The 42,468-nt window shown below is 72.8% G+C and carries 36 protein-coding genes and 2 pseudogenes; 22 read left to right on the forward strand and 16 right to left on the reverse strand.

Annotation, left to right across the window (positions count from 1 at the left end; translation table 11 throughout):
• Window positions 1-225: 225 nt before the first annotated feature.
• Window positions 226-651 (reverse strand): ATP-binding protein, encoded by a 426-nt coding sequence (locus ACTWQE_RS21560; protein WP_443330650.1) that lies wholly within the window; start codon window positions 649-651, stop codon window positions 226-228.
• Between the two features lie 179 nt (window positions 652-830).
• Here ACTWQE_RS21560 and ACTWQE_RS21565 point away from each other — a divergent pair, with 179 nt between their 5' ends.
• A complete protein-coding gene (locus ACTWQE_RS21565) occupies window positions 831-1,595 on the forward strand; it encodes an IclR family transcriptional regulator (protein ID WP_443330651.1) in 765 nt (254 codons plus the stop codon).
• A 66-nt stretch (window positions 1,596-1,661) separates the two neighbouring features.
• On the forward strand, window positions 1,662-3,176 hold the full coding sequence (gene glpK / locus ACTWQE_RS21570; RefSeq protein ID WP_443330652.1) for a glycerol kinase GlpK: 1,515 nt from the start codon (window positions 1,662-1,664) through the stop codon (window positions 3,174-3,176).
• A gap of 231 nt (window positions 3,177-3,407) precedes the next feature.
• Here the strand turns inward: glpK and ACTWQE_RS21575 are convergent, their stop codons facing one another.
• The 3 genes and pseudogenes from ACTWQE_RS21575 to ACTWQE_RS21585 form a co-directional block, all read right to left on the reverse strand.
• Window positions 3,408-4,565, reverse strand: coding sequence for an acetyl-CoA C-acetyltransferase (locus ACTWQE_RS21575; RefSeq protein ID WP_443330653.1), 1,158 nt, complete (start codon window positions 4,563-4,565; stop codon window positions 3,408-3,410).
• A gap of 142 nt (window positions 4,566-4,707) precedes the next feature.
• Window positions 4,708-4,821: pseudogene (locus ACTWQE_RS21580) on the reverse strand (TetR family transcriptional regulator); the annotation flags it as partial.
• Between the two features lie 154 nt (window positions 4,822-4,975).
• A pseudogene (locus ACTWQE_RS21585) lies at window positions 4,976-5,104 on the reverse strand (SDR family oxidoreductase); the annotation flags it as partial.
• Window positions 5,105-5,292: 188 nt separating this feature from the next.
• Between ACTWQE_RS21585 and ACTWQE_RS21590 the strand changes: the two are divergent.
• The 7 genes from ACTWQE_RS21590 (at window position 5,293) to egtD (ending at window position 13,211) form a co-directional block, all read left to right on the forward strand.
• Window positions 5,293-5,676 carry a VOC family protein gene (locus ACTWQE_RS21590; protein WP_443330654.1) on the forward strand — a complete coding sequence of 128 codons (384 nt, stop codon included), beginning with the start codon at window positions 5,293-5,295 and terminating at the stop codon, window positions 5,674-5,676.
• Between the two features lie 104 nt (window positions 5,677-5,780).
• Window positions 5,781-7,292 (forward strand): amidase, encoded by a 1,512-nt coding sequence (locus tag ACTWQE_RS21595; RefSeq protein WP_443330655.1) that lies wholly within the window; start codon window positions 5,781-5,783, stop codon window positions 7,290-7,292.
• A 62-nt stretch (window positions 7,293-7,354) separates the two neighbouring features.
• The gene (locus tag ACTWQE_RS21600) at window positions 7,355-8,395 is read left to right on the forward strand and encodes an LLM class flavin-dependent oxidoreductase (RefSeq protein ID WP_443330656.1); all 1,041 of its coding nucleotides are present in this window, start codon (window positions 7,355-7,357) and stop codon (window positions 8,393-8,395) included.
• Between the two features lie 275 nt (window positions 8,396-8,670).
• On the forward strand, window positions 8,671-9,957 hold the full coding sequence (gene egtA / locus ACTWQE_RS21605; RefSeq protein ID WP_443330657.1) for an ergothioneine biosynthesis glutamate--cysteine ligase EgtA: 1,287 nt from the start codon (window positions 8,671-8,673) through the stop codon (window positions 9,955-9,957).
• Window positions 9,954-11,297, forward strand: a complete 1,344-nt coding sequence (egtB, locus tag ACTWQE_RS21610; protein ID WP_443330658.1) for an ergothioneine biosynthesis protein EgtB — start codon at window positions 9,954-9,956, stop codon at window positions 11,295-11,297. Before egtA ends, egtB begins: the two co-directional genes overlap by 4 nt.
• 67 nt (window positions 11,298-11,364) lie before the next feature.
• Window positions 11,365-12,249, forward strand: a complete 885-nt coding sequence (egtC, locus tag ACTWQE_RS21615) for an ergothioneine biosynthesis protein EgtC (RefSeq protein ID WP_443330659.1) — start codon at window positions 11,365-11,367, stop codon at window positions 12,247-12,249.
• Entirely contained in the window at window positions 12,246-13,211 is a 966-nt protein-coding gene (egtD, locus tag ACTWQE_RS21620; protein WP_443330660.1) for an L-histidine N(alpha)-methyltransferase, read from the forward strand. Before egtC ends, egtD begins: the two co-directional genes overlap by 4 nt.
• A gap of 7 nt (window positions 13,212-13,218) precedes the next feature.
• Here egtD and ACTWQE_RS21625 read toward each other — a convergent pair whose 3' ends face one another.
• From ACTWQE_RS21625 to ACTWQE_RS21635, 3 genes are read right to left on the reverse strand one after another with little or no spacing between them, the layout of a single operon-like run.
• Window positions 13,219-13,599, reverse strand: coding sequence for a DUF427 domain-containing protein (locus tag ACTWQE_RS21625; protein ID WP_443330661.1), 381 nt, complete (start codon window positions 13,597-13,599; stop codon window positions 13,219-13,221).
• Window positions 13,587-14,870, reverse strand: a complete 1,284-nt coding sequence (locus tag ACTWQE_RS21630) for a lysophospholipid acyltransferase family protein (protein ID WP_443330662.1) — start codon at window positions 14,868-14,870, stop codon at window positions 13,587-13,589. Before ACTWQE_RS21630 ends, ACTWQE_RS21625 begins: the two co-directional genes overlap by 13 nt.
• Window positions 14,867-15,643, reverse strand: a complete 777-nt coding sequence (locus ACTWQE_RS21635; RefSeq protein WP_443330663.1) for a GNAT family N-acetyltransferase — start codon at window positions 15,641-15,643, stop codon at window positions 14,867-14,869. Before ACTWQE_RS21635 ends, ACTWQE_RS21630 begins: the two co-directional genes overlap by 4 nt.
• A gap of 188 nt (window positions 15,644-15,831) precedes the next feature.
• On the opposite strand from ACTWQE_RS21635, the gene ACTWQE_RS21640 reads away from it, so the two are divergent.
• Window positions 15,832-16,050 (forward strand): dodecin, encoded by a 219-nt coding sequence (locus ACTWQE_RS21640; protein ID WP_443330664.1) that lies wholly within the window; start codon window positions 15,832-15,834, stop codon window positions 16,048-16,050.
• 148 nt (window positions 16,051-16,198) lie between these two features.
• A complete protein-coding gene (locus tag ACTWQE_RS21645; protein WP_443330665.1) occupies window positions 16,199-17,224 on the forward strand; it encodes a rod shape-determining protein in 1,026 nt (341 codons plus the stop codon).
• A gap of 372 nt (window positions 17,225-17,596) precedes the next feature.
• Here the strand turns inward: ACTWQE_RS21645 and ACTWQE_RS21650 are convergent, their stop codons facing one another.
• The 3 genes from ACTWQE_RS21650 to ACTWQE_RS21660 are packed head-to-tail and all read right to left on the reverse strand — an operon-like array spanning window position 17,597 to window position 21,059.
• The gene (locus ACTWQE_RS21650) at window positions 17,597-18,085 is read right to left on the reverse strand and encodes a phosphatase domain-containing protein (protein ID WP_443330666.1); all 489 of its coding nucleotides are present in this window, start codon (window positions 18,083-18,085) and stop codon (window positions 17,597-17,599) included.
• Window positions 18,082-20,250, reverse strand: a complete 2,169-nt coding sequence (locus ACTWQE_RS21655; protein ID WP_443330667.1) for a putative bifunctional diguanylate cyclase/phosphodiesterase — start codon at window positions 20,248-20,250, stop codon at window positions 18,082-18,084. The genes ACTWQE_RS21650 and ACTWQE_RS21655 overlap by 4 nt, the downstream gene beginning before the upstream one ends.
• On the reverse strand, window positions 20,247-21,059 hold the full coding sequence (locus tag ACTWQE_RS21660) for an SAM-dependent methyltransferase (RefSeq protein WP_443330668.1): 813 nt from the start codon (window positions 21,057-21,059) through the stop codon (window positions 20,247-20,249). Before ACTWQE_RS21660 ends, ACTWQE_RS21655 begins: the two co-directional genes overlap by 4 nt.
• 1,513 nt (window positions 21,060-22,572) lie before the next feature.
• Between ACTWQE_RS21660 and ACTWQE_RS21665 the strand changes: the two genes are divergently transcribed.
• The 5 genes from ACTWQE_RS21665 to ACTWQE_RS21685 all read left to right on the forward strand — a co-directional run bounded on the left by ACTWQE_RS21665 (window position 22,573) and on the right by ACTWQE_RS21685 (window position 25,640).
• Window positions 22,573-23,343, forward strand: a complete 771-nt coding sequence (locus ACTWQE_RS21665; protein ID WP_443330669.1) for a bestrophin-like domain — start codon at window positions 22,573-22,575, stop codon at window positions 23,341-23,343.
• A gap of 123 nt (window positions 23,344-23,466) precedes the next feature.
• Window positions 23,467-23,646: a hypothetical protein gene (locus ACTWQE_RS21670; RefSeq protein ID WP_443330670.1), complete on the forward strand. Its 180-nt coding sequence runs from the start codon at window positions 23,467-23,469 to the stop codon at window positions 23,644-23,646.
• 157 nt (window positions 23,647-23,803) lie between these two features.
• A complete protein-coding gene (locus ACTWQE_RS21675) occupies window positions 23,804-24,379 on the forward strand; it encodes a hypothetical protein (RefSeq protein ID WP_443330671.1) in 576 nt (191 codons plus the stop codon).
• 81 nt (window positions 24,380-24,460) lie between these two features.
• Window positions 24,461-25,168 (forward strand): class F sortase, encoded by a 708-nt coding sequence (locus ACTWQE_RS21680; protein WP_443330672.1) that lies wholly within the window; start codon window positions 24,461-24,463, stop codon window positions 25,166-25,168.
• 10 nt (window positions 25,169-25,178) lie between these two features.
• Window positions 25,179-25,640 carry a universal stress protein gene (locus ACTWQE_RS21685; RefSeq protein WP_443330673.1) on the forward strand — a complete coding sequence of 154 codons (462 nt, stop codon included), beginning with the start codon at window positions 25,179-25,181 and terminating at the stop codon, window positions 25,638-25,640.
• 9 nt (window positions 25,641-25,649) lie between these two features.
• On the opposite strand, the gene ACTWQE_RS21690 is transcribed toward ACTWQE_RS21685, so the two are convergent.
• Complete coding sequence (locus ACTWQE_RS21690) at window positions 25,650-25,871, reverse strand: hypothetical protein (protein ID WP_443330674.1); 222 nt, start codon at window positions 25,869-25,871, stop codon at window positions 25,650-25,652.
• Here ACTWQE_RS21690 and ACTWQE_RS21695 point away from each other — a divergent pair.
• From ACTWQE_RS21695 to ACTWQE_RS21705, 3 genes are read left to right on the forward strand one after another with little or no spacing between them, the layout of a single operon-like run.
• Window positions 25,861-26,211 carry a hypothetical protein gene (locus ACTWQE_RS21695; protein ID WP_443330675.1) on the forward strand — a complete coding sequence of 117 codons (351 nt, stop codon included), beginning with the start codon at window positions 25,861-25,863 and terminating at the stop codon, window positions 26,209-26,211. The genes ACTWQE_RS21690 and ACTWQE_RS21695 overlap by 11 nt on opposite strands.
• Window positions 26,212-26,264: 53 nt before the next feature.
• A complete protein-coding gene (locus tag ACTWQE_RS21700; protein ID WP_443330677.1) occupies window positions 26,265-26,996 on the forward strand; it encodes a response regulator transcription factor in 732 nt (243 codons plus the stop codon).
• Window positions 26,993-28,417, forward strand: a complete 1,425-nt coding sequence (locus ACTWQE_RS21705) for a sensor histidine kinase (RefSeq protein ID WP_443330678.1) — start codon at window positions 26,993-26,995, stop codon at window positions 28,415-28,417. Before ACTWQE_RS21700 ends, ACTWQE_RS21705 begins: the two co-directional genes overlap by 4 nt.
• A gap of 285 nt (window positions 28,418-28,702) precedes the next feature.
• Here ACTWQE_RS21705 and ACTWQE_RS21710 read toward each other — a convergent pair whose 3' ends face one another.
• The 3 genes from ACTWQE_RS21710 to ACTWQE_RS21720 all read right to left on the reverse strand — a co-directional run bounded on the left by ACTWQE_RS21710 (window position 28,703) and on the right by ACTWQE_RS21720 (window position 32,521).
• Window positions 28,703-29,503 carry a CAP domain-containing protein gene (locus tag ACTWQE_RS21710; protein WP_443330679.1) on the reverse strand — a complete coding sequence of 267 codons (801 nt, stop codon included), beginning with the start codon at window positions 29,501-29,503 and terminating at the stop codon, window positions 28,703-28,705.
• Between the two features lie 597 nt (window positions 29,504-30,100).
• Window positions 30,101-30,967 (reverse strand): Fpg/Nei family DNA glycosylase, encoded by an 867-nt coding sequence (locus tag ACTWQE_RS21715; protein ID WP_443330680.1) that lies wholly within the window; start codon window positions 30,965-30,967, stop codon window positions 30,101-30,103.
• Window positions 30,968-31,210: 243 nt separating this feature from the next.
• Complete coding sequence (locus ACTWQE_RS21720) at window positions 31,211-32,521, reverse strand: NAD(P)/FAD-dependent oxidoreductase (RefSeq protein WP_443330681.1); 1,311 nt, start codon at window positions 32,519-32,521, stop codon at window positions 31,211-31,213.
• 374 nt (window positions 32,522-32,895) lie between these two features.
• Here ACTWQE_RS21720 and ACTWQE_RS21725 point away from each other — a divergent pair, with 374 nt between their 5' ends.
• Window positions 32,896-35,289: a GH92 family glycosyl hydrolase gene (locus tag ACTWQE_RS21725; protein ID WP_443330682.1), complete on the forward strand. Its 2,394-nt coding sequence runs from the start codon at window positions 32,896-32,898 to the stop codon at window positions 35,287-35,289.
• 320 nt (window positions 35,290-35,609) lie between these two features.
• Here the strand turns inward: ACTWQE_RS21725 and ACTWQE_RS21730 are convergent, their stop codons facing one another.
• Window positions 35,610-37,919, reverse strand: a complete 2,310-nt coding sequence (locus ACTWQE_RS21730) for a hypothetical protein (RefSeq protein ID WP_443330683.1) — start codon at window positions 37,917-37,919, stop codon at window positions 35,610-35,612.
• 320 nt (window positions 37,920-38,239) lie between these two features.
• Window positions 38,240-40,078 carry a transketolase gene (locus ACTWQE_RS21735; protein WP_443330684.1) on the reverse strand — a complete coding sequence of 613 codons (1,839 nt, stop codon included), beginning with the start codon at window positions 40,076-40,078 and terminating at the stop codon, window positions 38,240-38,242.
• A gap of 507 nt (window positions 40,079-40,585) precedes the next feature.
• On the opposite strand from ACTWQE_RS21735, the gene ACTWQE_RS21740 reads away from it, so the two are divergent.
• Both ACTWQE_RS21740 and ACTWQE_RS21745 read left to right on the forward strand, forming a co-directional pair.
• The gene (locus tag ACTWQE_RS21740; RefSeq protein WP_443330685.1) at window positions 40,586-40,987 is read left to right on the forward strand and encodes a roadblock/LC7 domain-containing protein; all 402 of its coding nucleotides are present in this window, start codon (window positions 40,586-40,588) and stop codon (window positions 40,985-40,987) included.
• A gap of 472 nt (window positions 40,988-41,459) precedes the next feature.
• On the forward strand, window positions 41,460-42,468 hold a 1,009-nt coding region (locus tag ACTWQE_RS21745; RefSeq protein WP_443330686.1), incomplete at its 3' end, for a hypothetical protein.

Consider the following 42,468-nt stretch of genomic DNA (forward strand, 5'->3'; position numbering starts at 1 on the left):
GCCGTCGGCCTGCACCGCAAGGCCGAGGCCCCGCCGACCGGCGCGCCCCGGGACATGCGCGCTGCTCGGCCCGCACCGCGGCCGCTACGACGCGTTCGCGGCCATCCAAGCCGTGCGAGGTATCGGTCGTCGCGGCGGTGGCCGCCACTGCCTGGGCGCCGGCATCGGACAGCTACCGACCGCGGGCCGACCTCCGCGGCAGCGTTTCCGGCCGGGTCCGCTGTCCTACGCCGCGGGGAGGTCCGCCCACCGGGTGACACCACCGGAGTGGACGCGCATGCCGTACCGGGCCGAGAGAGCGGTGACGATACCGATGCCGCGGCCGTGCTCGTCCGGGTCGAACCCGACGACCGGCCGCGCGGCAGCATCCACCGGCCCCGCGTCGGTGACCTCGATGCGCAGGGCGGTGCGCCTGTCGACGCGGGTCCACGACAGCCGGAGCGAGGCCGGGGGCAGTGCGTGGACGACCGCGTTGGTGAGCAGCTCCGAGATCACCAGGAGCGCGTCGTCGACGACGTCCGGGGACACCTTCCAGTCGGCCAGGACAGCACGCATACGCCGGCGTACGGTCGAGACGCCCCCCGGGGCATGAGGCAGCGGACAGACATGTTCGGATTCCTCCTCACGCCTCATGCCGAGCTGTACCGCCATGCGCCCTCCTCCGGGAAGCCCTGCCGGGGTGGACATAGGGCCTGTTGTGAGACGCTAGGGAACAGTCCCGGGCGGGTCAATGAACAGAGGTCGGCATTACCGAACGCCGGTGTCCAGCGGCGAACGAACTGGAAAACATTCGAAACGCAGACCGGTAATGACGGGATTACGATCCCTGTATGGGCCCCATCCAGTCCATCGAACGGGCAGCAGCGATCCTGCGTCTGCTCGCGGGGGGCCCACGCCGGCTCGGGCTGGGCGAGGTGGCCGCTGCGCTGGGGCTGGCGAAGGGCACCACCCATGGCATCCTGCGCACTCTGCAGCATGTGGACTTCGTGGAGCAGGACGCGTCGACCGGAAAATACCAGCTCGGGGCGGCGCTGCTCCACCTGGGCACCAGCTACCTCGACGTCAACGAGCTGCGGTCCCGCTCCATCAACTGGGCCGACGCGCTGGCCGCCCGCAGCGGGGAGGCGGTGCGCCTGGGCACGCCGCTGGAGGGCAAGGTGCTCATTGTCCACCATGTCTTCCGGCCGGACGACACCCTGCAGACCCTGGACGTGGGCGCGCTGCTGCCGTTGCACGCCTCCTCGCTCGGCAAGGTCCTGCTGGCCTTCGGGACCACGCCCGTGGAGCCCCTGCTGGACGCCGGGCTGGAAACCTACACCCGGCACACCCTGGCCACACCGGAGGATCTGGCCCAGGCGCTCACCGAGATCCAGGAGATCGGATGGGCTGCCTCGGTACAGGAAATGATCATGGGAGATGCCGGTGTAGCCGCGCCGATCCGCGGGCACGGCGGCCTCGTGGTGGGCGCCATCGGCGTGTCCGGCGCGGTCGAGCGGATCTGCGACACCCAGGGCCGGCCCCGGCCCGCCCTGGTCACCCTGGTCCGCGATGCGGCACGGGCGGTCTCCAGAGACCTGGGGGCGGCGCGCTGGTGACTCTCCCCGCCCCCCTCGAAGCCCCGCGGAAGCCCTCCTCGAACGCATCGGAAGGCAGACCTGATCATGGTTGAACGGTACGTGATGTCCATCGACCAGGGCACCAACTCCACCCGATGCATCCTGTTCGATCACGGTGGCCGGCTGGTGTCGGTCGCTCAGCGGGAGCACCAGCAGCACTTCCCGCGGCCGGGCTGGGTCGAGCACGACGCCGTCGAGATCTGGCGCAATCTCCAGCGCGTGGTTCCGCAGGCGCTGTCCGGAGCCGGTGTCGGCGCCGACGAGGTAGCCGCTGTCGGCATCGCCAACCAGCGCGAGACGACAGTGCTCTGGGACCGGAGGACGGGCACCCCGCTGGGCAGGGCCATCGTCTGGCAGGACACCCGTACCTCCCCGTTCGTCGAGGACCTGAGAAGCGGCACGGGGGACGAGTTCTTTCTCGAACGCTGCTGCCTGCCCCTCGCGACGTACTTCTCCGCACCGCGGATCCGCTGGCTGTTCGACCATGTCACAGGGCTGGAGCGGCGCGCCGAGGCCGGCGAGGTGCTCTTCGGCACCATGGAGAGCTGGCTGATCTGGAATCTCACCGGCGGCCCGGCCGGTGGCCTGCACATCACGGACGTCACCAATGCCAGCCGGACCATGCTGATGAACATCCGCACCCTCACCTGGGACGAGGAGCTGCTGGCATTCTTCGGGATCCCCCAGGCGATGCTCCCGGAGATCCGGCCCTCGGCCGAGGACTACGGCGCCGCACGCGCGGTCCTCCCGGGCGTCCGTATCACCGCCGCTCTCGGCGACCAGCAGGCGGCACTCTTCGGACAGACCTGCTTCGCACCGGGCGAGGCGAAGTGCACCTACGGGACCGGCAGCTTCCTGCTGCTCAACACCGGCACCAGCCCCGTGCGGTCCCGGCACGGACTGCTCACCACGGTCGCCTACAAGATCGACGACCAGCCTGCGGTCTACGCGCTGGAAGGCCCGATCGCCGTGACCGGCGCGCTGGTCCAGTGGTTTCGCGACCGACTGGGCCTGATCAGCAGCGCCCCCGAGATCGAGACCCTCGCGCGCAGCGTCGAGGACAACGGCGGCTGCTACATCGTTCCGGCGTTCTCCGGTCTGTACGCGCCCCATTGGCGCAGCGACGCACGCGGTGTCATCGTCGGCCTCACCTCCTACATCACCAAGGGACACCTGGCCCGAGCCGTCCTGGAAGCCACCGGCTGGCAGACCCGGGAGGTCGTCGACGCGATGAACGCCGACTCCCCGCTCGCCCTGAAGGCGCTCAAGGTGGACGGCGGGATGACGGCCGACAACCTGCTCATGCAGTTCCTGGCCGACGTCCTGGATGTGCCCGTGGTGCGGCCCATGGTCGCCGAGACCGTCTCGCTGGGCGCCGCCTACGCCGCCGGGCTCGCCGTCGGCTACTGGCCGGACCTTCAGGTCCTGCGTCACAACTGGCACCGGGCCGCCCAGTGGCTGCCGGACATGGACCCCGGGCGGCGGGAGTCGGAGTACGACAACTGGAAGCGGGCCGTCGAGAGGGCGCTCGGGTGGGTCAGGCCGCCGAGGTCCTCCTAGGGCCGCAGCCCGGGCCTGTCGTTCGGCGAGATCCCGTCGGTGAGTGTCACTCCAGCCAACTACGGCGAGTGGAAGGCGGCCCATGAGCGTCTCGGGGCAATCCTCCCCGGCTCGAAAGCCACGCTCCCGGCCCGCTCTCGCCCGACGGCCGACGGCCGACGGCCACGACGCCGGGAAGGGGCGAGGACTCCGAGCGAACCGGGCGGTCGACGCGCGACGGCACCACCGCCGTCAGAGGCGTTCGATGATCGTGACGTTCGCCTGGCCGCCGCCCTCGCACATGGTCTGGAGACCGAACCGGCCGCCGGTGCGCTCCAGTTCGTGCAGCAGCGTCGTCATCAGCCTCGTGCCGGTGGCGCCCAGTGGGTGACCGAGGGCGATCGCGCCGCCGTTGACATTGGTCCGCTCCGCGTCGGCACCGGTCTCCTTCAGCCAGGCCAGGACCACGGAGGCGAACGCCTCGTTGATCTCCACCAGATCGATGTCGTCGAGCGACAGCCCGGTCTTCTTGAGCGCGAACGCCGTCGCGGGGATCGGTGCGGAGAGCATCCGGACGGGGTCCTCACCACGTACGGAGAGGTGGTGGACGCGGGCGCGGGGGTGAAGGCCGTGCTCCCGTACGGCCCGCTCACTGGCGATCAGCAGCGCGGACGCGCCGTCGGAGACCTGCGAGGAGAGCGCGGCCGTCAGCCGTCCGCCCTCGGTCAGCGGAGGCAGGCCCGCCATCTTCTCCAGCGTGGTGTCGCGCCGCGGGCCCTCGTCCGCCGTCACGCCCCGGTACGGCACCAGCTCACGGTCGAATCGGCCCTCGTCGATGGCGCGTACCGCCCGTTGGTGGGAGCGCAGCGCGTACTCCTCCATGTCCCGGCGCGAGATGTTCCACTTGTCGGCGATCAGCTCTGCGCCATGGAACTGGCTGACCGGCCGGTCTCCGTAGCGGGCGCGCCAGCCTTCGGAGCCCGCGAACGGCCCCTCGGTCAGGCCCAGCGGCTCGGTGGCCCGGCGGCTCGCGTACGCGACGGGGATCTGCGACATGTTCTGCACACCCCCAGCGACCACCAGGTCCTGGGTGCCCGAGAGCACCCCCTGGGCGGCGAAGTGCAGGGCCTGCTGGGAGGAGCCGCACTGACGGTCGACGGTCACGCCCGGCACCTCCTCGGGGAGCCCCGCCGCCAGCCAGCAGGTGCGTGCGACGTCCCCGGCCTGCGGGCCGACCGTGTCCAGGCAGCCGAAGACGACGTCCTCGACGGCGGCCGGGTCCACCCCCGTACGCTGCATCAGCGCCGTGAGCACATGCGCGCCGAGGTCGGCCGGGTGTACGGCGGACAGCCCGCCTCCCCGCCTGCCGACCGGCGTCCGTACGGCTTCGACGATGTAGGCCTCGGCCATGGCTGCTGCTCCTTCCTCGGAGGGCTGCTGTCCCTGTCGTTCGGGTCACTCTCCCTGTCGGTCCGGGTCGCTCCGGGCCGGTCCGGTCGCTACGGGCCGCCCCGTCAGTCCCGCACGGCGATGCCGTCCAGCGCCATCGACGTATCCCCGCCTCGTCCGCGATCCTGCGGAGGGTGGTGGCGTCGCAGCCCTGGGAGGCGAACACCTCGGCCGCGGTGGCCAGGAGCTGCCGTCGCCGCTCCGGTGAGGCGTTCACCGTGGTCTTCCTCTCGCCCGGGTGGTCTTCCTCTCGCCGGTGGCCTTCCTTCCGCACCCGGCATCGCCCTCTTCTCGCCGCTGCGAGTGCTGTGCGTGGTCCTCTTCTCGCCGCTGCGCGGCCCGCCGCTCTTCGGCACACCTTCATTGTCGTCTTACACGTGCCGGCTGCTGACCGGCACCGTCTCCCCGTCCCCGGTCACGTAGGAGAAGTAGCCGCTGGCCAGGAAGACGACGACATGGGCGACCTCCCAGGGCTCGGCCCAGCGGCCGAAGGCCCGCCGTGTGCACCTGACGGTTCGTCAACGACCGGCCCGCCCGCCCCGCTGCTCGACGGACGCGCCGAGCCGTACGGCCGGGCGCTCCCCACCGCCTCCAGCGGCGAGCCGCACCCCGTCACCGGAGCGCGATGGCTACTGTCTGGAGTCGCCTTCGCACCCCTGGGTGACCCGCGTCCGGAAAGGCAGCCGCCATGCCCCGCCCCGTGCACTTCGAGATCCACGCCGATGACGTCGAGCGCGCCCGCACCTTCTACACCTCGGTCTTCGGCTGGTCCATCGACCAGTGGGGCGACCAGCCGTACTGGATCGTCCGGACCGGCGACGAGAGCCCCGGCATCGACGGTGGCCTGATGCCGCGTCAGGGCGCTGCGCCCTCGGACGACACACCCGTGTCATCGTTCGTGGTGACCGTGGGGGTGGAGGCCCTCGACGCGTCGATCGCCTCGGTCGAACGGCACGGCGGTCGGATCGCCACACCGAAAATGGCCGTTCCGACGATCGGGTGGCTCGCCTACTGCCGGGACACCGAAGGCAACATCCTCGGCATGCTCCAGCCCGACGAGAGCGCCGCCTGACCGCTGCTTCCCGGCCTTTCCAGGGGTCGGGAGCAGCACCCGGGAGCCGCTCCCGCGCTACTGTTCGTTCGAACGGTTCTGCAGCGGAGACGAGGTGTGGCCCGGTGTCCCGATCCCTGTCCCACGGTCTGGTGGAACAAGCCCGAGCGCTCGCGGAGGGCGAGGTGACCTCCCGCGCGCTGGTGGAGCGCTCCCTCGCCCGTATCGAGGCCGCGCAGCCCACGCTCAACGCCTTCCGCCGGATCCGCGTCGAGGCCGCACTCGCCGAAGCCGAGGCGGCGGACCGGAAGTTGGCGGCCGGCGAGCGTGCTCCGCTGCTGGGTGTGCCGGTCGCGGTCAAGGACGACATGGACGTGGCCGGCGAGCCGACGGCCTTCGGGTGCCCCGGTGAGTTCCCGCTGAAGACCGAGGACGGGGAGGCCGTACGACGTCTGCGGCAGGCCGGCGCCGTCATCGTCGGCAAGACCAACACCCCCGAGCTGGGCCAGTGGCCGTTCACCGAGGGGCCCGCGTTCGGTGAGACCCGCAACCCCTGGCATCTCGGCCACACGCCCGGCGGGTCCTCCGGCGGAGCCGCGGCGGCCGTCGCCGCCGGGCTGGTCCCGGGAGCGCTGGGTTCGGACGGCGCGGGCTCGGTGCGCATCCCCGCGGCCTGGACCCATCTGGTCGGCATCAAGCCGCAGCGGGGCCGGATCTCCACCTGGCCGGACGCCGAGGCGTTCAACGGCATCACCGGGATCGGCACCCTGGCCCGTACGGTCGCGGACGCCGCGCTGCTCCTGGACGCGGCGAGCGGCAGCCACCCCGGGGACCGTCACCGGCCGTCGGCGGTGGCGATGCTGCCCGCGGCCCGGAGCGAGCCGGGGAGACTGCGGATCGCCCTGTCCCTGCGCCCCGCCTTCACCGGGACGCCCAAGCCACTGCACCCGGCGGTCCGTTCGGCGGTCATGGGCGTGGCCGAGCGGCTGGCCGCGCTCGGGCACGAGGTCATCGAGGCTGATCCGCGCTACGGGCCGGTGGGGCTGACGTTCGTACCGCGCGCGACGGCGGGCGTACGGGAGTGGTGCGCACGCGTCCCCGACCAGGCGCTGCTGGACCCCCGCACGCGCAGCGCGGCGCGGCTCGGACGGCTGATGGGCGGTGGTCCGCTGCGCCTGGCCCGGTACGCCGAGGCCCGGCTCCACGCGCGCGTGGGCGAGATCTTTCACCGCTTCGACGTCGTCCTCACCCCCACCACGGCCACCCCGCCGCCGCTAATCGGCGCGATGCTGCCGCTGTCGGGGTGGCGCACCGACCGGGCGATGATCGGCGCATGCCCGTACGCCTGGCCGTGGAACGTCCTCGGCTGGCCCGGGATCAGCGTCCCCGCGGGCTTCGCACCGGCGCCCGCCCCGGCGCCCGCCCCGGCGCCGGGTGCCCCCGCAGCACCGGGTACCGCCCCGGCGCCGGGTGCCGGACACCACGCCGCGGGTGGTCTGCCGTTGGGTGCACAGCTGCTGGGTCCGGCGGACAGCGAACCACTGCTCATCTCGCTCGCCGCCCAACTGGAGGCGGACCAGCGGTGGTACGAGCAGTGGCCGAGCCTCGACGACATGGAGGACCGGCTGGTGCCGTAGCGCGGCCCGGGCGACGCTACGGGATGGGGGAATCCTGGAGGCTGCGCGGCGTTGACGCAGAGGTGACCTCCGTACTGAAGACCACCCGGTTCTCCGTCCTGGACCGCTCCCGGACCCGGCGGGGACAGGAGCCGTCGCAGACGTTGCGTGACACCGTACGGTTCGCGCGGCAGGCCGAGGCCCTGGGCTATCACCGCTTCTGGGTGTCGGAGCACCACAGCGTGCCCGGGGTGGCGGGCTCGGCGCCGACCGTGCTCGCGGCCGCCGTCGCCGCGGCGACGTCGCGTATCCGGGTCGGTACGGGCGGTGTGATGCTGCCGAACCACCAGCCGCTCGTGGTCGCCGAGCAGTTCGGGGTCCTGGAGGCGCTCTTCCCCGGCCGTATCGACATGGGTCTGGGCCGGTCCGTCGGTTTCACCGACGGCATACGGCGAGCCCTGGGCCGGGGCAAGGAGGACGCCGAGAACTTCGCGGCGCGGCTCGCGGAGCTGCTCGGCTACTTCACCGGGGAGCAGACCGCTCACCCTCAGGTGCACGCCCGGCCCGCGGAAGGGCTGAGGGTACCCGCCTTCGTCCTGGCCACGGGTGCGGGAGCTGACCATGCGGCGGCGTTCGGGCTGCCGCTGGTGATCGCGGCCGTACGGGGCCAGGAGGAGATGCTGCGGGCGATCGACCGGTACCGGGAGCGCTTCCGCCCCTCGGCGTGGTCGGCGCAGCCGTATGTCGTCGTGTCGGGCACCGTCGCCGTCGCGGAGACCGCCGAGGAGGCGCGACAGCTGCTGCTTCCCGAGGCGTGGTCCAGCGCCTGGTCGCGCACCCATGGCGCGTTCCCGCCTCTGATGCCCGCCGAGGACATTGCGCGGCTGTCGATGACCGAACGTGAGCGCACCCGCTTCCAGAAGGCTCAGCGCGGCCATATCCACGGCACCGAGGCGCACGTGGCCGAGTCGCTGGAGAAACTGCTGGCCCGGAGCGCGGCCGACGAGGTACTGGTCACCACGAGTACGTACGACCGCGGGCGGGAGCTCGACTCGTACCGGCGGCTGGCCCGCGCCGTGGACCTGCCCGGCAGCGGTGCGCCGGGCGACGATGGCGCTTACTGAGGGCTGTGGTCCGCGAGGCCGGGCGCGGATGGTGAGACCGCGGCGGGCCACGACCGGGTCGGCCCATTTGCGGGAAGCCGCGGCTCGGGGGAGGCTGCCGGAAGGCACGGAGCTGACCGCCCCTGCCTGACCTCCGGCCAGGGCGGCTGTCCGGTATCCGGATTGCCGACGGCACCCTTGAAGGGTGCGTCCCGCAGTGGCTTAGGTGGAACGCAGCAACTCGGCCCGGAACGGCCGGGGTGCGGAAGGACCCTTCGACGGGAGGTATTCCGGCCGTGCTTCACGAACCGAGGAAGAGCCACGCCAGCACCCTGACGGAGGCGGTCGCCGAGGCGTACGTCCAGGGCATCTGTTTCAAGACCGGGCCGCCCCGGCGGCTCGGTGTGGAACTGGAATGGCTCGTCCGTGATCTTCATGATCCGTCCCGTCCCGTCGAACCCGACCGGCACGCCGCCGCGGTCGCCGAGGTGCGCGCTCTGCCGCTGCGGTCACCGCTCACCTTCGAGCCCGGCGGCCAGCTCGAGCTCAGCCCTCCCCCGGCCGGTTCCCTCACCGAGTGCGTGGAGCAGGCCGACGCGGACCTCGCGCTCGTCCGGGCCTCGCTGAGCGCACACGGACTCGCACTGATGGGCTGCGGCCACGACCCGCGGCACCCGCCCCGGCGGTTCCTCGCCGACCCGCGGTACAACGCCATGGAGGCGTACTTCGACCGCGGCGGCCCGGCCGGACGTTCCATGATGTGCTCCTCCGCCTCCGTCCAGGTGTGCCTGGACGCCGGGCATGAGGAGCCGGGCCCGCTGGGCTACGCGCGCCGGTGGCGACTGGCCCACCTGCTCGGCGCCGTCCTGGTGGCGGCGTTCGCGAACTCCCCGCTGCGCCGGGGACGGCCGTCCGGCTGGCGGTCCACCCGGCAGGCCGTATGGGCCCGGATCGATCCGGGCCGCTCCCTGGCCCCGGCCGACGGCTCGCCCCCGCGGACCGCCTGGGCCCGCTATGTGCTCGACGCCCCGGTGATGTGCGTACGCTGCGACGACGGTCCCTGGACCGTCCCCGCGGGGATCACCTTCCGGCAGTGGATCCGCGACGGGGCCGTCTGCGGGCTCCCGCGGCCACCCGCGCTCGAGGACCTCGAGTACCACATCACCACCCTCTTCCCGCCCGTACGTCCGCGCGGCCATCTGGAGCTGCGCATGATCGACGCCCAGCCCGGGGACGACGGCTGGCGCGTCCCGCTGGCCGTGACGGCCGCCCTCTTCGACGATCCGGAGGCCTCCGAGACCGTCTACCGCGCCGTCAAACCCCTCGCCGAGACCGCGGGCTCCGAACCGGCGCCCCGCAACCCGCTGTGGCGAGCCGCCGCACGGGACGCCCTCACCGACCCCGAACTCCACGCCGCGGCCGTCGCCTGCTTCACGGCGGCGCAGGGCGCCCTGGCCCGCCTCGGTGCCTCCGACGCGCTCCAGGCCGCCGTGGCCGACTTCACGGACCGCTATGTCGCCCGCGGACGATGTCCCGCCGACGACATGCTCGACCCCCCTCCAGGGAAGGAAAGCCGATCATGACTGCCACCGGACCCGCCACCGGAGACGATGCCCCAGCGCTCCGGCAGCGCGCCGTCGACGCCCTCCTCTCCGCCCGGGAGCGCACCGCCACCCTCACCAGCTGTGTCGACGACCCCGACCTCCTCGCCCAGCACTCCCCTCTGATGTCGCCCCTGGTCTGGGACCTGGCGCACATAGGCAACCAGGAGGAGCTGTGGCTGCTGCGGGCCGTGGGCGGCCGTGAGGCACTGCGGCCCGACATCGACAAGGTCTACGACGCCTTCGAACATCCGCGCGTCGAGCGCCCCTCCCTGCCCCTGCTGCCGCCCGACGAGGCCCGTGGCTATGTCGCCGACGTACGCGCCCGGGTGCTGGACGTCCTGGAGAGCACACCGCTGCACGGCAGCCCGCTCGTCGACTCCGGCTTCGCGTTCGGGATGATCGCCCAGCACGAGCAGCAGCACGACGAGACGATGCTCATCACCCATCAGCTGCGGCGCGGCCCGGCGGCCCTCAGCGCTCCCCCGCCGCCCCCCGCTCCGGCCGACGCGGCCGCCCTGCCGGCCGAAGTCCTGGTCCCGGGCGGGCCGTTCACCATGGGCACGTCCACCGAGCCGTGGGCACTGGACAACGAGCGGCCCGGGCACACCCGCGATGTGCCGGGCTTCTTCATCGACACGGTCCCCGTCAGCAACGGCGCCTACGTCCGCTTCATCGAGGACGGCGGCTACGACGACCCGCGCTGGTGGGCCCCGGAGGGCTGGGCGTACATCCGCGAACACGCCCTGGCCGCACCGCTGTTCTGGCGGCGCGAGGGCAACGCCTGGCTGCGGCGCCGGTTCGGCGTCGTCGAACCCGTACCCGCCGAGGAGCCGGTGCTGCATGTCAGCTGGTACGAGGCCGACGCCTACGCCCGCTGGGCCGGACGCCGGCTGCCCACCGAGGCGGAGTGGGAGAAGGCGGCCCGCCACGACCCGGCCACCGGACGCTCACGGCGGTACCCGTGGGGCGACGCCGACCCCTCGCCGGAACGCGCCAACCTCGGCCAGCGCCATCTCCAGCCCGCGCCGGTGGGCAGCTACCCCGAGGGCGCGTCACCGCTTGGCGTACGGCAGTTGATGGGCGATGTCTGGGAGTGGACGGCCGGCGATTTCCTGCCGTACCCGGGCTTCGCCGCCTTCCCGTACCGCGAGTACTCGCAGGTCTTCTTCGGCAGCTCGTACAAGGTGCTGCGCGGGGGCTGCTTCGCCGTCGGCACGGTCGCCTGCCGCGGCACGTTCCGCAACTGGGACCACCCGGTCCGCCGGCAGATCTTCTCCGGCTTCCGAACGGCCCGCGACGCGGCTCCGGAGGCTGCGTGATGACGGACACCCCGGCCCACGGGCAGCCGTGCACGCCGGTGCGGGGCCGGCGTGGGAGGTTGCGCTGATGTGCCGTCATATCGCTTACCTCGGGCGGGAGACGGCGATCGGCGAACTCCTCGTGCAGCCGGAACACGGCCTGTTCCAGCAGTCGTGGGCACCGCGCCGCCAGCGGTACGGCACCGTCAACGCCGACGGTTTCGGGGTCGGCTGGTACGCCCCGGGCGACCCGGTGCCCGCGCGCTACCGCCGGGCCGGTCCCATCTGGGCCGATCCGTCCTTCGCCGACCTCGCCCGGGTCGTCCGCACCACCGCCCTGCTCGCCGCCGTACGGGACGCCACCGAGGCGGGGGCGGACGGCGAGGCGGCGGCCGCGCCGTTCGCCTCCGGGCCGTGGCTGTTCAGCCACAACGGTGCCCTCACGGACTGGCCCCGCTCCGCCGCGCCGCTCGCGGCCACCCTGCCCGCCGTGGAGCTGCTGGAGCTGGAGGCCCGCTGCGACTCGGCGCTCGTGTGGGCGCTCGTCCGGCACCGGCTGCGCGGCGGCGACGAGCCGGGGCAGGCGCTCGCCGACGCCACGGCCCTCCTCGCCGCGGCCGCCCCGGGCTCGCGGCTCAATCTCCTCCTCACCGACGGCGTGTCGGTCGCCGCCACCGCCTGGGGCGACACGCTCTGGTATCTCGCCGACACGGACCGGAGCGGCGTCACCGACCGGAGCGCCGAGACCGACCGCAGCGCCGTCACGGACCGCAGCGCCGTCACGGACCGCAGCGCCGTCACGGACCGCAGCGCCGTTGCGGACCGGAGCGCCGTCACGGACCGGCGTGCCGTCACGGTCGCCTCCGAGCCGTATGACGACGATGCCCGGTGGACCGAGGTCCCCGACCGCACCCTTCTCACCGCCACCCGCAGCGATGTCCTCCTGACACCCCTCAAGGAGCCCAGCACGTGAGCACGTTCGCCGTCACCCGCACCCTGCCCGTCGACGCCACCGCCGCCGCCCTGCGGTCCGACGTCCTGCACGGGCTGACCTCCGACCCCAAACAGCTGCCGCCGAAGTGGTTCTACGACGCGCGCGGCAGCGAGCTGTTCGAAGAGATCACGCGGCTTCCCGAGTACTACCCGACCCGCGCCGAGCGGGAGATCCTGGTCGAGCGGGCCCCGGACATCGCCGCCGCCACCGGTGCCCGCACCCTCGTGGAACTCGGCTCCGGATCCTCCGACAAGACCCGGCACCTTCTCGACGCGCTCACCGGTCTGCGGACGTATGTGCCCGTGGACGTCAGCGAGTCGGCGCTCACCCAGGCGGGCCGTGCGCTCCTCGCCGACCACCCCGGACTCACCGTGCACGCCGTGGTCGCCGACTTCCAGAACGGCCTCGAACTCCCCGAGAGCCCGGGGCCGCGGCTGGTGGCCTTCCTCGGCGGAACGCTGGGCAATCTGCTCCCCGCCGAGCGCGCGGCCTTCCTCGGCTCCGTACGGGAGCTGCTCTCCCCCGGCGACGCACTGCTGCTCGGCACCGACCTGGTCAAGGACGAGGCCACGCTGGTCGCCGCCTACGACGACTCGGCCGGGGTCACCGCGGCCTTCAACAAGAACGTACTCGCCGTCCTCGACCGGGAGTTGGGGGCCGACTTCGACGCCGACGACTTCGACCACGTCGCGGTCTGGGACGCCGAGCACGAGTGGATCGAGATGCGGCTGCGCGCCCGTACCACTCTGACCGCCAAGATCCCGGCCCTGGACCTGGCGGTCTCCTTCGCCGCGGGCGAGGAGATGCGGACGGAGGTCTCCGCCAAGTTCCGGCAGCGGACCGTACGGGCCGAACTGGCGGCCGCGGGCCTGGCCCTGCGCCACTGGTGGACCGACGCCGCGGGCCGCTTCGCCCTGTCGCTGGCCTTCCCCGAGGACTGAGCCGCGGCTACCTGCCGGGTCCGGCCTGCTGCACCCCGTCGACGACGATGTCCGCGACGGTGTCGTAGAAGGACAGATGATCCTTGATCATGGCGACTTCGGGCAGCGGGTCCGGGTAGGCCCACACCACATCGGCCTGGACCCGGCCGGTGCCGTCCCGGTAGGACCAGTAGGAGGCGTCGCCCTTGTACGGGCAGTGGGTGTGCGAGGAGGTCGGTTCGAGCCGGTCCGTGGCCACGTCCTCCGCGGGAAGGTAATAGCGGACGGGCAGGCCGGTCTCGTACACCAGCACCGGGCGGCTGGACTCGGCCACGACCTGGCCGTCGATCTCGACCCGGACGTGCTGCGAGCCGGGGACCGCTTCAACGGTGTGCTTCAGATGCGGCACGGGATGCTCCTTCTCTTCGGCCCGTCACTCCGCAGGGGCTCCGGCGGCCGTGCGCTGTCGGGCCGTACTCCGGACAACAGCGGGCGGCGGCAGGTGATTCCGCCCGAGGCCACCGGATGGGCCGGCCCCGGCAGCACCGGGGCGGAGTGATCGCCCTGCGCGTGATCACCGGGTGTGCCGTCGGCGCCCTCGCGGTACCCGCGAACGCCGTGGGCACCGGCGCCCTGTGCACCATCGCTGTGCGCGCCATCGCCGTGGGCACCGTCAGCACGGGAGCGATCACCATGCCCGTGACCGCCCGGGGCTCCGTCTCCGTACGCGCGAACGCCGTGGCCGTCATCGCCCGGCGCCCCGCCGCCGTGGGCGTGCACGCTGTGTGCGGGGGCGCGTGCGGGGATCCCCTGTGCCTGCACGCCGTGGGCGTGCGGGCCGCTGGGGACGTCCCAGGCCTCTCCCGTAGCTGCCGTAGCCGCGCCGTGGCCCGATATCGCCGCCTCGGCGGCGCGGGCGAGGGCGCGCCGGTCGGGATACGCACCGGCGGGTATCCGCGGGAGCAGGACCAGCTCGGCCACCAGCCCGCGGGCCGCGGCCACCCGGCGCAGTGAGGCGAGCAGCGTGTCCTCGCCGACGAAGGCCGGTACGGCCGTCGGTCGCGCGTCCCGGAGGCGGTAGCGGACGACGGCCGGCTGGACGGGCGCCGAGGCGTCGATGGCGGCCTGGAACACGGCATGCCGGAAACGGCCGTGTTCCCGGCCGCACCAGGTGCTGCCCTCGGGGAAGGCCACCACGGTGGAGCCCGAGCGCAGCAGGGCGGCCATCCCCGCGACGGTCGCCGGCAGGGCCCGCAACCGGTCGCGTTCCACGAACAGCGTGCCTCCGCGGGCGGCCACTCGGCCCAGCACCGGATAGTGTCCGATCTCGCTCTTGGCCAGCATCCGGCCCGGCCGGGCGGCGGCGATCAGCGGGATGTCCAGCCAGGAGACATGGTTGGCGACGACGAGGGCCCCGGCGGCCGTGCGCGCCCCGTCTCCCCCGCTGATGCGTACGCGTACGCCGAAGGCCGCGACCAGGGCGCGCGACCAGCGGGCGGTCAGCCGGTCCCGTCGTGCCGGGGCGCACCGGCCGACCAGGGGTGCCAGCACGATTCCGCAGAGCAGGACGCCGAGGCCCGCGAGATACCGGGCCGCCCGGCACGGCCCCGCCACCGTCGCCACGGGGTCGGTGAGGCAGGCCGGGGGCGTGCACGGCGCGCTGGGCAGCCAGACGCTCATGTGGCCGGGGCGAGCGAGAGGAAGTGGCGGAGATAGCGCGGGTCGATGCGCTTGAGGGAGAGCAGCACGTAGAGGTCGGCCACTCCGAAGTCCGGGTCGAGGGCGGGCTCCCCGCACACCCAGGCGCCCAGGCGCACATAGCCGCGCAGCAGCGGTGGGAGCGGGGTACGGCCGGTGGGGGCGACGCCCTGGGGGTGCCAGGGCAGGTGCGGCTCGACGCGGTACTCCTCGGGCGAGAGATGCTTGGCGGACACGGTGTCCCAGACGCCTGCCGCGAGTGCCCCGCCGTCGGCCAGCGGGATCGAGCAGCAGCCGGCGAGCCAATTGTGGCCCCGCTCAGTCAGATAGCCGGCGATTCCGGCCCACATCAGGGAGATGACGGCGCCGTCACGGTGATCGGGGTGGACGCAGGAGCGGCCGACCTCCACGAGGTCGTGGCGGAGGGCGGCGTGGTTGCTGAGGTCGAACTCGCCCTCGGCGTAGAGCCGGCCGGCGACGGCGGCGCGGTCGGGCGGCATCAGCCGGTACGTACCGACGACGGTGCCCGTGTCGTCCTCCCGGACGAGCAGGTGGTCGCAGTAGGCGTCGAAGGAGTCGACGTCCAGACCGGGTTCGGTGGAGGCGAGCAGCGCCCCCATCTCCCCGGCGAACACCTCGTAGCGCAGGCGTTGCGCCGCCCTGACGTCCTGCTCGTCACGGGCGAGGGAGACCGAGTACCGGGGGCGGGTGGCGGTGGTGCCGGGGGCGGGGGCAAGCGGCGGCGAAGTCGTCATGCCTCCTTCTTGGCCGCGCGGGCTGGCCGCGACGTAGCCGTTTCGGGGAGCGCGGGTGTGCGGCGGCTGAATGCTGGGCTTCCCGGCCTGGTGCGGGGCCCGGGACCGTCTCCACCTCGCGCCTCGCCCCGGGCTGGGGCACGGTGGGTACGGAGGGTGGGGGGCCGCCTGTCAGCAGGGAGACCGCCATGACCGAACACACCTACCGGGTGACCGAAATCGTCGGATCATCGCACGAGGGAGTCGATGCCGCCATTCGTAATGGGATCCAGCGCGCCTCGCAGACCCTGCGCAATCTGGACTGGTTCGAGGTGGTCCAGGTGCGGGGAAACCTTGCGAATGGCGAGATCGAGCACTTCCAGGTGGGGCTGAAGGTCGGCTTCCGCCTGGAGGGCGACGATGACTGAGAAGTCCCCGGGAGGTATGCGTCCGATCGGGGTCTCCGTCCCGCGGGCGGCGCAACAGAACGGGCATATAAGGGTCAAAACGGGCAAGATGTGAAGGGAGTGGCGGCGGACCCCGCCGTTCGCCACGTTCCTCATGGGGAGGACTCCCGTGCCCGTAAGCCTGGAGCAGTTGCGCCGTTGCACGGTCGCCGTCGACCTCGGCGCGGCGAGGACGAGGGTGTACGTCAAGGACACCGGTCTGGTGGTCGACGAGCCGAGTGTGGCCGCGGTGAACACGCGCAGCGGCGCGCTGCTCGCCGTCGGCGAGTTGGCCGAGCGGATGACGGGCCGCACCCCCGACCACATCCGGGTGGTGCGCCCGATCTCCGGTGGCACCGTGGTGGACATCGACATGGCGCAGCGGATGCTCCGTCATCTCATCGGCGGCAAGCTCCGCAAGGCGTGGCGGCGCAAGCCCACCCTGCGGATCGCTGCCTGCACCCCGCACGACAGCGAGCCGCTCACCCAGCGCGCCGCCGTGGAGACGCTCACGGCGCTCGGGGCCCGGCGGGTGGAGCTGGTCGACACCCTCATCTGCGCGGCCGTCGGGTGCGGGCTGCCCGTCGAACAGCCCGAGGCCACGATGATCGTGGTGTGCGGCGCGGCCACCACCCAGGTCGCGGTTCTCTCGCTGGGCTCGGTCGTGGCCGCGGAGACCATCCCCGTCGGCGGCAACTCCATCGACCACGCGGTGGTCGAACACCTGCGGAACGAACACGAGTTGATGCTGCCGAGCCCGGCGGTGCGGCCCCTGCACCTCGTCCTGGGCTCGCCGGACGGTTCGGACAGCACGGAGGTGCACGGCAGGGACGTCACGACCGGACTCGCCCGCTCGGTCGTCGTGGACACCGAGGGCGTACGGCGGGCCATCGGCACCCCGTTGACGGGTGTGCTCGACGGGATCCGCTCGGTGCTCCGGCGCTGCCCGCCGGATCTGGTCGCCGATCTGTCCGACCGCGGCATCATGCTCGCCGGGGGCAGCGCGCTGCTGCCGGGGCTCGACACGATGCTCAGCCAGGCGACGGGCATGCCGGCCAACACCGCCGAGCGGCCCGACACCTGCGCGGTACGGGGCCTGGGCGCCATGCTGGAGGGCAAGGTGCGGCCGTTGCACATGGACCCGCTGGCGGGTTGACCCGCGGCACCGCCGGGCCCGGGGCCGTACCGGCGGATCGGGCCGGGCCTCGCGAAGTTCGCCGAGGCTCTCGCGAAGGAGCTGGGACCGGACACATCCCGTCATCGGCCAGGGTGTCCAGCCGCGCGCCCGCGCCCTGTCCGGTCTCCGGCCCGCCGCGTACGGAGTGGCCGGGCGCCGGAGAAGACGAGCCGGACAGTCCTTCGGGCCGAGCCGCAGCGCCGGGCCCGCGGCGGTACGGGCGGCTCCTCGTCGCCGGTGAACGCTGACACCACCGTGACACCGGGGGCGGGGCGCGTGATCCGCACCCCGCCCCCGGCACGGTTCACGGGAAGGGCGTAGCCAGGACGGCGAAGGCCAGGACGGCGAACCTCAGGTCTTGCCTTCGCGCTCCTGCGCATCCCGCAGCGCGGCCGACACCGTCGCCCAACGGGCCCGTACCACCGCGAACCCGGCCTGTTCGCAGGCCTCGCAGACGAGTTGGTCGTCGTCCACGAACATCCGGATCTCCCGGTCCCGCGCCAGCCTGCGCAGGATTTCGGGCTTCACGAACCGGGCCGGACGCCGGTCGCTGTCGCGTCGCATCAGCAGCCTGCCGTCCGGCAGCCCGTGACCGGCGAGCCAGTCCAGGCTGTCGCGGCGACAGCGCTCGGGCCGGCCCGTCACGTACACCACTTCGCACGCGCGCGCACTGTCCCGTGCCAGCGCCACGCCCTCGGCCAGCGGCGGGTCCTGCGGAGCCGCGGCGAAGAAGGCGGCCCAGTCGCGCGGACGGCGCTCCAGGAAGTGCTGGCGGTGAGCGGTGTCGGCCAGCGTCCCGTCCAGGTCGAAGACGGCGAGCGGCCGCTCCTCATCGCTCATGAGGCATCCACCAGGGACAGCGCGTGCAGCCGCTCCGGGGGCCCGGGGCGGGCGTAGTACCAGCCCTGGGCGGTGTCGCAGCCGAGGATCCGCAGATGCTCGGCCTGGGTTCCGGTCTCCACGCCCTCCACCGTAACCGCGAGGTCGAGGGTGTGGGCGAGGGAGACGACGCCCTCCACGATCTTGATGTCGACCGGATCGGCCGGGTCCTGCTGCATGCCCCGGGTGAAGGAGCGGTCGAGCTTGAGCGTACTGACCGGCATACGGCGCAGGTTGGAGAGGTTGGAGTAACCGGTGCCGAAGTCGTCCAGGGCGATGTCGACGCCCAGGTCGGCGAGTTGCCGCAACGGTCTCAGCAGTGACTCGTCCGCTCCGATCAGCGCGCTCTCGGTCACCTCCAGGCACAGCCCGCTGGGTTCGAGCCCGGCGTCCTTGAGGACGTCCACCGTGTCGCGGACCAGGCCCGGGTGGCGCAGCTGGAACGGCGAGAGGTTGACATTGACCCGCAACGGGCCCTCGCTCCGCCCGAACTGCCAGTCACGGGCCTGGCGTACGGCCTCCTCCAGCACCCAGCGGCCGAGCGGCACGATCAGCCCGGTGTGCTCCGCCAGCGGGATGAACTGGTCGGGGCCGAGGACCCCGCGCCGGGGATGGCACCAGCGCACCAATGCCTCAGCGCCGTGCACGGCACCGTCGCTGAGCCGGACGAGCGGCTGGTACTCGATGAAGAACTCGCCCCGCTCCAGGGCCATCGGGAGGCTGGTGGTCAGACCGTGCCGGGTGATGGCCACGACCTCGGCCTCGGGATCGGCCAGTTCGTAGCGGTTGCCGCCCGCCGCCTTCGCCCGGTACATCGTGATGTCGGCGCTGCGCAGCACCTCGGCAGAGCCCAGTTCCCCCGTGGGCCCGTCGACGATGCCGATGCTGCCGCGGACGGGCAGCTCGCGGCCGTCCAGCCGTACCGGTTCGGCGAGTGCGTCCAGAATGCGGCGCGCGAGGGCGGTCACGTCCTCCTGCGTCTCCGGGTCGACGATGAGGGCGACGAACTCGTCACCGCCGATCCTGGCGATCAGCTGGTCCGGAGAGGTCAGGCAGGTCTGCAGCCGGTCGGAGACGGCCACCAGCAGCTGGTCGCCGACGGCGTGCCCCAGGCTGTCGTTGACGCACTTGAACCCGTCCAGATCGAGGTAGCACAGACCGAAGCGGGCCGCTCCGCCGAGCGCCGCCTCCAGACGCTCGAAGAACAGCGTGCGATTGGGCAGCCCCGTGAGCGCGTCATGGGTGGCCTCGTACCGCAACTGCTCGTGGAGCAGCCGTCGTTCGGTGACGTCCTCCATCAGCGCCATCATGTACTGGGGCTCGCCCGCGCGGTCCCGCAGCAGCGAGACGGTGAGGTTGGTCCACAGCACGGTGCCGTCGTTGCGGTAGTACGGCTTGTCGACGCGGTAATGGTCGCGTTCGCCCCGGGCCACCTCCCGCTGGAGGTTCCACACCCCGGGTGTGTCCTCCGGGTGGCCCCAGTCGGTGACCCGACGGCTGCGCACATGGTGCTCCAGCCCTCCGAACATCTTGGTGAGCGACGTGTTGACATCGAGGATGTTCCCGTCCATGTCCGAGATCCCGATGCCGACCGAGGCGCCCTCGAAGACGGCCCGGAACCTGGCCTCGCTGGCGTGCAGGGCCTTCTCGGTTTCGGCCTGCGCCCTCAGCGCCGCCCGCGACATCGCCTCCTGCTCGCCGAGCGTGCGCTCCCGCAACGCCCGCGCGAAGCCGGCCGCCATGGAGTGCTGGAGCCTCACAGAGCGGGCGCGGCTCTCCTCGGTCGGCATCGGGTCGTCGGCCGAGCAGCAGTACAGCACCAGATACGAGTCGACGACGCCGAGGGAGTGGGGCAGGGCACTGGGGTCGGTGCAGTGGGCGTCGACCAGCGCGGACCCGACCGCGAGCGCGGGGCTGGGGTCGAACGGCCGCGCTTGGAGCGCCTCACTGAGGGTGCGGGCCAGCGGGACCAGATACTCCTCGAACTCCGCGCGTGTCATCGACGTCGCGGTGGCCGGATATATGGCGCGGCTCCATATTCTCGCGAACCGCCGCAGCCGGCCCTCCGGCCCGTCCTGCGGGCCGTCTCCTTCCCGGTTCCCGGCTACCCCGGGGGGTCTGGTCACGCCTTGCGTCCTACGCCGGCGAAACCGGTGAAGACGACCGGGTCCTCGTGCTCGGGCGGGCTGTCCGGACGCCAGTTGGGCATGGCGGCCAGACCGGGGTCGACCAGTTCGAAGCCGTCGAAGAACCGCTCGATCCCGGCACGGGATCGCATGATCAACGGTGCACTCGCCTTCCGGTACAGCTCTTCCACCCGGTCCCCCTGGTCGGAGGAGGTGGGGCCGCCTTCGGTCGACGCATGGGTCAGCACCAGGACGCTGCCGGGGGCGAGGGCGTCCCGCAGTTCGGCGACCGCGCCCCAGGGGTCCTCCTCCTCGACCATGAAGTGCAGCACGGCGATCAGCAGCAGCCCCACCGGCCGGTCGAGATCCAGGAGTTGGCTCACTTGGGGGCTCTCCAGGATGCTCCGCGGCTTGCGCAGATCGGCCGCGGCGATGCCCGCGTGGGCGTTGCCCTCCAGTACGGCCCGGCTGTGGGCCACGGCGACCGGGTCGTTGTCGACGTAGACGACCCGCGCACCGGGGCTGGCCGTCTGAGCCACTTCGTGGACATTGCCGAAGGTGGGTATGCCGGAGCCGATGTCGAGGAACTGAGTGATGCCGGAGTCCACCGCGTACCGTACGGCGCGGCGCATGAATGCCCGGTTCGCTTGCATGATCTTGGGAAGGCCCGGCATGATCTCGATTGCTTTTCGGGCGGCTTCCCGGTCGACCTCGAAGTTGTGTGAGCCGCCCAGGTAGTAGTCGTAGATCCGGGATACGCTCGGCACGGAAAGGTCGATGCCCTGGGGGGCCCAGGAGGGGCGCTCCATCAATGGTCTCCAGCTCGTCAGCATGGTTGGTCCGGCCATGTTCATGCCGGTGTCTGAGCTGAGGCTACTGACCGCCCGTGAACAGGGGAACCTCAAACGGAAATCTTCGGTCCGTTCTTGTCACAGACCACAGGCATGTGCGCCGGGCGCGAATGTGGTATTGCGCCCCGCGCGCAGGGGGCGTGCGACAGTCCTCCGCCTTAACGGAGTTCCAACGCCTCGCCAGGGCCCGGCACTTGGACCGACCGGTGGCGGGCAATGCCGCTGCGCGTGTTTCGTTCGAGGGGCCGGATGCCCAGGTGGTACGCCTTCCCGGGCGCGGATTCCACGTCCAACTGTTATGCCGGGCCCCGATGCTGAAGTCCCGCCACCGAAGTGGTCGATCATTAAACCATTCCAGGAAGTCGTCCGGCCTCCCAGACCGGCCTCTTCCCTGGCGGATTGATCCACTCGAAGGCTTCCCGGGTATGGACGAGGCGGGAAAGGGGCCGCCTTCGCGCTCTGCCGGAGCCCCGCATTTCCCGAGGTAACAGGCGACTTCGCCGGTACGCGTCGTGAATGCGGCAGGGCGATGCCGCGCCGACGGCAGTACGCGTTGGGACGCGTACCAAACACGGCGCGCCGTAGATCCATCCGACGGAGGGAATCTCCCGCGCATCGTGGCTGAAAGGCGTGGGAGCGACACAGGATCTCCGGCGTGAACGTCGCATGGCATCGAGCCGGAGTCGTTGTCGCCGGCGCAGGCCTCGGGGTGGCGGGGGCTGTGGGGTTCGTGGGGAGTTTCGAACGGCCCGCGGCCGCCTGGGAGAAGCCCACCCCGCACATCACCATGCCTGCCTGGGGCGTCCCCGGAGTACGGGCGAGGAGCCCTGCGGCGAGGGGGCCTGGGGCGACGGGCCCTCGGGCGGCTGCCCGCCGGGCGACGCCCCCCGCCTGGACGGGACCCAAGGTACGGGTCACCGCGTCCGCGGGGCACTCCGTCGCCGAAGTGGAGATCTGCCCCGGGTCCGTGCACCACCTGGTCGCGTCCGCCGGTCCCGGCGGCGCGGTCGCCAGGATCACCTGTCCCAAGGCGCCACCGGCAGCGCCCCCGGCTCCGCGCCCCGAACCGCCCGCACCGAAGCCGCCGGCACCCCGCCCCGCCGCGCCATCTCCCCCGGCTCGCCCGGCACCGCCGTCGCCGCCCCCGCCGCCTGACCCGACGCCCCCACCAAGGCCCGCACCGAGGCCGCCGAGCCCGCCTGCCCCGTCGCCCAAGGCCTCGTCCTCGCCGGAGCCTTCACCGGTCGCCCTGCTGGCGCGGCCCTACCGCAAGCCCGCCCGGGAGAAGCCGGAGGACGGATCCTCGGTGGTCGTCTTCACCCTGCTGATCACCGCACCCGCCGTACTGGCCGCGGCCGCGCTGCGACCGCGCTCCCGCCGTTCATGACGGGCTTTCCCACCCGCTTCCCCGACCCGCTCCCCTTTCGGACCCGCTGTCCCGACCCGGCCGACCCGACCTACGGAGGACCTCATGCCCGGATGGCTGGTGCTGACCTTCGCGATGGCCGCCGCGTGCACCGTCGTACTCACGATCGTGCTGCTCAACCAGCGCCGCGTCAGGGATGACGACGACCCTTCGGCAACCCCGGATGTCCTCGAGTACATGACGATGATGATCGGCGTGGTCTACGCGATCGTGCTCGGACTGGCCATCGCGGGCGTCTGGGAGGCCCGGGGCGCGGCAGCGGACGGAGTGCGGACCGAAGCCCAGGCGCTGCACGAGGTGAGCGCCCGCGCCGGGGTGTATCCGGCGGCCGTCCGCCACCGGATCCGTCAGGACATCGACGCGTACGTGGGACATGTGGTCACCCGGGAGTGGCCGTACATGGCCGAGCACGGCGCGCTCACCGACCGCGGTACCGCCCTGATCGCCCGGGTCCGGCACGATGTATCCGGCCGTGTCCCGCGCACCGAACTGGAGAGCCAGGCCTACCAGCCCATGGTCGACCAGGTGGCCGCCGCCGACGACGCGCGGGGCGCACGGGCGTCGAACGCGGGCGCGACCATGCCGGGGGTGGTGTGGTTCGGCCTCATCACCGGTGCGCTGGTGACCATCGGGATGATCTTCGTTCTGCAGATCCGCCGCTCCGGGCGCGAGCTGCTGCTGGCCGGTCTGTTCAGCGCGCTCATCGCGTTCCTGCTCTTCCTGATCTGGTACTTCGACGCACCACTGGGCCGGGGGACCGCGGACGCGGCCAGTCCCTTCCTGGATCTCTTCCCCGGGGCGGTCAAGGGAAGGTGACACGGCGTCGGGGCGGACCACCCGGAGGGCAATGCCGCGGGGAGGTGCTCGGAGGACAAGGGTGTCGGGACGAGTCCGGAGCCCCAAGGGCGTCGGGGCAGCGGCGACGCGGGCGGGATCCGGATGACCGTCGACATGCTGCGGACCGCGGGCGCCCCCGTGGACACCCCCGAGGCCGACGGCGAGCCCGCCGCAGAGCCCGGGAGGGCAACGCCCCGGGAAACGGGCCCACAGGGCACCCGCGGTGGTACGGCACGGGAGGACGACGCCGTCGGGCTCACGGCCGATGTCGCGGCGGGCTGACGGGGAGTGACACGGCGTCGGTGGCGGGAGACCACGGTCACCCGCTCGGCCCCCACCAGCGGGCAGCCTCGCCCCGGCACCTGTTCGCTCGTCATGAGGCGCGGCCCCTGCCGACTTCACGGAACCGTCTCCGTGACCGCGCCATGGGGAGCCCGCCATGCGCCCACGCCACCTCCTCGCCGGTGGAGCCCTGGCCGCGGCCGTCGGCCTGGGCACAGCGGGCCCCGCCCATCCCTCAGCTCCTACAGATCCCTCGGGCCCCTCGGGCTCGTCAGGCCCCTCGAGAGGGCAGCCGGTGGTCATCGAGCCGAACCCGGCTCCGGCGGGCAGCCTGATCTCCGTGTTCGACGGGGGCAACTGCGGCGGTTCCCGGGGGCTGGTCACCTTCCGGGACGGCGATGCCCCCGCGAAGGTCCCCAGCGTCCGGCTCACCCCGCTGCGTGACCGGGTGGGGGGCGCGAGCACGGTGCCCCTGCACACCGAGCCCGGGTCGTACACGGTCTCCCTGATGTGTCACGACGACAGCGGGACGGTCCGGGGCCCGTTCACCGGCACCCTACGAGTCGTCGCGGGCCACCGGCCCGACCACCCCCGGGGCGCCACGCAGGCGGGCCTGGGCGGCAGCGCCGCGGTCGACGCCCGCGAAGCGGGCATGGGCGCCGCGCTCGTGGCCGCCGCCGTCTCCGGCGCCGTGCTGCTGCACCGTGGACGTGCGCGGCGTGGCCGGGGCTGACACCGGCGGGAGGGCGGCGCGGACATGGGCGGGCCGGCGGACAGGGACGGGAGCGCGGACAGGCGGAGGACGGACACGGGCGTGAGCCGGGCCAAGGCCGGGAGGACGGACCGGGGCGGAAGGACGAACCGGGGCGGTCCGGAGCCGGAGAGCACGGGGCGCTGGGGCACCGCGGCCGTGATCACCGCACTGCTGGCAGGCGCCTGGTTGCTGGGCGGCGCCCAGGACCCGCCGCCCCAGCCCTCCGCGTCGGAAGCCGCGGCCGGGCAGGGCCCCGCGGGCCCGGACCGCCTCCCGGGCGCGCCGATGAGCCATGCGGAGCCCGTGCGCGTACGGATCCCCGCCATCGGCGTCAGCGCACCCGTGGTCCGGCTGTCCCTGGACGCCTCGGGGCGGCTGCAGACCCCGCCCGCCGGGCGCGGCAATCTGGCGGGCTGGTACGCGGACGGCCCGTCGCCCGGCCAGCGCGGGAACGCCGTGATGGCCGGTCATGTCGACACCGCCCGCGGGCGGGCGGTCTTCTTCGCTCTCGGCTCCCTGCGCCGGAACCACACGATCGAGGTGGACCGGGCCGACGGCAGCCGGGCGGTGTTCGCGGTCGACGCCGTGGAGATCCACTCCAAGGACCACTTTCCGGACCGCCGGGTCTACGGCCCGACCACCCGCCCGGAGCTCCGCCTGATCACCTGCGGCGGAGCCTTCTCCCGGACGTCCGGCTACCAGGCCAACGTGGTCGTCTACGCACACCTGGTGAGGCCCGGCCGGTCCACCGAGGCCGGGCCCGGATAGCCTCGCCGGTGTGGACGACAAGGTGCCCGCGCCGTTCGAGCGCGGAACGGACGGCCCCAAAGTGATCGTCGCCGGAGTGGACGGCTCCGAGTCCTCGTGGCGTGCTGCCGCGTACGCATCGGGACTGGCACGGCGGCAGAACGCACTGCTCGCGATCGTGTACGTACAGCCGGTCCTCGCCGCGGGGGCGGCACTGGGCGGCCCGGTCGTGGAGACGACCACGGAGGTCGCCGAGGAGCTGATGGCCGAGATCAGAGCCGCCGCCGAGCGGCTGCGCGGCATCTACGACGTGCGCTGGGAGTTTCACACCTTCCGCGGCGACCCCTTCAGCGGACTGGTGCGGGCGGCGGACGAACTCAGGGCGGACGCCGTGGTGGTCGGCGCCTCCGAGCAGGCCGGGCACCGCATCATCGGATCGGTCGCGGTCCGTCTGGTGAAGGCCGGCCGCTGGCCGGTCACCGTCGTCCCGTAGAACGTCCGGCTACCACGACGTCTCGCGGACCGTGGCCTTGTCCTCGGGCTCCGTGGTCGCGGTGATCACGGACTCCCGGCGGTCGCCGGAGAACGTCACACTCAGCGTGGTGGGCTCGGTCTGGGACGTACGGACCGTGAAGCCGCGGGTCGGGATGGCGGAGACCAGGCACACCCCGTCGCTGCCGAAGCGTACGGAGGCCTGCCCTCCGACGGACTGGATGGTGTGCACTCCCGAGCCGCCCTCACCGCAGTCGCCGCCCCCCGCCGTCGGGCCCGCGCCGCCCGGGCCGGGCTTCGCCGTTTTCGAGGGCGCAGGGGTGGGCCGGGGCGTCCTGCTCGTGGCGGACGGCCTCGGAGAGGGCTTGGAAGTCGGCTTACCGATGCTCGGGGACCGGCTCGGCTTCGGGGGCTTGCTCGGCCGGTGCGTCTGCCCGGACGGCGAGGCGAAGACCGTCGGCGCCGAGCGCGCCACCGGTGGGGTCGGCTTGGTCGATCCCACCACGAAATGGACCGTGAGAATCACCGCCGTGACGCTGACGGCGGTGCAGGACAGCCATATGAGCAGGTAGCGCAGGTACCGGGACACGACACCATACTGGCGGACCGGCTACCGTGCTGGGTCATGGCATCCGTGCTTCTCGTCGAGGACGACCCCGTGATACGCAGCGCACTGATCGAAGTGCTCTCGGCTCACGGCCATGTGGTGCACAGTGCGTCGCAGGGGTTCGAGGCGCTGCGCGAGGTGACGCAGCGGCCGCCGGACGTCGTCGTGCTGGATCTCGGGCTGCCGGATCTGGACGGCACGGACGTGCTGCGGATGCTGCGAGGAATCTCACAGGTCCCCGTGGTGGTCGCCACCGCCCGGGACGACGACGCCGAAGTGATCAAACTGCTCAACGCGGGCGCCGACGACTATGTGGTCAAGCCGTTCTCCGGCGGGCAGCTCGCCGCCCGTCTCGGCGCGGTGCTGCGGCGTACGGCCCCGCCCGCAGCGGTGCCGTATCCCGCGGGCGGGGCCGAGCAGGCCGGCGCAGTCCCGGCGGCGGCGCACCGGGCACTCCAGGTCGGGGAGCTGGTGGTCGACCCCGCGGCCCGTACGGCGCATCTGGCAGGGCAGGAACTGCGGCTGACGCGGCGGGAGTTCGATCTGCTGGCCTATCTGGCGGCCCACGCCGACCAGGTGGTCTCGCGGCGGCGGATCCTCGCCGACGTCTGGCGCCAGCCGTATGTCGAGGACCAGACCATCGACGTCCATCTTTCGGCGCTGCGCCGCAAACTCGGCGAGCGTGCGGCGCAGCCCCGCTATCTGCACACCGTGCGGGGCATCGGGATCAAGCTGGTGGCGCCGAGATGAGACGCGCTCTCGCCGGGGTCGCGCTCGCGGTGACCTCCATGGTGGCGCTCTCCTTCCTGATACCGCTCGCCCTGCTCGTCCAGTCCGAGGCACGCGGCCGGGCGACGACGGAGGCCGAGCAGCGGGCCGCCGCGCTGGCTCCCGTGCTCGCGCTGACCACCCGGCCCTCCGATGTGCAGCAGGCCGTATCGGGTCTGGACGCCGGGGACCGGCTGGGGGTGCACCTTCCGGGCGGCGACGTCATCGGGGCGGAGCACGCCCCGGAGGCCGGCCTGGACCGGGCCGAGCGGGAGCGGGAGACGCTGGCCCTCGGCACGGCCGACGGATGGGTCTACCTCCAGCCCGTGATCCTGGCCAAGAACAGGGTCGCCGTGGTCGAGTCCTTCGTACCGCGCTCGGACCTCGACCGGGGGGTCGCGCTGTCCTGGGTCGTCATGTCGCTGCTGGCGGTGGGGCTGGTCGGTGGATCGGTGGTCGTCGCCGACCGGCTGGGGGCCCGGGTCGTACGGTCCTCGCGGAGCCTGTCGCAGGCCTCGAACGCCCTGGGGGCGGGCGATCTGGAGGTGCGGGTCGAACCGGCGGGGCCGCCGGAGCTCCAGGAGGCGGGCACCGCGTTCAACTCGATGGCGGACCGGGTCGTACAGCTGCTGGCGATGGAGCGCGAACTGGTCGCCGATCTGTCGCACCGGCTCCGGACACCGCTGACCGCACTGCATCTGGAGGCCGAGCGGATCGGTTCGGCTCCCGGCGCGGAACGGCTCACCGCCGCGATCACCCAGCTGGAGACCGAGCTGGACTCGATCATCTCCGCCGCGCGGACACCGCTCGCTGTCGGGCCGCTGGGGGCTGCCACCGACCTCCGGGAGCGGCAGCGCGCCACCGCCCCGGGCGGGCCCGACGAGCGGTGCGAGGTCTCGGGGGTGGTCCGGGCGCGGGTGGAGTTCTGGTCGGTGCTGGCCGAGCAGCAGGGGCGCTCCTGCAGGCTCTACGCCACGGCCGAACCCACTCCGGTCCGGCTGCCGTACGACGATCTCGCGGCGGTCGTCGACGCGCTGATCGGCAATGTCTTCCAGCACACGCCCGAGGGGACGGCGTTCGCCGTACGCGTGGAGCGCACGGCTCAGGCGGTGGTTCTCGCGGTGGACGACGCCGGCCCGGGCATCGCGGACCCGGGCCTGGCGCTCGCCCGGGGCGTGAGCGTCGGCGGCTCGACGGGCCTGGGGTTGGACATCGCGCACCGCGCCACCCGGGCCACGCGCGGGCACGTACGGATCACTCGCGGCCCGATGGGCGGCGCGCAGGTGCAGGTGACGCTGGGTCTGGCGGCCGAGACGAAACGGGGGCTGGGCCGCTCGTCACGGCGCACCCGGCGGTCGTCCCCGTCCCAGCTGTCCCGGGCCCGCGAACCCCGCCCGGACTGAGCCCTCCCCGGCCGGGGAGCGCCGCACGGCCGGGGCGCCCCCGCGGGCCCCTTTCGTGTGTCACGCGGGCGACCGGACGCCCCGCACGGAGACGCCGGACCAGCGTCCGCCGCCCGGAACGGCCAGGCGGGCATGACGGTGGGACACGAAGACCTTCGCTGTGCGGTGGACACCTCCACCGCATGGGAGGTCTTCGCCATGGATCAAGCCCGCCCCGCGTCAACCACGCTCGTGATCAAGAGACCTGGTCCTGTGACCGGGAAGGTTTGCCGCCCGGTCACAGCACTAGCGGCTGGTGCCGAAGTCCTGGGTCCACCAGGGGCCGCCGTCGCCCTCGTGAAAGCCGACGCCCAGCTCCTTGAAGTTGCAGTTGAGTATGTTCGCGCGGTGGCCCGAGCTGTTCATCCAGGCGTCCATGACCGCTTCGGCGTCCGGCTGCCCCTGGGCTATGTTCTCGCCTATCGCGGACCAGGAGTAGCCCTCCCGCTCCACACGGTCGGTCATGGAGGAGCCGTCCGGTCCGGTGTGGGACATCACCCCGGACTCGGCCATGACATCGCTGTACTTCTCGGCGGCGGCCGACAGTTTCGCGTTGGCGGTGAGGGGGCTGCAGCCCGCCGACGCCCGCTCCTTGTTGACCAGCTGGAGAATCCGGGCCGCCTCACCGGTCGCGGCGGCCGGGGCCTTGGTGACGACCGGGTCCCGCCGGGGCTCCGCCGTGACGGACCGGGTGGCACTCGGCTCCGGGGCCGCCCGGGTCGCCTTCTGCACCGTACGCCGCGGGCTCGGCTTGGCCGAGGCCTTCTTCCGCCGCTCCGACGGGCTCTTGGACGCCGTCGGGGAGGCGCTGGTCGGCTCCGCTTCCTCGGCCATGGGGGACGCCGAGGACGCGGGGCCGCCCGTCGCGGGCCGTGCTTCGGCCACCGGTGCCTCCTCACCACCGGGGGCCACCATCGCCGCCGCGGTGCCGACGCCCGCGACGACCGTGAGCGCGCCGGCTGCCAGTGCCAGCCGCCGGAGCGGCAGTCCGGCCGCGCGGTCGGTACGCCGGTGGGAGGTCGGGCGTCTGCCCTGGCGGGAGCTCATGGTGGTCGTTCCTCCGGGGGTTCTGCGGGGGTGCCGGTTGGTCATCGGCCGACCTCGCCGAGCCTAGGGGGCCACTCCGGTCGGATCATCGTTCGAACGAGATCTTCAAGAACCCATAAGACTTCGCTCAGACATGGCTTCGGATCACCGCCCGCACTTTCCCGGAACGGCGTCCACCCGTCCCCGTACGGCTGCGCGACGATGAACGGCCGTCAGCTGTCGACGGAGAGGGCATCGCATGGCCGGGCTCCGGAGAGCACAGGGCGCCCCGCGCCGGGAGGCGGTCGAGCACATCACGGGGGCCGAAGGCGGTGCGGGCCAACGGCTCGACCGGGCCCCGGGGTTGTGACAGCCCACCGCCATCCACGGGCGCGGGTCTGCGGGTGCGCCGGGGCCTCGGCGTCGGCGGCATCATCGGCGTCGGCGTCGGCGTCGGCGTCGGCGGCATCATCGGCGCCCTATCTTCACCCCGGCCGGGACCGTCGCCCATGGCGCCGCCACTCCGGACCGGCGAGCGCGGAGCGGTCCGCCGAAGGCGGCACCGAGAACCGGACCTGGAGGCCGGGGCCCGGGACCCGGGATCCGGCTCGGTTCCGCTTACTTCAGGAGGCGGGACATACGGCGGTCCGCGAGCGGTTTGCCGCCCGTCTGGCAGGTGGGGCAGTACTGGAGCGAGGAGTCGCTGAAGGACACCTCGCGGATCGTGTCCCCGCAGACGGGGCACGGCTCGCCGGTGCGGCCGTGCACCCGCAGCCCGCTCTTCTTCTCGGCCTTCAGCTTTCCGGCCGCCAGCCCGTGGGACCGCTCGACCGCCTCGCGCAGGGTCGTCCCCACAGCCTCGTACAGCCGCGCCGTCTCCTCCCCGTCCAGGCTCGCCGCGAGCTTGAACGGGGACATCCGCGCCACATGCAGGATCTCGTCCGAGTAGGCGTTCCCGATTCCGGCGAGCACGCTCTGGTCGCGGAGCACCCCCTTGATCTGGCGGCGCTCGTCACGCAGCAGCCCGGCGAACGCCTCCTCGGTGAAGTCACCGGCGAGCGGGTCGATGCCGAGCCGGGCGATACCCGGCACCTCGGCGGGGTCGTGCACGACATGGACGGCGAGGCGCTTCTGCGTGCCCGCCTCGGTCAGGTCGAAGCCGGTCCCCTCGGGCTCGGCCAGGTGCAGCCGCAGCGCCAGCGGGCCCTTGCCCCGGCGGGGCGGGGCCGCCGGCAGGTTCTCCCGCCACTGCAGCCAGCCCGCCCGGGCCAGGTGGACGACCAGATGCAGTCCGTCGGCAGTCAGATCGAGGAACTTCCCATGGCGCCGGGCGGCGGTGAAGGTCAGCCCCTCGAGCGCGGTGACCGGCGGGTCGTAGGTCTTGAGGACGCTGACCGCCACAGGCTGCACCCGGGCGACCGACCGGCCCACGAGATGCTCGGCGAGGAACCCGGTGAGAGCTTCGACCTCCGGCAGTTCCGGCATGCCCCCAGTCTGCCCCAGCACCGCCCGAGCCGTGCGGATCAAACGGCCGTACGGATGCGGCGGAGGCGGGCGGCCGGGCGGTCGCGCCGCACAGATCCGGCCGGCCGTACGGGATCCCGCGGAGATCAGGCGCAGCGTAGGGACGCCGCGGGAGTCAGGGGCACCGTACCGATGCCGCAGAGATCAGGGGCGCCGTACGGACGCCGCGCGGGAGTCAGGGGCACCGTACCGATGCCGCGGAGATCAGGACCGCCGGAGCACCGGGGTCTCCGGCGCGGCGTTCTCCAGGGGGACGGCGTCGGAGCGCACCAGACCGAGCTGTACGGCCTGGCGCGGGAGCACCGCGTCCAGCAGCCAGTCGGCCCCGACCCGCACCCGGTTTCCGGGCATGGCCATCAGGTGGTAGCCACGGGTCACCGTCTTGGCGAGGGGGCCGGACATCGCTACCCCCAGAGGGTTCGCCGCCGCCTTGAATCCGCCGAGGTCGACAACGAAGCCCAGGTCACGGTGTTCGTACGGGCGGCGCTCGCCATGCCCGAAGGAGGCGGCGATATTGTGCGCGGCCCTCTTGCCCTGGCGGGCCGCGTGCTGGGCGGTCATCGGGGTGATCTTGCCGGGCTTGGTGAGGTCGGGCACCGCCGCGGCATCACCGCAGGCGAACACCTCCGGGTGGCCGGGGACGGTGAGGTACTCGTCGACGACCAGCCGCCCCCTCTCCGTCGGCAGCCCCAGGTCCTCGACGAGCGGGTCGGGGCGTACGCCGACACACCAGACGAGCGTGCGGCTGGGCACGAACCGGCCGTCGGTGAGGTGCACCCCCTCCTTGGTCGCCTCCTCCACCGAGGTGCCCGTACCCACCTCCACTCCGCGCCCGGTCAGCACCCGGGTAGCGGTCTCGGACATGTGCTCGGCCAGTTCGGGCAGCACCCGCGGCGCCACGTCGAGAAGCAGCCAGCGCGGTGGCTCCTGGAGACGGAGCTCCGGGTGCTGACGGGCGAGCTCGTCGGTGAACAGCTTGCCGTTGGCGGCCACCTCGGTGCCGGTGTAACCCGCGCCGACGACGACGAACGTGCAGCGTGCGGCGCGCTCCTGGGCGTCGTCGCTCGCACCGGCCAGCTCGATCTGGCGGGTGATGTGATCCCGCAGATACAGCGCCTCGGGCATCCCGCGGAATCCGTGGGCGTGCTCGGTGACACCGGGGACGGGCAGCAGCTTGTTCACACTGCCCGCCGCGAGGACCAGCCGGTCGTAGCCGACCTCGAGGTGGCTGCCCTCGGGATCGGTGACGCCGACGCGGCGCCGGTCGAGGTCGACCCAGTCGGCCGTGCCGAGGACGAGCCGGGCCTCCGGCAGGGTTCCGACGAGCGACACCGACACGCGGCGGGGCTCGAGGATGCCGGTCGCCACCTCGGGCAGCAGCGGTACGTAAAGAAAGTAGTCGGTGGGGTTGACCAGGACGATCTCCGCCGCCCCCCGGGCAAGGCGGGCCAGCGTACGAGCGGTCTGGTATCCGGCGAAGCCGGCTCCGATGATCACGATGCGCGGTCGGCTCATGTTCATTCCCCAGCGGATCGACATGGACGGTTCCGCGGCTCCGGGTTCCCTCTTCCTCCACGCCGAATCACCCGGGGGCCTCATCCGGTCACCCAGGGGGTCTCATCCGGCCGGTATCCCGACCCGGGCGGCATGAAGTGCGCAGTCCAGGGCGTGCGTTCACTGTGGGCACGGACGCCCCGGGAGATGGTCCGGTCCGTGGCATGGCCGAGGCAGCCCGTGGGGCGCCCGTCCTCGCGGTGCCCCGCGGCATGGCGCGGCACGCTTCCGGGTGCCCCAACTCGCGGAGAGCGGCCGATCCTTGACTTGCCACCGCCGGCCAGCCAGCCTGACAGGCTCTGACAACGTTGTCTCACCTCGGGTGGAGGCCGTTCATGGCAAGGACCCAGCGCAGCGGAAGCCGCGCGCAGCGGCGTACGCGCCCAGCCCCGGTCGGGGGCGCCCGCCCTGTCCGGGCCGCCGTCGCTGTGGCCCTGCTCGCCGCGGTCCTCACCGCCCCCGCCGCGGCGGATGCCGACCATGGCCGCCGCGGCGGGCTCACCGATCTCGTCAACCCCTTCATCGGCACCCGTGACGACGGGAATGTGTTCCCCGGCGCCACGGTCCCCTTCGGGATGGTCCAGCTCTCCCCCGACACGGGCCACACCACCGGATACGACTGGGACGACTCCCGTATCCGAGGTTTCTCGTCCGTCCATCTGGCCGGTGCCGGCTGCGGCATCGGCGGCGATCTTCCCGTCATGCCCACCACGGGGAACATCACCGCCACCGACAACGCGGACTACGCCTCCGCGTTCACCCATGACGAGGAGACCGCCTCGCCCGGTTACTACAAGGTCCGCCTGGCCGGATACGGCGGGATCACCTCCGAGCTGAGCGCCACCGAGCACACCGGCCGCCACCGCTACACCTTCCCCTCCACCCGCAAGGCCAATGTGCTGCTCAACACGGGCCAGGCGCTGCACAAGGTCACCGACAGCCGGATCCGGATCCTGGACGAGCGCACGGTCGCCGCCAGCATCACCGGCAACGGTTTCTGCAAGAAGACCGAGCCGTACACGGTCCACACCATCACCCGCTTCGACCGGCCGTTCGCCTCGTACGGCACCTGGACAGGCGACGAGGTCACCGCCGGCAGCGACTCCTCCGCGGGCTCCGGACGCCGTGGCGGGTACGTCCGCTTCGACACCACCGGCGGAGACCGCGATGTGGAGGCCACCACCGCCATCAGCTACGTCGACCCGGTGGGTGCGTCCCGGAACCTGGACGCGGAGGGGCAGGGCTCCTTCGACATGGCGACGGCCGCGGCGCGGGGCGCCTGGGAGGAGAGGCTCGCGCAGGTCCGGGTGCGGGGCGGCGGCGAGGAGCGGCGGCGCACCTTCTACTCCGCCCTCTACCGGGCCCTGCTCCACCCCAACACCGGTCAGGACGTCGACGGCCGTTACACCGGCTGGGACGGGGAGGCGCACCGTGCGGAGGGCTTCACTTACTACCAGAACTGGTCGCTGTGGGACAGCTATCGCACCCAGGCGCAGCTGCTCGCCCTGCTCGCCCCGCAGGAGCTGCGGGACATGGCGCTGTCGTTGCTGACGGTGGACGAGCAGGGCGGCTGGCTCCCCAAGTGGGGCTACGGCCCGGTCGAGACGAACATCATGACCGGCGACCCGGTGACGCCGTTCCTCACCAACGCCTACCGGCAGGGCCTGCTGACGGGCCATGAGGAGAGGACCTACCGCGCTCTGGTGAAGAACGCGGACGGGGTGCCGCCGGTGGACTCCCCGTACGTCGGCCGGGAGGGCAACCGCGAGTATCTCGCGCAGGGCTTCGTCCCCCATCTGCCGAAGCGGGCGAAGCGGAAGCCGGGGGACTCCGACTATCACCACGGCGGCTCCGCGACCCTGGAGTACGCGCTCGCCGACGCCGCGCTGGCCGGGATGGCACGGGAGCTGGGGCACGGGGCGGACGCCGGGCGCTATGCCACCCGTGCACAGAACTACCGCAAGGTCTTCGACCCGTCCACGGGCTTCTTCCGCCCGCGCGATGACAAGGGCGCGTTCACCGGTCCCGCCGATCCCGCGCAGGGCAAGGGATTCCACGAGGGCACGTCCTGGCAGTACACCTGGCTGGTGCCGCAGGATCTGCCCGGTCTGGTCTCCCTGCTGGGAGGCCGGGCGGCGACGGAGCGGCGGCTCGACTCCTTCTTCGCCTACGACCAGCTGCGCTCGGACCCGGCGGGCACGGCACGCGAGCGGTGGGTCAGCGGCGCGTACGACTACTACACCGCGGACAAGTACAACCCGCGGAACGAGACGGACCTCCACGCCCCGTACACCTACCTGTGGACGGGGAAGCCCTGGAGGACGACGGAGGTGGTCGATGCGGCGTCGACTCTCTTCACGGACGCTCCCGACGGCGTCACGGGCAACGAGGACCTGGGCGCCATGTCGTCGTGGCTGGTGCTCTCCTCGCTGGGCGTGTACCCGGTCTTTCCGGGCACGGACGTCTGGGGGCTGTCGACACCGGCCTTCGACCGGGTGGACCTTGCGTTGGACCGCCGCTGGTATCCCCGCGGCAGCTTCCGGATCTCGGCACCGGGCGCCGGTGACCGGCGCTACGTGCAGTCGGTGAGCGCGGGCGGCAGGGACCTGGCGCGTACCTGGATCAGGACGGAGGACATCCGGGCGGGGCGGGATCTGTCCTTCCGCGTCGGCGCCCGGCCGTCGCGCTGGGGCACAGACGCGGGTGATGCCCCACCGAGCGGCCCCTGAGCCGCCCGCGGCGCGGGCGGCGGGCGAGGGTCTCTGCCCGGAGGTGGCGGTGGTGGTGGCTCCTGGGCGGCGGTTGACTGTCGGCCCGCCTCCGAGCCGGAGGACCGGGCGGCGGCCGGCGGGTCACGACGCCGGTGGCCACGCAGCTCAAGGCCCGCCAGCAGCGCCGGCGCAGCCTCACACCGTCGTATGGCGGCCCCCTGTCGTATGGCGGCCCCCCTGGCCGGAGGACCGGGAGCCGCCCGGCGGGTACGACCCGTGGCCGGGAGGGTCACGGCCAGGGCGGCAACGGCGCCGCCGCCTGTCGTCGTCGGCGCGCCCTATCGGTAGGTGTCCCTCCGGTGGGCCGTGCGGGTGGCGTTGAGGGCGTCGACGGCGCCTCGCGCGTCCCCGATCGTGGTGTAGTCGACGGCGACGAAGGTGACCGGCCGGCCACGCTCCCGCTCACAGGCGCGAACCCGCTCCAGCACCCGGCGGCGGCTGTTGACCTCGCCGGCGTCGAGCCGGCTTCCGCCGCCCACGGTGACGAAGTGGTTGAGCAGGAACAGCCGCTTGTCCCTTCCGCCGCGGTTGGGCGCGCAGGACATGTCCCGCGGGCTGCTGAAGGAGTACGGCGTCTCCATGCCGTACCGGTAGAAGTTGCGGTACCAGGGTGCGGGACCGTCGGACCGCTCGGCGAAGACCACCAGGCGCCGGCCGCTGTCGACCATCTCGCCCAGCGTCGGCCACGGCCGGCGGGGGTCGCTGTCCGGCACGTACAGCAGGTGCTCCAGGCCCGCCTCGTGGAAGGCTCGCGCGGTGTCCTCGCCGCTGATGCCGTCCTGGACGATCAGCGTGACGATCTCGCCCGGATGGGCCTCCAGCCAGGCGCCGACCTTCCGGAGCGCGGGGACGAGCGCGACGGCTCCGCCGCGGCAGACCGAGTGGCACAGCCACAGACCGCCGCGCGGCGGATTGATGCGGCCGAGAAGGCGGGAGAGGTCGGCCTCCGTGTCGGGGAGGACGCCCGATTCCCGTAGCTGCTCGGCGACTTCGCCGGGTGTCTCCCAGGTGTGGGTGTCGATGAGGAGCGCGCGTACGCCTGCGTCGAGCTGGCCGGTGATGCCAGGGTCCTGGAGCGGGCCGATGAAGCGGTCCTCGGTGGTCGACATGGCGTTGTGCGCGGCGAGTTGGGCCACTTCGTCGTACCGCCGGTCGCACAGGGTGGCGTATCCCTGGCAACGGCGTGGTACGGAACCGCCGATCGCCGCGGGCGCGAGCGCCGCCCCGGAGGCTGCGATCACGGCGACGCCCGCCGTCACGGCCCACACCCGCGGGGACCCGCGCCTCACGGCCCCGGCCCGGCGCCTCCCGGCAGCGCGCCACAGCAGGCCGGCGGAGGCCAGGAGCAGCCCGGCCGCCAGCGGTACGGCGGCGGCGAGCAGCCCGGCGGCCGTCAGCCGGTCGGCGGCCGTGACCTGGACGTCCTCGACCAGCCGGGCGAGCGAGTGCGGCCAGTGCGGGGACGGGGCGACCATGGCGTCCCGGGCGAAGAGCCGGCCGATGCCCACGGCGGTCGCGGCGAGGGCCCCCCCGGTGGCCAGGGCCGTACCGACGGCCGTCATCCGGCGGGCGACGGTGCCGGGCACGGCGGCCCAGAGCACCAGCAGCGCGAGAGCTCCGCAGATCACGGTCAGCGTCTGGCCGGGGCCCAGCCCCAGCTGGGTGATGGAGCGGGCCTTGCGCACCACGGTGAGTCCGTCGGCACGGGGATGGTCGAGATCCGCGACGACCTTCACGTGTCGGCCGTCGGTGACGACATGCAGGGGGCCGGACGCGCCGCCGTCGGAGGCCGGCGCCCCGGCCAGTGGCCGTGCGGGGGGTGTGCCCGGCCCGTCCGATGCGCTCGGTTTGTCTGGTGTGTTCGGCGTACGTGTGCCCGGTGTGCGTGGCTCGCCCGGTGTGTCGGCTGTTCCGAGCGCGGCCGCGAGGCCGGGTCTGAGGGCGTCCCGGGCGCCGACCGGCACGGTGGAGAGCAGCACGGCGTCCGTGGCGGCCGGAACGTCCCGTGGTGCGAGCACCCGGGCGGGCAGCGCATGGGCCCGCTGGGCGCCGACGGCCCCGCGCAGCCCCGCCGCGATCGCCTGCAGGTCGTCCGCGGGCTGCTCCTGCACCGCTTCGAAGAAGTCACCGAAGTAGATCCTGATCAGATCGCCCAGGTTGGCGAGCACCGGTTTCAGATCGGCCGTCATACGCAGCGCCGGTTGGTCTCCGCGCAGATAGCCGACGGCGTTGCCGATCTGCTGGTCGGTCAGGGCCCGGACGGCCGTGGGCGGCAGCACGGTCTTGAGGTTGGAGGTGACCACGCCCTGGGGCACGGGGAGCCTGGCGAGGAGTTCCCGGGCGACGTCGGAGGATTCCGGATCCACGAGGACCTCGTCGTAGAGCCGGTCGTACGCCCGCTGTTCGTCCAGGACCTCCTGGTAGTAGCCGCGGTTGAGGGCGGTACTGCGCACCGTGCCGGCGGCGACGAGGACGACCGTGGAGAACACGACGACGACGAACGCCGTCCACCGCACGGCTCGGCGGCGCAACGGCTGGCGGGACAGCGCCGTGCTGCCTGTCGGCGCCGGTACGGGCGTGCGGCTCATGGTCCCCTCTCCGCTGGCTCCCCTCTCCGACCCTGGAAGGTGACGGACGGGGCGGCCAGCGGTGGGACCCATGCGGGTGAGGGGGAAGGGAACCCACGTCGGCGTGGTCAGGTGATGCGAGCCGTTGGTGCAGTCGGCGGGTATGCCGCGCTGGGTGCAGGCCCCAGCCGGTCAGGGCGTGACGCCCGGCTGAGGACAGACACGCCCCGGCGAGACATGAGCCCCCTGAGGACAGGCCCGGCCCCCACGGTGAAGCCCCGCCGGAGTGGGCCCCAGCCGGTGAGGCATGCGGCTCGGTCGCAGGTGGGCCCGGCCGGGTCTCAGGCCGCCATGCCCACGAGCCGGCGCGCGGCCGCGACGACGGCGGACGCGTCGATGTCGGCCGCGTGCAGCTGTTCCTCCGGCGTGGCGGAGGCCGGCATGGCGCGTACGGCCAGCCGGACGAGCCGGGGCGGCACCGGACGGCCGTCGGTGAATACCTCGGCCACCGCGTCGCCCAGTCCGCCCTCGGGGTGGTGATCCTCGACGGTGATCAGACAGCCGGTCGCCTCGGCGGCCGCCCGCAGTGTGGCGGTGTCGGCCGGCTTGAGCGAGTAGAGGTCGATCACCCTCGCGGCGATGCCCTCTTCGGCCAGCGTGCCGGCCGCTGCCAGCGCCTCGTGGACGGTCACTCCCGCGGCGACCAGGGTGACCCGGTCCGCGTCCGAGGAGCGCAGCACCTTGCTGCCGCCGACCGGGAACTCCTCGTCGGGGCCGTAGATGACCGGGGTGTCGCCGCGGGTGGTGCGCAGATAGCCGACTCCGGGACGGTCCGCCAACGCGGCCACCAGGCGGGCGGTCTGGTTGGCGTCGCAGGGGTAGAGCACGGTGCTGTCGTGGATCGCACGGAACATCGCGAGGTCCTCCAGCCCCATCTGGGACGGCCCGTCCTCGCCGATGGCCACACCCGCGTGCGAACCCACCACCGCGAGATCGGCTCGGCTCACCGAGGCCATGCGCAGGAAGTCGTGGGCCCGGGTGAGGAAGGCCGCGAAGGTGGCGACATACGGGGTCCACCCGCGCGCCTGCATCCCCACGCCCGAGGCGACGAGTTGCTGCTCGGCGATGTAGCACTCGAAGTAGCGGTCCGGGTTCTCCTTGGCGAAGTACTCGGTCCGGGTGGAGTCGCCGACCTCGCCGTCGAGGGCCACGACGTCCTCACGCGCGGCACCGAGCGCCGCGAGTGCCTGCCCGTACGCCGTACGGGTCGCGGCCTTGTCCCCGAGGTCGTACCGGGGCAGCTCCAGAGGGGTCGAGGGACGCTGGGGCTCGCGGACCTCGGGCGGCGGGTTCACATCGACCTTCACATGGCGTACGCCCCCCAGCTCCGCGATCGCCTCGGCGGCATCCGGCACGGGCTTGCCGTGGAAGCCCTCCCGGTCCTCCAGAGCCCGCACCCCCCGGCCCTTCATCGTCCGCGCGATGATCGCGGTGGGCCGCAGGGCCGTGCTCCGGGCCTCGGCGTACGCCTCCTCGATGGCGCCGACGTCATGGCCGTCGATCTCGACGGTGTGCCAGCCGAAGGCCTGGATGCGCCGGGCGTACGCGTCGAGGTCCCACTCGTGGCGGGTGGGGCCGCGCTGGCCGAGGCGGTTGACATCGATCACGGCCGTGAGGTTGTCCAGCCGCTCGTGCCCGGCGTGTTCGAACGCCTCCCACATCGAGCCCTCCGCCATCTCGCTGTCCCCGCACAGCACCCACACGCGGTACGGCAGCCGGTCCAGCCGCTTACCCGCCCAGGCGACACCGGCGCCGACCGGCAGCCCCTGCCCGAGGGCCCCGGTGGCCACGTCGACCCAGGGGAGCACGGGCGTCGGATGCCCTTCCAGCCTGCTGCCGAGTCTGCGGAAACTCAGCAGCTCGTCGTCGGGGATCGCCCCGGCCGCCTTGTACATGGAGTAGAGCAAGGGTGACGCATGGCCCTTGGAAAAGATCAGATGGTCGTTGCCGGGGTGCTCCGGCCGGTCGAAGGAGTACTGCAGATGCCGTGCCAGCAGTACGGCCATGAGGTCCGCCGCCGACATCGACGACGTGGGGTGACCGGAACCGGCGGCATCGGCGGCGCGTACCGAATCGACGCGGAGCTGCTGTCCCAGCTCGCGCAGCTGTTCGTCATCCATGTCCGTCCTCCGCGCTCAGGGGCTGACGCGAGTACCCAGGCGCGGGGGCCCCACACAGGACGGTCGTGATCCATCACGCCCCCCAGATCGCGAACCTTCATTCGACACGCTTCCGAACCGTGTGCGAGGGCCTCGCTCCCAAGAGGGTGGCGCAGGGTGGCGAAGCAACCAAGTGACAGGTCTCGCCCGCGGGTTGGTGATTAGCCTGCGGTGATTGCGCCCCCCGCGTTCGTCCTGGCTGATCGAGAGGCCTGCGATGCCCGAAGCCCCTACCCGTACCGCGCAAGGGGAGCCGCGTCGGCCCACGCTTCCGACGGGTGACGGACACGGTGGGTCACCGTCTCATGGGGCGACGGCCGACGCAGCGATACGGGCCCGGCTCCGACGGGGCCTCCCTCCCGCCGGCCCTCCTGGCACAGCGGACGAGAGGCCCCGTACACACCTTCGCGGAGAGCGGGCAGCCACCAGCTCTCCAGCCCCGGCCCCACCCCCGAGGAGAAGATCACCATGGTGAGCGACCTGCGCACCGGTCGGACCACGGACCTTTCCTGGCTGCTGACCGGCCTCGTCCAGCGTGTGCCCCACACGCGCAATGTGCTGCTGTTGTCCTCCGACGGACTCGTGAAGGCCGTGCACGGCCTCGACACCGACAGCGCCGATCACATGGCCGCCCTGGCCTCCGGTCTCCACTGTCTCGCCCGCAGCGCCGGAAAGCGGTTCGGGGACGGGGGCGAAGTACGGCAGGTCGTGGTGGAACTGGACACCACCCTGTTGTACGTGTCCCACGCCGGTTCCGGTGCCTGTCTGGCCGTCATGGCCGAGCGTGATGCGGACGCGGCCGTGCTCGCCTATGAGATGGCTCTGCTGGTGAAGAGCGTCCGCCCGTATCTCGTCGCTCCCGCCCGGTAGCCGGTCGCCCGCCCGCCGAGCGCGGACGGGTTCACCGCAGGAGGCCGGCGTGGGGGATGGCGTCATGCCGCCCGTCCGCCCGGTGGCCCGGTCCGGCTTTCCTCGACGGCGGACGGAGTTGGCCGACCGATAGCACGGACGGGTTTCGGCCACCGAGCGGGCAGGGGGCCACGGCGGCGGTTGTTCATGGCGCCGCATCCGACTCCTGGTGGTGAAGGGCTATGGCCTGCAAGGCCGTTGTCGCCAAGCGGCACGCTGCCGTCCGGCTGCCCGTTCCACGGACTCGTACGCGCGCCCGGGGGTACGGTGCGCCGGCTCCGTCAGCGCACGGGCGCCGGGAGTTCACCAGGACGGCGAGAGACGTACGGCCCGTCCGGCCCGGACCTGCTGGGCACCCTCATGCCCTGCCCAACTGCATCCTTTCATGGGCCGACCCGGCCAGAGGCGGGCGCGGGAGCGATACGGTGCTCCTGTGGCGATCAACGGGGACGAGACGGTGGAGACGGTGCCGGGGACCGCGCTGCTGATTGCGGCAGCCCCCGTCGGCAAGGGCCGTCTGATGGACACCACCGCCGTGCTTCCGGCACTCGCGGCCGTACCGCCGCGTGTGCTCACGGGGACGGCCGGGGCGAGTGTGGTGGAGCTGGTGGACCCCGCCGATCCACAGGTCGTACTGACCCGGCTGCGCACCGCCGCGGCCTTCCCCGGGCCCCTGCTCATCCATCTCATCGGGCAGCTGACCCTCGACCGCAAACAGCATCTGCCGCATCTCGCACTGGCGCGCACCTCGGCGACGACCGTGCGCTACACCGGGTTCCCGTGGCACTGGCTGACCGCCGAGCTCCAGCACCGACCGGCGGGCAGTACGGCGATGCTGGCCGACCTGGTGACCGACGCGGGCGCATGGGCCCATCTCCGGGCGCGTCCGGGGGCGCTGAGCCTCGGCGGTGTGGATCTGTACGGAACCGTGGCCCCGCCGCCCGAGCGCCGGGCCGTCGCCTCCCCGGCCTACAGCCGAGCCGTCTCGGAGATCCTCCGGCCCGCGACGGCCCGCCCGCCGCTGGTGGACCTGCACCGGCGGGCGCTGGCCATGGCGGGACTGCCCCACGGCGAACACCTCCTGCTCGGCGCGGGGTTGGAGACGGCAGCGTTTCCCGTCCCGGGAGCGGCCGACTCGTTCCCCGCCCCGGGCAGCACGGGCGCCTTCCCCCTCCCGGACCCAGGCCCTACGGGCAACTCCGCCCCGGGCGGCGTCAGGACGAGCACGGTCCCAGGCGACGGCGGTAACGGCGCGGTCTCCGCCCCGGGCCCCAGCAGCATGGGCACCGCCCCCGCCCCGGGTGCAGGCCTTACGGGCAACTCCGCCCCGACCACAGACAGGACGAGCACCGTCTCGGGGCCCGGCAGTTCCGGGCCCGCCCCGGGCCTTGGCAGCTCCGGCGTCTCCCCCGCCCCCGTCCCCGGCGCAGAGACCACGGGCA

This window comes from Streptomyces sp. 8N706, from assembly GCF_052245415.1.
GTDB lineage: Bacteria > Actinomycetota > Actinomycetes > Streptomycetales > Streptomycetaceae > Streptomyces.

Coding starts and splice junctions, on each gene's coding strand:
- ACTWQE_RS21730 (WP_443330683.1), bottom strand. CDS start 37,919: ATGAGCCGCACGCCCGTACCGGCGCCGACAGGCAGCACGGCGCTGTCC.
- ACTWQE_RS21560 (WP_443330650.1), bottom strand. CDS start 651: ATGGCGGTACAGCTCGGCATGAGGCGTGAGGAGGAATCCGAACATGTC.
- egtC (WP_443330659.1), top strand. CDS start 11,365: ATGTGCCGTCATATCGCTTACCTCGGGCGGGAGACGGCGATCGGCGAA.
- glpK (WP_443330652.1), top strand. CDS start 1,662: ATGGTTGAACGGTACGTGATGTCCATCGACCAGGGCACCAACTCCACC.
- ACTWQE_RS21735 (WP_443330684.1), bottom strand. CDS start 40,078: ATGGATGACGAACAGCTGCGCGAGCTGGGACAGCAGCTCCGCGTCGAT.
- ACTWQE_RS21660 (WP_443330668.1), bottom strand. CDS start 21,059: ATGGAGCGCCCCTCCTGGGCCCCCCAGGGCATCGACCTTTCCGTGCCG.
- ACTWQE_RS21670 (WP_443330670.1), top strand. CDS start 23,467: ATGACCGTCGACATGCTGCGGACCGCGGGCGCCCCCGTGGACACCCCC.
- ACTWQE_RS21705 (WP_443330678.1), top strand. CDS start 26,993: ATGAGACGCGCTCTCGCCGGGGTCGCGCTCGCGGTGACCTCCATGGTG.
- ACTWQE_RS21565 (WP_443330651.1), top strand. CDS start 831: ATGGGCCCCATCCAGTCCATCGAACGGGCAGCAGCGATCCTGCGTCTG.
- ACTWQE_RS21710 (WP_443330679.1), bottom strand. CDS start 29,503: ATGAGCTCCCGCCAGGGCAGACGCCCGACCTCCCACCGGCGTACCGAC.
- egtB (WP_443330658.1), top strand. CDS start 9,954: ATGACTGCCACCGGACCCGCCACCGGAGACGATGCCCCAGCGCTCCGG.
- ACTWQE_RS21740 (WP_443330685.1), top strand. CDS start 40,586: ATGGTGAGCGACCTGCGCACCGGTCGGACCACGGACCTTTCCTGGCTG.
- ACTWQE_RS21640 (WP_443330664.1), top strand. CDS start 15,832: ATGACCGAACACACCTACCGGGTGACCGAAATCGTCGGATCATCGCAC.
- ACTWQE_RS21720 (WP_443330681.1), bottom strand. CDS start 32,521: ATGAGCCGACCGCGCATCGTGATCATCGGAGCCGGCTTCGCCGGATAC.
- ACTWQE_RS21725 (WP_443330682.1), top strand. CDS start 32,896: ATGGCAAGGACCCAGCGCAGCGGAAGCCGCGCGCAGCGGCGTACGCGC.
- ACTWQE_RS21700 (WP_443330677.1), top strand. CDS start 26,265: ATGGCATCCGTGCTTCTCGTCGAGGACGACCCCGTGATACGCAGCGCA.
- ACTWQE_RS21635 (WP_443330663.1), bottom strand. CDS start 15,643: ATGACGACTTCGCCGCCGCTTGCCCCCGCCCCCGGCACCACCGCCACC.
- ACTWQE_RS21650 (WP_443330666.1), bottom strand. CDS start 18,085: ATGAGCGATGAGGAGCGGCCGCTCGCCGTCTTCGACCTGGACGGGACG.
- ACTWQE_RS21590 (WP_443330654.1), top strand. CDS start 5,293: ATGCCCCGCCCCGTGCACTTCGAGATCCACGCCGATGACGTCGAGCGC.
- ACTWQE_RS21675 (WP_443330671.1), top strand. CDS start 23,804: ATGCGCCCACGCCACCTCCTCGCCGGTGGAGCCCTGGCCGCGGCCGTC.
- ACTWQE_RS21695 (WP_443330675.1), top strand. CDS start 25,861: ATGGTGTGCACTCCCGAGCCGCCCTCACCGCAGTCGCCGCCCCCCGCC.
- ACTWQE_RS21715 (WP_443330680.1), bottom strand. CDS start 30,967: ATGCCGGAACTGCCGGAGGTCGAAGCTCTCACCGGGTTCCTCGCCGAG.
- ACTWQE_RS21665 (WP_443330669.1), top strand. CDS start 22,573: ATGCCCGGATGGCTGGTGCTGACCTTCGCGATGGCCGCCGCGTGCACC.
- ACTWQE_RS21575 (WP_443330653.1), bottom strand. CDS start 4,565: ATGGCCGAGGCCTACATCGTCGAAGCCGTACGGACGCCGGTCGGCAGG.
- ACTWQE_RS21630 (WP_443330662.1), bottom strand. CDS start 14,870: ATGAGCGTCTGGCTGCCCAGCGCGCCGTGCACGCCCCCGGCCTGCCTC.